This window comes from Limnobacter litoralis (assembly GCF_030160455.1).
GTDB lineage: Bacteria > Pseudomonadota > Gammaproteobacteria > Burkholderiales > Burkholderiaceae_B > Limnobacter > Limnobacter litoralis.
Window position 1 is genome coordinate 1 of sequence record NZ_BSOJ01000010.1, and the last position, 57365, is coordinate 57365.

Annotated in this window: 56 protein-coding genes (1 of these 56 running past the window's edge); 27 read left to right on the plus strand and 29 right to left on the minus strand. The window is 54.1% G+C overall.

Features of this window, described 5'->3' with window-relative positions:
- Positions 1-308 precede the first annotated feature (308 nt).
- Positions 309-1829, plus strand: a complete 1521-nt coding sequence (locus QQJ87_RS05285) for a fumarate hydratase (protein WP_284280400.1) — start codon at positions 309-311, stop codon at positions 1827-1829.
- Positions 1830-2549: 720 nt separating this feature from the next.
- Here the strand turns inward: QQJ87_RS05285 and QQJ87_RS05290 are convergent.
- A complete protein-coding gene (locus tag QQJ87_RS05290; protein ID WP_284280401.1) occupies positions 2550-2948 on the minus strand; it encodes a hypothetical protein in 399 nt (132 codons plus the stop codon).
- A gap of 304 nt (positions 2949-3252) precedes the next feature.
- Positions 3253-5181 carry a propionate--CoA ligase gene (locus tag QQJ87_RS05295; protein ID WP_284280402.1) on the minus strand — a complete coding sequence of 643 codons (1929 nt, stop codon included), beginning with the start codon at positions 5179-5181 and terminating at the stop codon, positions 3253-3255.
- 163 nt (positions 5182-5344) lie between these two features.
- Between QQJ87_RS05295 and QQJ87_RS05300 the strand changes: the two genes are divergently transcribed.
- On the plus strand, positions 5345-6001 hold the full coding sequence (locus tag QQJ87_RS05300; protein ID WP_284280403.1) for a TetR/AcrR family transcriptional regulator: 657 nt from the start codon (positions 5345-5347) through the stop codon (positions 5999-6001).
- Between the two features lie 2 nt (positions 6002-6003).
- Here QQJ87_RS05300 and QQJ87_RS05305 read toward each other — a convergent pair whose 3' ends face one another.
- The 8 genes from QQJ87_RS05305 to QQJ87_RS05340 form a co-directional block, all read right to left on the minus strand.
- A complete protein-coding gene (locus QQJ87_RS05305; RefSeq protein ID WP_284280404.1) occupies positions 6004-6579 on the minus strand; it encodes a TMEM175 family protein in 576 nt (191 codons plus the stop codon).
- A 15-nt stretch (positions 6580-6594) separates the two neighbouring features.
- Positions 6595-7482: a MaoC/PaaZ C-terminal domain-containing protein gene (locus tag QQJ87_RS05310; RefSeq protein WP_284280405.1), complete on the minus strand. Its 888-nt coding sequence runs from the start codon at positions 7480-7482 to the stop codon at positions 6595-6597.
- Positions 7483-7500: 18 nt separating this feature from the next.
- Complete coding sequence (locus QQJ87_RS05315; RefSeq protein ID WP_284280406.1) at positions 7501-8781, minus strand: acetyl-CoA C-acetyltransferase; 1281 nt, start codon at positions 8779-8781, stop codon at positions 7501-7503.
- Between the two features lie 38 nt (positions 8782-8819).
- Positions 8820-10247, minus strand: a complete 1428-nt coding sequence (locus QQJ87_RS05320) for a 3-oxoacyl-ACP reductase (RefSeq protein WP_284280407.1) — start codon at positions 10245-10247, stop codon at positions 8820-8822.
- Between the two features lie 144 nt (positions 10248-10391).
- Positions 10392-11054, minus strand: a complete 663-nt coding sequence (locus tag QQJ87_RS05325) for a glutathione S-transferase (protein ID WP_284280408.1) — start codon at positions 11052-11054, stop codon at positions 10392-10394.
- A complete protein-coding gene (trhO, locus tag QQJ87_RS05330; RefSeq protein ID WP_284280409.1) occupies positions 11051-12052 on the minus strand; it encodes an oxygen-dependent tRNA uridine(34) hydroxylase TrhO in 1002 nt (333 codons plus the stop codon). Before trhO ends, QQJ87_RS05325 begins: the two co-directional genes overlap by 4 nt.
- A gap of 60 nt (positions 12053-12112) precedes the next feature.
- The gene (gene ispH, locus QQJ87_RS05335; RefSeq protein WP_284280410.1) at positions 12113-13045 is read right to left on the minus strand and encodes a 4-hydroxy-3-methylbut-2-enyl diphosphate reductase; all 933 of its coding nucleotides are present in this window, start codon (positions 13043-13045) and stop codon (positions 12113-12115) included.
- A gap of 2 nt (positions 13046-13047) precedes the next feature.
- Entirely contained in the window at positions 13048-13512 is a 465-nt protein-coding gene (locus QQJ87_RS05340) for an FKBP-type peptidyl-prolyl cis-trans isomerase (protein WP_284280411.1), read from the minus strand.
- A gap of 94 nt (positions 13513-13606) precedes the next feature.
- Here QQJ87_RS05340 and radC point away from each other — a divergent pair, with 94 nt between their 5' ends.
- The 4 genes from radC to QQJ87_RS05360 all read left to right on the plus strand — a co-directional run bounded on the left by radC (position 13607) and on the right by QQJ87_RS05360 (position 15339).
- Positions 13607-14338 (plus strand): RadC family protein, encoded by a 732-nt coding sequence (gene radC, locus QQJ87_RS05345; protein WP_284280413.1) that lies wholly within the window; start codon positions 13607-13609, stop codon positions 14336-14338.
- A gap of 175 nt (positions 14339-14513) precedes the next feature.
- Positions 14514-14747 (plus strand): 50S ribosomal protein L28, encoded by a 234-nt coding sequence (gene rpmB / locus QQJ87_RS05350; RefSeq protein ID WP_284280513.1) that lies wholly within the window; start codon positions 14514-14516, stop codon positions 14745-14747.
- Positions 14748-14762: 15 nt separating this feature from the next.
- The gene (gene rpmG, locus QQJ87_RS05355; RefSeq protein ID WP_284280415.1) at positions 14763-14930 is read left to right on the plus strand and encodes a 50S ribosomal protein L33; all 168 of its coding nucleotides are present in this window, start codon (positions 14763-14765) and stop codon (positions 14928-14930) included.
- Between the two features lie 241 nt (positions 14931-15171).
- Complete coding sequence (locus QQJ87_RS05360; RefSeq protein ID WP_284280417.1) at positions 15172-15339, plus strand: hypothetical protein; 168 nt, start codon at positions 15172-15174, stop codon at positions 15337-15339.
- A 473-nt stretch (positions 15340-15812) separates the two neighbouring features.
- On the opposite strand, the gene QQJ87_RS05365 is transcribed toward QQJ87_RS05360, so the two are convergent.
- The 3 genes from QQJ87_RS05365 to purN form a co-directional block, all read right to left on the minus strand.
- Positions 15813-17003, minus strand: a complete 1191-nt coding sequence (locus QQJ87_RS05365; RefSeq protein WP_284280419.1) for a DesA family fatty acid desaturase — start codon at positions 17001-17003, stop codon at positions 15813-15815.
- Positions 17004-17154: 151 nt separating this feature from the next.
- Positions 17155-18504 carry an RsmB/NOP family class I SAM-dependent RNA methyltransferase gene (locus QQJ87_RS05370; RefSeq protein WP_284280421.1) on the minus strand — a complete coding sequence of 450 codons (1350 nt, stop codon included), beginning with the start codon at positions 18502-18504 and terminating at the stop codon, positions 17155-17157.
- A 10-nt stretch (positions 18505-18514) separates the two neighbouring features.
- Positions 18515-19144 carry a phosphoribosylglycinamide formyltransferase gene (gene purN, locus QQJ87_RS05375; protein WP_284280515.1) on the minus strand — a complete coding sequence of 210 codons (630 nt, stop codon included), beginning with the start codon at positions 19142-19144 and terminating at the stop codon, positions 18515-18517.
- A 120-nt stretch (positions 19145-19264) separates the two neighbouring features.
- On the opposite strand from purN, the gene QQJ87_RS05380 reads away from it, so the two are divergent.
- Genes QQJ87_RS05380 through QQJ87_RS05405 form a run of 6 tightly spaced genes read left to right on the plus strand, consistent with a single transcriptional unit; the run spans position 19265 to position 26380 of the window.
- Positions 19265-20206 carry a bifunctional riboflavin kinase/FAD synthetase gene (locus QQJ87_RS05380; protein ID WP_284280423.1) on the plus strand — a complete coding sequence of 314 codons (942 nt, stop codon included), beginning with the start codon at positions 19265-19267 and terminating at the stop codon, positions 20204-20206.
- A gap of 11 nt (positions 20207-20217) precedes the next feature.
- Entirely contained in the window at positions 20218-23016 is a 2799-nt protein-coding gene (ileS, locus tag QQJ87_RS05385) for an isoleucine--tRNA ligase (protein WP_284280425.1), read from the plus strand.
- Positions 23009-23488 carry a signal peptidase II gene (lspA, locus tag QQJ87_RS05390; protein ID WP_284280427.1) on the plus strand — a complete coding sequence of 160 codons (480 nt, stop codon included), beginning with the start codon at positions 23009-23011 and terminating at the stop codon, positions 23486-23488. Before ileS ends, lspA begins: the two co-directional genes overlap by 8 nt.
- Positions 23485-24723, plus strand: a complete 1239-nt coding sequence (gene coaBC / locus QQJ87_RS05395) for a bifunctional phosphopantothenoylcysteine decarboxylase/phosphopantothenate--cysteine ligase CoaBC (protein WP_284280429.1) — start codon at positions 23485-23487, stop codon at positions 24721-24723. Before lspA ends, coaBC begins: the two co-directional genes overlap by 4 nt.
- Before the next feature lie 2 nt (positions 24724-24725).
- On the plus strand, positions 24726-25172 hold the full coding sequence (gene dut / locus QQJ87_RS05400) for a dUTP diphosphatase (protein ID WP_284280516.1): 447 nt from the start codon (positions 24726-24728) through the stop codon (positions 25170-25172).
- A 44-nt stretch (positions 25173-25216) separates the two neighbouring features.
- A complete protein-coding gene (locus tag QQJ87_RS05405) occupies positions 25217-26380 on the plus strand; it encodes a GGDEF domain-containing protein (protein WP_284280431.1) in 1164 nt (387 codons plus the stop codon).
- 61 nt (positions 26381-26441) lie between these two features.
- On the opposite strand, the gene clpA is transcribed toward QQJ87_RS05405, so the two are convergent.
- Both clpA and clpS read right to left on the minus strand, forming a co-directional pair.
- The gene (gene clpA, locus QQJ87_RS05410; RefSeq protein WP_284280432.1) at positions 26442-28766 is read right to left on the minus strand and encodes an ATP-dependent Clp protease ATP-binding subunit ClpA; all 2325 of its coding nucleotides are present in this window, start codon (positions 28764-28766) and stop codon (positions 26442-26444) included.
- Positions 28763-29071, minus strand: coding sequence for an ATP-dependent Clp protease adapter ClpS (gene clpS / locus QQJ87_RS05415; protein ID WP_284280433.1), 309 nt, complete (start codon positions 29069-29071; stop codon positions 28763-28765). Before clpS ends, clpA begins: the two co-directional genes overlap by 4 nt.
- A 363-nt stretch (positions 29072-29434) precedes the next feature.
- Between clpS and QQJ87_RS05420 the strand changes: the two genes are divergently transcribed.
- A complete protein-coding gene (locus QQJ87_RS05420; RefSeq protein ID WP_284280434.1) occupies positions 29435-29656 on the plus strand; it encodes a cold-shock protein in 222 nt (73 codons plus the stop codon).
- A gap of 91 nt (positions 29657-29747) precedes the next feature.
- Here QQJ87_RS05420 and icd read toward each other — a convergent pair whose 3' ends face one another.
- A complete protein-coding gene (gene icd, locus QQJ87_RS05425; RefSeq protein ID WP_284280435.1) occupies positions 29748-30995 on the minus strand; it encodes an NADP-dependent isocitrate dehydrogenase in 1248 nt (415 codons plus the stop codon).
- Between the two features lie 153 nt (positions 30996-31148).
- Between icd and QQJ87_RS05430 the strand changes: the two genes are divergently transcribed.
- Positions 31149-31601 (plus strand): DUF192 domain-containing protein, encoded by a 453-nt coding sequence (locus tag QQJ87_RS05430; RefSeq protein WP_284280436.1) that lies wholly within the window; start codon positions 31149-31151, stop codon positions 31599-31601.
- Between the two features lie 30 nt (positions 31602-31631).
- Here the strand turns inward: QQJ87_RS05430 and sodB are convergent, their stop codons facing one another.
- Together sodB and xseA are read right to left on the minus strand one after the other, a co-directional pair.
- Positions 31632-32210, minus strand: coding sequence for a superoxide dismutase [Fe] (gene sodB / locus QQJ87_RS05435; protein ID WP_284280437.1), 579 nt, complete (start codon positions 32208-32210; stop codon positions 31632-31634).
- A 59-nt stretch (positions 32211-32269) separates the two neighbouring features.
- Positions 32270-33613 carry an exodeoxyribonuclease VII large subunit gene (gene xseA / locus QQJ87_RS05440; RefSeq protein WP_284280438.1) on the minus strand — a complete coding sequence of 448 codons (1344 nt, stop codon included), beginning with the start codon at positions 33611-33613 and terminating at the stop codon, positions 32270-32272.
- A 297-nt stretch (positions 33614-33910) separates the two neighbouring features.
- Here xseA and QQJ87_RS05445 point away from each other — a divergent pair, with 297 nt between their 5' ends.
- From QQJ87_RS05445 to adk, 6 genes are all read left to right on the plus strand, one after another.
- On the plus strand, positions 33911-34537 hold the full coding sequence (locus tag QQJ87_RS05445) for a MotA/TolQ/ExbB proton channel family protein (protein ID WP_284280439.1): 627 nt from the start codon (positions 33911-33913) through the stop codon (positions 34535-34537).
- A gap of 4 nt (positions 34538-34541) precedes the next feature.
- Positions 34542-34967, plus strand: a complete 426-nt coding sequence (locus QQJ87_RS05450) for an ExbD/TolR family protein (RefSeq protein ID WP_284280440.1) — start codon at positions 34542-34544, stop codon at positions 34965-34967.
- The gene (gene lpxK / locus QQJ87_RS05455; protein ID WP_284280441.1) at positions 34964-36034 is read left to right on the plus strand and encodes a tetraacyldisaccharide 4'-kinase; all 1071 of its coding nucleotides are present in this window, start codon (positions 34964-34966) and stop codon (positions 36032-36034) included. The genes QQJ87_RS05450 and lpxK overlap by 4 nt, the downstream gene beginning before the upstream one ends.
- On the plus strand, positions 36015-36194 hold the full coding sequence (locus QQJ87_RS05460; RefSeq protein ID WP_284280442.1) for a Trm112 family protein: 180 nt from the start codon (positions 36015-36017) through the stop codon (positions 36192-36194). The genes lpxK and QQJ87_RS05460 overlap by 20 nt, the downstream gene beginning before the upstream one ends.
- Before the next feature lie 2 nt (positions 36195-36196).
- Positions 36197-36964: a 3-deoxy-manno-octulosonate cytidylyltransferase gene (kdsB, locus tag QQJ87_RS05465; RefSeq protein WP_284280443.1), complete on the plus strand. Its 768-nt coding sequence runs from the start codon at positions 36197-36199 to the stop codon at positions 36962-36964.
- Positions 36965-37127: 163 nt separating this feature from the next.
- Complete coding sequence (gene adk / locus QQJ87_RS05470; RefSeq protein ID WP_284280444.1) at positions 37128-37781, plus strand: adenylate kinase; 654 nt, start codon at positions 37128-37130, stop codon at positions 37779-37781.
- 88 nt (positions 37782-37869) lie between these two features.
- Here adk and murJ read toward each other — a convergent pair whose 3' ends face one another.
- Positions 37870-39438, minus strand: a complete 1569-nt coding sequence (gene murJ, locus QQJ87_RS05475) for a murein biosynthesis integral membrane protein MurJ (RefSeq protein WP_284280445.1) — start codon at positions 39436-39438, stop codon at positions 37870-37872.
- Between the two features lie 74 nt (positions 39439-39512).
- Here murJ and rpsT point away from each other — a divergent pair, with 74 nt between their 5' ends.
- Positions 39513-39779 carry a 30S ribosomal protein S20 gene (rpsT, locus tag QQJ87_RS05480; protein ID WP_284280446.1) on the plus strand — a complete coding sequence of 89 codons (267 nt, stop codon included), beginning with the start codon at positions 39513-39515 and terminating at the stop codon, positions 39777-39779.
- Between the two features lie 102 nt (positions 39780-39881).
- Here the strand turns inward: rpsT and QQJ87_RS05485 are convergent, their stop codons facing one another.
- Genes QQJ87_RS05485 through xseB form a run of 5 tightly spaced genes read right to left on the minus strand, consistent with a single transcriptional unit; the run spans position 39882 to position 44145 of the window.
- On the minus strand, positions 39882-40205 hold the full coding sequence (locus tag QQJ87_RS05485) for a DUF3579 domain-containing protein (protein ID WP_284280447.1): 324 nt from the start codon (positions 40203-40205) through the stop codon (positions 39882-39884).
- A gap of 30 nt (positions 40206-40235) precedes the next feature.
- Positions 40236-41063 carry a GTP cyclohydrolase FolE2 gene (folE2, locus tag QQJ87_RS05490; RefSeq protein WP_284280449.1) on the minus strand — a complete coding sequence of 276 codons (828 nt, stop codon included), beginning with the start codon at positions 41061-41063 and terminating at the stop codon, positions 40236-40238.
- A 7-nt stretch (positions 41064-41070) separates the two neighbouring features.
- Entirely contained in the window at positions 41071-42993 is a 1923-nt protein-coding gene (gene dxs, locus QQJ87_RS05495; protein ID WP_284280517.1) for a 1-deoxy-D-xylulose-5-phosphate synthase, read from the minus strand.
- Positions 42987-43886 carry a polyprenyl synthetase family protein gene (locus tag QQJ87_RS05500; RefSeq protein ID WP_284280450.1) on the minus strand — a complete coding sequence of 300 codons (900 nt, stop codon included), beginning with the start codon at positions 43884-43886 and terminating at the stop codon, positions 42987-42989. The genes dxs and QQJ87_RS05500 overlap by 7 nt, the downstream gene beginning before the upstream one ends.
- Before the next feature lies 1 nt (position 43887).
- Entirely contained in the window at positions 43888-44145 is a 258-nt protein-coding gene (xseB, locus tag QQJ87_RS05505; protein ID WP_284280451.1) for an exodeoxyribonuclease VII small subunit, read from the minus strand.
- 177 nt (positions 44146-44322) lie between these two features.
- On the opposite strand from xseB, the gene QQJ87_RS05510 reads away from it, so the two are divergent.
- Positions 44323-45423, plus strand: coding sequence for an aromatic ring-hydroxylating oxygenase subunit alpha (locus tag QQJ87_RS05510; RefSeq protein ID WP_284280452.1), 1101 nt, complete (start codon positions 44323-44325; stop codon positions 45421-45423).
- Positions 45424-45442: 19 nt separating this feature from the next.
- Here QQJ87_RS05510 and QQJ87_RS05515 read toward each other — a convergent pair whose 3' ends face one another.
- Both QQJ87_RS05515 and QQJ87_RS05520 read right to left on the minus strand, forming a co-directional pair.
- Positions 45443-46264, minus strand: coding sequence for a ZIP family metal transporter (locus QQJ87_RS05515; RefSeq protein ID WP_284280453.1), 822 nt, complete (start codon positions 46262-46264; stop codon positions 45443-45445).
- Positions 46265-46276: 12 nt separating this feature from the next.
- Positions 46277-47092 carry a helix-turn-helix transcriptional regulator gene (locus tag QQJ87_RS05520; protein ID WP_284280454.1) on the minus strand — a complete coding sequence of 272 codons (816 nt, stop codon included), beginning with the start codon at positions 47090-47092 and terminating at the stop codon, positions 46277-46279.
- A gap of 82 nt (positions 47093-47174) precedes the next feature.
- Here QQJ87_RS05520 and QQJ87_RS05525 point away from each other — a divergent pair, with 82 nt between their 5' ends.
- The gene (locus tag QQJ87_RS05525) at positions 47175-47945 is read left to right on the plus strand and encodes a class I SAM-dependent methyltransferase (RefSeq protein ID WP_284280455.1); all 771 of its coding nucleotides are present in this window, start codon (positions 47175-47177) and stop codon (positions 47943-47945) included.
- Here the strand turns inward: QQJ87_RS05525 and QQJ87_RS05530 are convergent.
- A complete protein-coding gene (locus QQJ87_RS05530) occupies positions 47942-48853 on the minus strand; it encodes a LysR family transcriptional regulator (RefSeq protein ID WP_284280456.1) in 912 nt (303 codons plus the stop codon). The two genes, QQJ87_RS05525 and QQJ87_RS05530, sit on opposite strands and share 4 nt — an antisense overlap.
- Before the next feature lie 95 nt (positions 48854-48948).
- Between QQJ87_RS05530 and QQJ87_RS05535 the strand changes: the two genes are divergently transcribed.
- A complete protein-coding gene (locus QQJ87_RS05535) occupies positions 48949-50025 on the plus strand; it encodes a tartrate dehydrogenase (protein ID WP_284280457.1) in 1077 nt (358 codons plus the stop codon).
- Between the two features lie 23 nt (positions 50026-50048).
- Here QQJ87_RS05535 and polA read toward each other — a convergent pair whose 3' ends face one another.
- Positions 50049-52832, minus strand: a complete 2784-nt coding sequence (gene polA / locus QQJ87_RS05540; RefSeq protein WP_284280458.1) for a DNA polymerase I — start codon at positions 52830-52832, stop codon at positions 50049-50051.
- Here polA and QQJ87_RS05545 point away from each other — a divergent pair, their 5' ends adjacent.
- The 3 genes from QQJ87_RS05545 to QQJ87_RS05555 are packed head-to-tail and all read left to right on the plus strand — an operon-like array spanning position 52833 to position 55409.
- Complete coding sequence (locus QQJ87_RS05545; protein WP_284280459.1) at positions 52833-53570, plus strand: LOG family protein; 738 nt, start codon at positions 52833-52835, stop codon at positions 53568-53570.
- Positions 53571-53623: 53 nt separating this feature from the next.
- Positions 53624-54577, plus strand: coding sequence for a homoserine kinase (locus tag QQJ87_RS05550; protein WP_284280460.1), 954 nt, complete (start codon positions 53624-53626; stop codon positions 54575-54577).
- Positions 54578-54593: 16 nt separating this feature from the next.
- Positions 54594-55409 carry a BPSS1780 family membrane protein gene (locus QQJ87_RS05555; RefSeq protein ID WP_284280461.1) on the plus strand — a complete coding sequence of 272 codons (816 nt, stop codon included), beginning with the start codon at positions 54594-54596 and terminating at the stop codon, positions 55407-55409.
- On the opposite strand, the gene QQJ87_RS05560 is transcribed toward QQJ87_RS05555, so the two are convergent.
- On the minus strand, positions 55399-57365 hold the 3' portion of the coding sequence (locus QQJ87_RS05560; RefSeq protein WP_284280463.1) for a UvrD-helicase domain-containing protein. It continues 277 nt past the right edge of the window; only the last 1967 of its 2244 coding nucleotides appear in the window; its start codon lies off the right edge, out of view — the gene reads right to left on this strand; the stop codon is at positions 55399-55401. The two genes, QQJ87_RS05555 and QQJ87_RS05560, sit on opposite strands and share 11 nt — an antisense overlap.

Here is a 57365-nt window from a genome sequence, read left to right on the forward strand (position 1 = left end):
GCCTGCCACTGCGCGCTGGGCTCAAAAGCACGACTCTCATGCTTCACTGATTCAATTCCAGACATCCTGTCCTCCAATCTAAAAATATTTTTAATTCTGTTAACTGACAACAATAGGTATAAGCACTTACTGTCACCTTACACAAGGGTGTCACAAACTGACACACCTTTGACACACCTTCAATTAATAGCAGTTTTTGTGCCCCGCACAATTTGGACAGTCCGAGGCAAGCCTCCCCCCTTGCTGGGCAAACAGGCATAAAATAGAGGCAATCCCCCTTTACAACCTGAGCAAAAACGGAGCTGTGAATGACCACGATCAAGCAAGAAGACCTGATTTCTTCGATCGCCGATGCGTTTCAATACATTTCTTATTATCACCCGCTTGATTACATCACAGCCCTGGGAAAAGCATATGAGCGCGAAGAAAGCCCTGCAGCCAAAGACGCCATCGCTCAGATTCTGACCAACAGCCGGATGTGCGCCGAGGGCAAACGGCCCCTGTGTCAAGACACTGGCATTGCGGTGGTGTTCATTAAAATCGGCATGAATGTCCGCTGGGACGCCACCCTGAGCGTCACCGAGATGATCAACGAAGGGGTTCGCCGTGCCTACCTGAACCCGGACAACAAGCTGCGTGCGTCCATTTTGCACGACCCCGCTGGCAAGCGCATCAACTCCAAAGACAACACACCCGCAGTTATTCACTACGAAGTGGTGCCAGGCGACGACGTTGAAATCATTTGCGCGGCCAAAGGCGGCGGCTCTGAAAACAAGGCCAAAATGGTCATGCTCAACCCGTCCGACTCCATCGTGGATTGGGTGCTGAAAACCGTACCCACCATGGGTGCAGGCTGGTGCCCCCCTGGCATCTTGGGCATCGGCATTGGCGGCACGCCTGAAAAGGCCATGTTGATGGCCAAAGAAAGTCTGATGGCGCCCTGCGACATTCATGAACTTCTGGAAAGGGGACCGAAAAACCGGGCCGAAGAACTTCGACTCGAACTGTACGAAAAAGTAAACGCCCTGGGCATTGGAGCCCAAGGCCTTGGCGGTTTGACCACCGTATTGGACGTGAAGATTATGGACTACCCCACCCATGCAGCCAGCCTGCCTGTGGCCATGATCCCCAACTGCGCGGCCACACGCCATGTGCATTTCCACCTACACGGAGACGGCCCGGCCAAACTGGAAGCCCCCAACATTTCTGACTGGCCACAGGTGAGCTGGAAAGCAGACACCGAAAAGAGCAAACGCGTCAACCTGGACACACTGACCCCCGAAGAAGTGGCCAGCTGGAAGCCAGGTCAAACCCTGTTGCTGAACGGCAAAATGCTGACCGGACGTGACGCAGCGCACAAACGCATCGCGGACATGCTGGCCAAAGGCGAAAAGCTGCCAGTGGACTTCACCAACCGCGTCATTTACTACGTGGGCCCGGTTGATCCGGTGCGCGACGAAGCAGTGGGCCCAGCTGGCCCCACCACCGCCACCCGCATGGACAAATTCACTCGCATGATGCTCGAAAAGACCGGCCTGATCGCCATGGTCGGCAAAGCCGAACGCGGGCCAGTCGCCATCGAGGCCATCCGCGACAACAAATCAGCCTACCTGATGGCTGTTGGCGGTGCCGCCTACCTCGTGTCCAAAGCCATTACCAAGGCCGAAGTGGTTGGATTCCACGATCTGGGTATGGAAGCGATCTACGAATTCGAGATCAAAGACATGCCGGTCACCGTGGCAGTGGACAGCACAGGTGTTTCCGTGCACAACACCGGGCCGAAAGAATGGCAGGCCAAGATTGGCAAAATCCCGGTCAGCGTGGCCTGACTTATAGCCGCAGCGTCAGGACCTCTTCGCTCAAATAACGCCCAGCCCTCACCAGAGGCCCGCTGCTCGCTGAAAACCTGTTTCTCCCTTGCAGAGCCTGTAAACCGCGGGCCGACCCTCCAAAAGGCGGGTCGGGCTCGGCCCTTCGCCGGTTTACTACGGCTCTTGAGGGCAGGTTTTCTTGAAGCTCACGCAGGCCAACTGGCTCGGCTGAAGCTTAGCGCCCGAGATTACCCGAAGTCTCAGTTTGTATGCCGTCAAGACCGATATCAAGTACAAACCGCAACGGCTTGGATGTTCTTCTCACACTGCTAAAGGTGAGTTGAATTCTCGCTCGATCAATTTGCCTCTGTGACAATAAAGGCAACCATTTCACAGCAAGAAAATCCCTCAACTCTCTACTGTGGGGTAAGCGATAAAATCTGACTTCAGGATAGTCATCCAAAGTTGCTACTGACAAGAAATAAACGCTTCCACATTCGGCATCAGTCTCGGGTGTGCATGCATTTGAATTGTCGAACGGAATTTACCAAAGGCGCAGTATCAGTGACTCATCCGATTGTCGATCCTTGTTATTCAATTCAATCAATTGACCAAATGCCAGGCATTTAGTCATGTGATCGACTGTAATAGCCTCATCTGCATTGACAACCTGCATGGGAATAAAGAATAACCAAAGCAAGGTAATTGAAGAAAAACAAAAGGCTCGAGTCATTGCTGTTAATCCACCGAAAAATGAATGTGGTCTTGATGACCCGGAACCAAAAATTCTTTCCCATGCTTGTGCTTAAAAAAAGGACCAAAATTTTCTCTCGCGCCCTTACATTCTTCAAACTTCATCTGCAATGCGTCAACGATCCGTTTTACGGATGAGTCCTTCTCGTAAAAAAGACCAATTTTTTTGTGATTTACTCTTGAGATATCAACAGCTTTTCCGTGACCCTGGACATGACGACTCGGCCAATGGTGTTGATCATGAACAGAAGAAAAATAAAGAGTACACAGCGTAGACCCCGTTGCGATAGATCCGCTTACAACATCGTTTAATGCGGCCAGTAAATCTTCTTCAAGCGAATTGATCACACCGGGTCCGAATTCAATTTTTACACCGTTAATCACTGAAGGTATCTAAGCCAAGGCTCACTCCCCGAAAATCACCAAGGCTAGCTTTAATTGAGCGCGGTAGGCAAACCACAGCTCCGATCTGCACCTTGCCCCAAGCAAGCCGAACCCTATGACCAGAGCGAGCCTAAAGAAAACCTGCCTTCGCAAATCGAAGACAAGCGATCAGGAGGCGAGCCCGACCCGCCTTTTGGAGGGTCGCCTCCCGATTGTCGAGCATTTGCGAAGGAGAAACAGGTTTTCAGCGAGCCTCTGGTCTGGGGTGAGGCTTGCACAGCACTAGGGGTGAAGCTTGCCTTACCTACCGCCCCACCCGTTCCTTCAGTTGCGCCAAAGCCGCCGGGTCTTCAATCGTACTCATGTCCCCCGCGTCTCGGCCCTCACACACGGCCTGAATGGCCCTGCGCAACAACTTGCCTGAACGCGTTTTTGGCAACACGCTTACAAAGTACACGCGTGACGGCCTGGCCACTGCGCCCAACTGACCGTCCACCAGCTTCATGATGTCGCCTTCTTGCGCCATGGACTTGTCTGGGGTGTCCGCCTTGGTGGTGTCTTTCAGAATAACGAAGGCCACTGCAACCTGTCCTTTCAACTGATCGGCCACGCCGACCACCGCCACTTCCGCCACATTGGGGTGTGAAGAAATGCATTCTTCAATTTCTCGCGTACCGAGGCGGTGCCCAGCCACATTGATGACATCGTCGGTGCGGCCCAAAATGAAAAAGTAGCCGTCTTTGTCCCGAATGCCCCAATCAAAGGTGGAGTACACCTGACGCGCAGCAAAACTGGACCAATAGGTCTTCACAAAACGCTCGTCATCGCCCCACACGGTCTGCATGCAACCCGGGGGCAACGGCCCTTCAATGGCAACCACCCCTTTTTCATTCACTTTGCAGGGTTGAGCGGTGTCCTCATTCAGCACGTTCACATTGAACCCAAACACGGGCACACCGGGGCTGCCCAGCTTCGCATCCAGCGGCTCTACACCGCGCTGAATGGCCAGAATGGGCCAGCCAGTTTCAGTCTGCCAATAGTTGTCAACCACCGGCTTTCCGATTGCACCGGATATCCAGTTGGCCGTCGGTTCATCCAGCGGTTCACCGGCCAGAAAAAGGGCCTTCAAGCTGCTGATGTCGTACTGCGTCAAAAATTTGGGATCCTGCTTTCTCAGTACACGCACAGCGGTCGGCGCCGAGAACATGCCAGTGACCTTGTAATCCTGAACAATCTTCCACCAAATGCCGCCATCTGGCCGAATGGGCAAGCCCTCGTACATCACAGTCGACATGCCGGCAATCAAGGGGCCATAAATGATGTAGCTGTGACCGACCACCCAACCAATGTCGCTGGTTGAAAAAAACGGGGTGCCCTTCTCGGCCATGAAGATGTATTTCATTGACGCTGCCAGTGCGACCGCATAGCCACCCACGTCGCGCTGAACACCCTTGGGCTTGCCGGTTGTGCCACTGGTGTACAGCACATAGCTGGTGTCGGTGGCTTTTAACCAGGTCACCGGCACCTTGGTGCCGGCCACGGCTTTGTGCAGGCTTGCGTAGTCCTCGTCGCGCCCTTCAACTCGCGTAAATTCCGCAAGGCCACGATCAAACATCAGTACCTTGGCGGGTTTGTGACGTGCAGTTTTAATGGCCTCATCCAGCAAGGGCTTGTAAGCCACCACTTTGCCAGCGCGCGAGCCCGCGTCGGCAGACACAATCACCACCGGCTTGGCATCGTCGATTCGCGAGGCCAGGCTATGGGATGCAAACCCCCCGAACACCACCGAATGAATCGCTCCAATTCGGGTACAAGCCAGCATCGTAAACGCAGCCTGCGAAATCATCGGCATGTAAATCAGCACCACATCGCCCTTTTTGACCCCCAACTTCAGCAGCATTGCGGCGGCGCGTTGCACCTCATCGTGCAACATGTTGAAGGTGTACACCTGCTCGGTGTCTGTTTCAGTCGATACAAAAATCAAGCCGGGCTTGTCACCCAGTTCAGCCAGGTGTCGGTCCACTGCGTTGTGACAGAGATTCGTCTCCCCGCCTACAAACCAGCGCGCAAAGGGTGGCTTTGAATCGTCCAGCACTTTGTCAAAGGGTTTGTGCCAGTCAATCAGCTCGCTTTGGCGCGACCAAAACCCCTTGGGATTGCGAATCGACTCCTCGTAGAATCTTTGATAGGCCCCATCGGACTGATGCAGCTTTTTGGCTGGCTGTGCACTCATTGTCTCGCTCCTCCGTCCACATCCCGTGTGAATTGCTTTGTCTTGAATACGCCCTACTTTAGGAAGACCCCCTTACGGGACTCTGACTACCCATGAATTTTTCGCACAAAGCGGAGAAGCTTGTTACACTCCGAAATATTAAAGTGACCACTCAGTAAACTTCGTGATTAAAACAGCCAAAAAAGACGATCAGCCAGTCAAACGACTGGGCACTCGCAAGGTACCCAAAGAACAGCGGATGATCCAGATTCTGGAAGTGGCGGGGTCTATCTTTTCCCAACAAGGTTTCCATTCATCCAGCATGGACGCCATTGCCGAAGGAGCTGGGGTCACAAAGCCGCTGCTGTACCGTTACTTTGGCAGCAAAGACGCCCTGTATCTGGCAACCATCACACAGGTTGGCAATCACCTCATCGACGGCCTGAACGCCTTGATGGCTGTGCCCGACCCGCAAGTCCGACTCAAACTCATCATGGCCAGCTTCATGACTTTCGTTGAACGTCACCGGGAAGGTTGGTCCGTGTTGTACAACGAAGCCTTGACCAGCGTTGGCCCCGTCGGCGAGAAGGTCACTTTCTTTCGCAACAGTTTTATTGAAGCCGCCGCCAAAACAATCGAGCAGCTCGTGAACAAAAGCAAGGCGGTCAGTAGCGGCAAACCTGGCAACAAGGCCATGGCACTGGCAGGCATTATGGTGGGCGCGGTGGAGGCCGGTGCTCGCTGGTGGATTCAACATCCTGAAACGCCGATTCAAGACATGCAAGGCATGATCGAACAGTTTTTGATGCCGGGTTTAACCAGTCAGCAACTGAAGCTTTGAACTCAGTGCTTGATGGCCCGCTCAATTCGCCGGTCAGGCACCAGCCACATCAACGCCACAAACACATAAAGCGCCTGTGCCAGCCAATGCTGCCAGAATGAGGTCAAAATACCAGCGGCGTAGAATACGGGGGAAAGTTTGCCCTTCCAGTCGGCACCGACGGCTTTTTTCAACAATGAATCTGGTCCGTCGGTGGACATGATCAAGCGCTGCAACAGGTAGTACGCCAGCGCGGCCATCAGAAGCACAAATCCATACACCGCCGAGGGCAGCGCCTCAAAATGGTTTTCGCCCATCCACGCGGTGGTGAAAGGCAACAGCGAGAGCCAGAACAACAGATGCAGGTTTGCCCACAGGACCGCACCCGATACCGACTTGGCTGCATGCAGCAAATGGTGATGGTTGTTCCAGTAAATGCCCACGTACACAAAGCTCAGCACATAGCTCAGAAAACTGGGCATCAAAGGGCCAAGCGCATCTAAACCCGTGCCATGCGGTGCCTTCAACTCCAACACCATGATGGTGATGATGATGGCCAACACACCATCACTGAAAGCCTCCAGTCTGCCTTTGCCCATTCGATAGCCTCTTGCTTAGGCCACTTCGCCCACAATCAACAGCTTGGAATCGCGCTCGGCCAGCAGCTCAAATTTCGTTCCGGCCTTGTCACCGACAAATTTCAAGGTGCCGCGTGAAGGCAAAAACACAGGTTGCTTGAACGACACCTTGAAGCGGCTTGCAGGCTTGTCCATGCTGGATTCAATCAAGCTCAGGCTTTTCGCCGCTGTCCACATGCCGTGGGCAATGGCCTGTTTGAAACCAAACAACTTGGCAGTGCGCGCATACAGGTGGATCGGGTTGTAGTCGTTGGACACCTTGGCGTATTTGCGGCCTTGGTCCTCAGGCACCTTGATGGGCACATATTGCGCATTGGCAGCCGACAAAGCCTCAAGCGGAGCAGGCTTGCCTGCTGGCTTGGGCATGCCCTTCACCCGGCTCAAAATGGCCATGGTGGCGCGCCACACCACTTCACCGTCTTTCATGTACTCAGTCAGCACATCAAATTCCAGTCCTTGTGGAATGGCGCGCGTGTCGCCAATTGAAACCACCACGTCGTAGGCGGTTTCAAATTCCAAAGGCTTGATCAGCTCGATGTCGTTGTGAAGGTGCACCATGCCCAACATGGCAAACGGATGCTCCTTCCTGGACATCAAGTACATGTGCAAAGGGCCGGCAATGACCTGCGGGGCTGTCAGTGAAATGTGGTCCTCTGCAAAACCACACACGGCGTTGTAGTCGCGCACCCACTGGCGGCTGATGAACACCTTTTTGACGCGCACGCCCAAGCGGGCGGCCTGCGTGGTGGGCTTGGCCTTTTTAGAGGACGTACCCGCCGCTTTCACCAGCAGCACCTTGCCGTTGGGCAAGGAAGGCAGTTCAAAAAACTTGTCTGCCGTCTTCAGCGCTTCACTGTCAGCCATTGCACATGTCTCCTGCAATTATTTTTCAAGAATGGCGGTTACGCCAAGGCCGCCCGCGGCACAAATCGAAATCAAACCCTTGCCGCTGCCCTTCTGGTTCAGCAATTTGGCCAGTGTATTGATGATTCGACCGCCTGTGGCTGCGAATGGGTGACCCACCGCCAATGAGCTGCCTTTCACGTTTAGCTTGCTGCGGTCGATTGATCCCAATGGCGCGTCCAGACCCAGTTTTTCCTTACAGAACTTGGGATCTTCCCAGGCCTTCAGAGTACAAAGCACCTGCGCTGCAAAAGCTTCGTGAATCTCATAGAAATCGAAGTCCTGCAGCTTCATGCCCGCCTTTTTCAGCATGCGGGGCACAGCATAGGCCGGGGCCATCAACAGACCTTCCTTGCCAGACACAAAATCAATACCCACCGTTTCGCAAAATGTCAGGTAAGCCAATGGCTCAAGACCGCGGGCCTTGGCCCACTCTTCAGAGGCCAGCAACACGGCAGACGCACCGTCGGTCAGCGGCGTGGAGTTACCCGCAGTCATTGTGCCCTTGCCGCTTTTGCGGTCAAACGCAGGTTTGAGTGTGGACAGCTTTTCAACGGATGCATCCGCACGCAGGTTGTTGTCACGGCTCAAACCATTGAATGGTACGACGAGATCGTCAAAAAAGCCTTCTTCGTAAGCCTTGGCAGCCTTCTGGTGGCTGCTGACAGCCAGTTCGTCCTGCTCTTCACGGCCAATGTTCCAGGTTTGTGCCATCACTTCGCAATGTTGACCCATGCTCATCTTTGTGCGTGGCTCACCGTTGGCTGGTGGAAGTGGTGCCAGGTGCTTGGGGCGAATTTTCATCAGGGCTTTCAATTTGCCCTTGGTGTCTTTGGCACGGTTGGCCTCGAGCAAAATTTTGCGCAAACCTTCACTGACGGCAATCGGTGCGTCGGTTGTTGTGTCGACGCCACCGGCCATGCCCACTTCGATCTGGCCCAGCGCAATTTTGTTGGCAACGACAATCGCCGCTTCCAAACCGGTGCCGCAAGCCTGCTGAATGTCGAATGCAGGGGTCATGGGGCTCAAGCCTGAACCCAGTACAGACTCACGACACAGGCTGAAATCGCGGGAGTGTTTAACCACTGCACCGGCAACCACGTCGCCCAGCTCTTCACCGTGCAATTGAAACTTGTCTACCACGCCACGAAATGCTGCAGTCAGCATGTCCTGATTGGACTTGCCGATGTAGGCTGTGTTGGAACGTGCAAATGGAATGCGGGCTCCGCCCAGAATGGCGACGCGACGACCGTGTTTCATAAATTTCTCCTCAAATATTCAGTTAGGGGCGGCTGCGATTAAGCGCCAACCAGATTTTGTCCACAAACGCGCAAGGTTGCGCCATTCACACCCGCTGCCAGTGGGCTGGCCATGAAGGTCACCGCCTCAGCGATGTCCACAGGCAAACCGCCCTGTGACAGGCTGGACAAACGGCGCGCCACCTCACGGGTAACCACGGGAATGGCTGCTGTCATTTGCGTTTCAATAAAGCCAGGGGCAATCGCATTGATCGCAATGCCTTTGCCCGCCAATTCATGGGCCATGGCGTCTACGTATCCGATCACCGCGCTCTTTGTGGCAGCGTAGTTGGTCTGCCCCGCGTTACCAGCGATGCCACCAATGGATGAAATGCACACAATGCGGGCGTTTGGTGCGAAACCATCAATGGCCAGCAGTTGTTCGTTGCAACGCACGATGGAACCGAGGTTTACATCCAGCACCATGTCCCACAGGTGTGGCTTCATGTTGCGCAACATCTTGTCGCGGGTAATGCCTGCGTTGTGCACGATGATGTCGATTGCACCACCCTTTTCTTTCGCCACAGCGGCAAGCTTCTTGCCAGCGTCCGCTTCGGTGATGTCCAACGGACAAACCACGCCACCAATATTTGCCATGGTTGCGCCCAGTGTGCTTTCGTCGGCAGGACGATCCACACCAATCACGGTTGCGCCTTCACGCGCCAACACTTCAGCGATGGACGCGCCAATACCGCGTGCAGCACCGGTCACCACCGCAATTTTGCCAGTCAGTGGCTTGGCGGAAAAAGCAGCCGCTTTCACACCTTTGGGTGCGCCAACCACGGGCAGCACCTGACCAGTGACAAATGCGGAATGCGGGCTCAGGAAAAAGCGCAGTGCGCCTTCAATGGCACCCTCAGCACCGGTTTTTACCTGAATCAGGTTGGCAGTCGTGCCGTTGCCGCCGCTTTCCTTGGCCAGGCTGCGAATAAAGCCGGGCAAAGCCGCCTGAGCAGTTTCCTGTTCAACCGATTTGGTGTCGCCCTTGACGCGGGAAATCACCACGATGCGGCTGTTGGCCGGCACCTTGCGCAAACGCGGATGGAAAAAATCGTAGAGGGCGCGCAGGTCAGCGGCACTTTTTGCACCGGTGACATCAAACACATAGGCCCCTTCAGGCACACCATTGTCCGCCTGCGACAGGCTGACTTCCACCTTCGCCTTGGCGGCAGCGGCTTTAACACCTTCCAGGCCAGCCAGGTCTGCAGACACGCGCAGTGAAGCCCCCATTGCATCCAGTGCCTTCACCACGGCCTCGACTGACTTGCCGGGCTCAGAAGCGCCCACCAGCGCGTTCACACCGCTCAGCGACTTGTCCTCGTAGGCACCCTTGGCGCGTTTCAATTGGGGGGGCACTGGCAAACCCAGTGCCTGAAACAACATTTTGCCCTTGGATGAATGGACAAATTCCAGAATCTTGTCGCCCATGAGTCTCTTCCTTTTGTGTGGTTTGGTGGTTGACTGTCTCGTCCAAAGCATAGCCGAGTCAGTAAATGTTACTAATGCGTAACTTGCGAGTGTATAGAAAGATCACCCGAAAAGCGTAGAGTGCTTTCTCTAACTTGAAAAGGCCTAAGGGAAAAAAACAGCAGGGTCGCCCGGTTTCCAGGGCTCGAACTTTTGCATGGCGGTTTCAAACAGGGGCAAGGCCAAAAAACGCTGAAGCCAGGCCACCACAGGAGCCAGTTCCGGGTTGGAATCAAACCATTGCGGTTCGGGAATTCGGAACTGCCGCACGAATGGCAAGATGGCCAAATCGGCAAACCGCATGCTGTTTCCAAACAGCCAATCGCTGTCAATCAGTGCGGCACCCCACTGTTTCAAAATCTGAACACCAGCCTGGCGATGTTCCATCGCGTCTACGCCTTCGTAGCGCTGGGGGTATTTGTAGCGGTCAAGGTGATGTTTGAATTCGCCATCCAACACGGCCAACCATTGCTGAGTCGATTCAAGCGCACTGGGCTGCAGGTTCATCAAACCCATGGGGTCGGCTTGCCGCACGGCCCAACGCATCACGTCCAGGCTTTCATCGACCACGGTGCCATCGGGCAACCACAGCACAGGCACGGTGGCTTTGGGTGAAATTTCGCACATGTGGGCGGGTTTGTCGCGCAACACGATTTCCCGAATTTCCACCTTCAATCCACAAGCGGCCAGCGCAAGCCTTGCCCGCATGGCAAAGGGGCAACGCCTGAAGCTGTACAAAACCGGCAATTCGCTTTGGTGTGCGCTCATGCCGCCTTGCTGTCGTCCACTTTGGCCTTTTTGGGCTTGGGTGGAAGCTTGCGGCCAATGTGCCGCTCATTTCGTTCTTTGGCCAAACGAATCTGCTTTTGCCGCTCGGAAAAACGTTCAACCTGCTCCGGGGTCAGCTTGTCGTGGCAATTGGGGCAACTCACGCCCGCCATGTATTTTTCACTGCGCTTGTCTTCTTCGGTAATCGGCATCCGGCAAGCGTGGCACAAATCATAATCGCCCTCTTCAAGGCCGTGCTTGACCGACACCCGCTGATCAAACACAAAGCACTCGCCCTTCCACAGGCTTTTCTCTTCAGGAATTTCTTCCAGGTATTTCAGAATACCGCCCTGAAGGTGGTAGACCTCGTCAAAACCCTGCTCCAGCATGAATGCAGTGGCCTTTTCACAGCGAATGCCCCCCGTGCAAAACATGGCGATCTTCTTGGGCTTTTTCTCGTCTGGCAAGGCCTTCAGATTTTGGTCCACCCAGGCCGGAAATTCCCGGAAAGTGGTCGTTTTGGGATCTACCGCCCCCTCAAAAGTACCAATGGCGTACTCATAATCGTTGCGAGTATCAATCACCAAGGTGTCGGGGTCTTGAATCAACTCATTCCATTGCGCAGGCGGCACATAGCGCCCTACCAAGCGATTGGGGTCGATGCCGTCTTTGCCCATGGTCACGATCTCACGCTTCAGCTTCACTTTCATGCGGGAAAAGGCAGGCTCAGACGCCTCGGAATATTTGGGGGCCAGATCTGAAAACCGTGGATCTTTCCACAGACTGGTCATCAAACCGACAATGCCCTCGTACGAACCGCAGATCGTGCCGTTGATTCCCTCTTCGGCCAGCAACAAAGTGCCCAGAATCTTGAACTGCTGGCAAATGCGCTCCACCTTGGGTTTGAGCTCAACAAAATCGGGCAGGTGCACAAATTTATACAGGGCTGCAACCAGATGCTTGTCGGTTTCAGGAATGGAGGCAGTAGTCATGTTCATGATTTCAAACGCAAAAAATTAAATTCAACCCCGCATTGTATCGCGGTGGGTCAGCCGTGATTAATCCTGCCGATTCAAACCCTTGGGCAAGGGGAAGGAAATGTTTTCTTCCACGCCCTCAAGCGTGCGAACAGAATTGGCCCCCCATTCTTTCAGACGGGCAATCACAGCCTGTACCAGGTGTTCTGGGGCCGACGCGCCAGCGGTCAGACCAATGTGCTTAACCTCTGTAAACCATTCACGCTGTAAGCAATCGGCGTTTTCAATGAGCTGTGCGGGTACGCCCAGCTTTTCGGCCACCTCGCGCAATCGGTTGGAATTCGAGCTGCTTGGGCTGCCCACCACCAACACCATGTCGACGCGCTTGGCCATGAATTTCACAGCATCTTGCCGGTTCTGTGTGGCATAGCAAATGTCCACTTTTTTGGGCTCACGAATGCCGGGAAAGCGCGTCTTCAAAGCGGCAATGACACGAGAGGCGTCATCCACACTCAAGGTGGTTTGAGTCACATAGGCCAACGGCCCTTCGGGCACATCCAGACGCAATACATCCTCCTCGGTTTCAACCAGGTAAATGCCGTCCTGAACCTGCCCCATGGTGCCTTCCACTTCAGGGTGACCTTTGTGACCAATCATCACAATTCGGCAACCCTGTGCGCGCATTTTGGCCACTTCAACATGCACCTTGGTGACCAGCGGGCAGGTGGCATCGAACACCTTTAAACCCAAGCCTTCCGCCTGCGTACGCACCTCTTGTGAAACCCCATGCGCTGAAAACACCACTGTAGAGCCTGCTGGAACGTCCTCCAGCTCATCGACAAAAATGGCGCCTTTCTCACGCAGATCATTCACCACGGTTTTGTTGTGAACAATCTCGTGCTTGACATAAATGGGCGCACCAAACTGCACCAACGCGCGTTCCACTATTTCAATGGCGCGGTCTACCCCCGCGCAAAAACCGCGCGGCTGTGCAAGACTGATTTCAAGGCTCATGTTTAAAGCACTCCGATCAACTGCACTTCAAAGTGCAGGGCTTTGCCCGCCAGGGGGTGATTGAAATCAAACAGAATGTGATCGTCACGTTCTTCAACCACCGTGCCTGCAAACTGACCGCCATCCGGGGCCGGAAAGTGCACAAACTCCCCAGGCTCAAACGACGTGCCCTCTTCAGCGTACTGATTCAGCAGCTTTTTGCTGACCGGGCGATACAAATCAGGATTCACCTCGCCATACCCTTTGTCAGCTGACACCATAAAAATTTCACGCTGGCCCGCCTGCATACCCAACAAGCACGACTCAAGACCCGAGGCCAACTGCCCCGCACCCAACTGCAAAGTGGCAGGCTTGTCCTCGAAGGTCGAGACAATCACCTGATCGTTGCTGGCAAGACGGATGCGATAGTGAAGCGTCACGTAAGACGATTCAGTCACCTGGGGTTTGGCTTGGGCCATGTCAGTCATGAGATTTTCCAGAAAAAAGCAAATACATCAGCCCTCTATTCTACTATGAGCACCTGTGGACTGATCCAATTACGAGGCGGGCAGGAACTTCGCGTTGCTTGAAAACACACAAGCCGGTCTGCAACTGCATCATCAAAACCCAATGAGTATTCAAAACTGGCCCAAACACGATCGCCCCCGAGAGCGTTTGATCGAGCATGGCGCCCAATCACTTTCAGACGCAGAATTGCTGGCCATATTTTTGCGCACAGGGCTGCCCGGTAAAAGCGCAGTTGAACTGGCCCGTGAAATGATTCATGAATTCGGCAGCCTGAAAAACCTCAACCGTGTGGAATTGAAGCAATGGAGTCAGATCCGTGGTCTTGGCGAAGCCAAATTTGCACAGCTGAAAGCGTGTCTTGAGATGGCCCGACGCTGCCTGGGTGAAGAACTGCGAGAAACGAAGGCCAGCTTGGGAACGCCTGACCTGTTCGAACAATTTGCGAGGCTTCATATTGGTTTGAGTCATGTTGAGCACTTCTTGGTGATTGCGTTAAACAGCCAACTCAAAGTCAGTGCGCACACCATCCTGTCCAGCGGTACAGTCAATAAAGCGGCGGTCTTCCCGCGCGAGGTTGTCAAATTTGGAATCACCCAGAACGCGCCTCGCCTGATGATTGCACACAATCATCCCAGCGACTGTTGCACACCAAGTTCGGCAGACGACCAGTTAACCGAAACACTGCTGCAGGCGCTTCGGCTGGTAGACATCGAACTGGTGGACCATCTGGTTGTTGGCCCCTCATGTTCTTACTCTTACCGCACCATGGGTAGACATCCTTTTTAGCGTGTACACCACGCCCTTCATGCCACAGGCACAAAGTATTTGAATTTTTTTGAGAAAAGGCTGGGCTTTTTAAACCAAGACACGTATAATCTTGGATTCGCCGCAACCGCAAGGCTTGAAGCATTGCTGGTTTGCAAGTACACTAACGGACTTTGCTGAATTTTTTGGGGTCATCATGGCTCGCGTATGTCAAGTAACCGGGAAACGCCCGATGGTGGGAAACAAGGTTTCTCACGCCAACAACAAAACTAAACGTCGTTTTTTGCCAAATTTGCAATCTCGCAAGTTTTGGGTTGAAAGCGAGAACCGCTGGGTTCGCCTTCGTCTAACCAACGCTGCGCTGCGCACTATTGATAAAGTGGGCATCGACACCGTGCTGGCAGACCTGCGCGCACGCGGCGAGATCTGAGTAGAGGAGTAAATCATGGCTAAAGCTGGTCGCGAAAAAATCAAACTCGAGTCTTCTGCTGGTACCGGTCACTTCTACACCACGACCAAAAACAAGCGCACAAAGCCCGAGAAAATCGAAATCATGAAATACGATCCAGTGGTTCGTAAGCATGTTTCATACAAAGAAACCAAGTTGAAGTAAATTCAGCTCGGTCAAAAAAAGCCCGCCATTGGCGGGTTTTTTTTCGTCCATTCAATACGAAAGATCGGCTGTTGTTGCTGAGTCGGCCATTACAAGTGGGCATGTCACTTGCGCTTGGTAGTTGCGGGGTCGGCTATTGCAGGCAGGCATGTCACTTGCGCTTGGTAGTTGCGGGGTCGGCTATTGCAGGCAGGCATGTCACTTGCGTAGATTGTTACTGCGTCGGCTATTGCAGGCAGGCATGTCACTTGCGCTTGGTTTGCCCGAAAAGACGCTGATCAGAACCCTGGCTTTGGAAGCCCGAGCGACAACTCGTGGCTTTGCAAGCCACTCAAACATGTCGCAGGTCGGGCATGTTCCAAAGCTGCGGGTGCTGAGCAGCCGGGCAACCCTGAATCGCGCTGCATGACACACCCACCTGCAAAGCCTCAAAGCGTGAAACATTGGCACAGGGATTCCGCCCAATCGGCTGACCTGCTGACCTGCTGACCTGCTGACCTGCTGACCTGCTGACCTGCTGACCTGCTGACCAACTTAGCTTGACCTTACCTAGACTATCCACCGCCGTCGACCGAAGCCGCGGTCTGCCCCAAGCGCACTGCCCAGTCTGTCGCAGCCCGATTCAAGAATTGCCCCACTTGTGTTGACTCGCAGCCTTGGAACTTGCCCGACCTGCGACTTGTCTGAGCCCCGGTTATTCCGGGGCGAGTTGTCGCTCGGGCTTCCAAGGCCAGAGGCAATTACAAGTTGAATGGGCAATTCAAGGGCAAGACAGCCTGGGCAGTGCGCTTGGGGCAGACTGGGCAGTGCGCTTATGGCAGACTGGGCAATAAAAAAGCCGGAACCAAGTCCGGCTTCTTGCTACAAGCAATACAGGTCACATTAAGCGTATCGACGAATTCTCATCGACATGTCATGCAACCAGCGGTTGCCGCTTTCTTCGGCACGTTCGCACCACGCCTGCAACTGAACCAGCATTTGCTCGCGAGTCAGGTTGGTCTTTTCCCAGATCTCGCGCAATTCGCGGCGCATTTCAACCAAGTGGCGAATCAGCGGAGATTGATTGCAAAGAGCCTCAAGCGAAGCGCTTTGCTCAGCGGTCAATTTGGACTCGTCAATCGACAACAGCTTTTTGGCGCGCACCAGAACACTGCGCTCTTCTGCGCTTTTGGCCTGCGCATACAGCTTGGCGGCCTCAGCACGGAAAGCCTTGCGCATGGAACTGGCGTATCGGGCCATCACATCATAACGGTGGTTGACCAATGCCTGAACGCTGGCCAAGTCAAGAGCACCCTTGCCACGACGGAAAAACTTGGGCGCTTCCGCCACTTTTTTGACTTTCGCCAGACCCAACACGCTGAAAATCTGAATGTACATCCAGCCGATGTCGAATTCGTACCATTTGGAACTAAGCTTCGCGGAAGTGGCATGTGTGTGGTGGTTGTTGTGCAGTTCTTCGCCACCGATCAGGATTCCCCAAGGTGCAATGTTCCGGCTTGCATCAGGACAATCGAAATTTCTGTAGCCCCAAAAGTGACCGATACCGTTGATTACCCCGGCCGCCAACACAGGAATCCACAGCATTTGAATGGCCCAGATAGACACGCCCGGAAAACCGAACAAAGCAAAACTTGTAAACAAAGTGATTGCACAGCCATGCCAAGCAAATCGCTCGTACAGATTGGTTTCAAGCCAGTCGTTGGGGCAACCGTGACCATACTTGCGGATGGTTTCGGCATTCTTGGATTCAGCTCGGTACAACTCTGCACCCTGCCAGAACACGGTTTTCAGGCCGCGGGTTTGTGGACTGTGTGGATCTTCAGGGGTTTCGCATTTGGCGTGGTGCTTGCGGTGAATGGCAGCCCATGCGCGCGTGCTCATGCCAGTGGTCAGCCACAACCAGGCGCGAAAAAAATGAGCCAGTGCGGGATGCACCTCCAGGGCGCGGTGCGCTTGCGCGCGATGCAAATACACGGTTACCGCCACGATCGTGATGTGTGTCACAACCAAGGTGTAAATGACCATTTCGGTGATTGACGCTCCGGTTAATCCGGATGTTAAAAATTCATACATATTCGATTCTCTTCTTGTGACACTCTAGTTCACGGCAGTCTTGCCTTGCTTCTGAAGATACCGCGATAAAAAATAAACAACTTGATCCTGATTAAATCAGTTTCAGTGAACAAGTGTACTTCGAAACCTGATTTTTGTCTTGAATAATTGCTCAGGATTTCGAACGCTGTAGCACTGCGGCGAAAAATCCGTCGGACTCTCCGTCCTCTGGCCACAACCGGAAGGTGTCCGCAGTCTGATCCGCGCTCGCCGGTCGGTCTGCCGGATTCAACACCTCAGTCCATCTGCGAAGCCTGAACTCAGGATTGTTCGCCAAAAACCACTCAACAATCTCTTCGTTTTCCTGCTTCAACACGCTGCAGGTGATGTAAACCAGACGCCCGTCGGGTTTAACCAGTTGGCACGCGTGATGAAGAATGCTCTTTTGCTTTTCAACCAGCTCGGCAACCCCCTGCGGACCCTGGCGGAACTTCAGGTCAGGGTTGCGGCGCAAGGTGCCCATACCACTGCAAGGCACATCCACCACCACACGGTCCGCCTTGGAAAAGTACTTGTTCAGGCGCGGATCGGCCTCATCATTGATCACCATGGTGTAAAAGTTGCTCATGCCAGAACGCGCCGCCCTCGGCCTGAACTTTTGCAGACGCCTTTCAGAGGTGTCCAAGGCCACCACCCTTCCGGTGTTTTTCATGGCAGCAGCCACGGCCAATGTTTTACCACCTGCACCGGCGCAAAAATCAATCACGAGGTCGCCCCGCCGTGGAGCCACCAATTTACTGACCCACTGACTGCCGGCATCCTGCACTTCAAACAAGCCTTCCTGAAACATCTCAGTGCGACCCACCACAGGCTTTCCAACGGCGCGCAATCCATCTTCCAGACCGGCAATCGGCAACACCTCAATGCCCTGCGCCGCCAAACCTGCGACCACTTCCTGAGTACTGGCTTTCAGCGTGTTGACTCGCAAATCAAGTGGTGCTGCCGACAGCACGGCCTGGGCGAAGGACAAGGCACGATCGGGCCCGAACTCGGTTGTAATCTGTTCATACAGCCAGGCAGGCAAACAGGTTTTGGGTTCTTGAGAAAGATTGTCGACAGGCACATGAATAACCCGACTCAACCATTCATTGTCTTCAGAGCGCCCAGCAGACCAGATGGCCTCCGGTGCACCACTCCACAGCAAGGCCAACTTGGCCTGACGCATCACGGTCGGCCCACCTTCGCCAGACTGGGCCAGGTGGTTGATTCGGTAGCGGTAACGCAGCCAGCAATAAGCGGCCTCAGCCACAACGGGCCTGTCTCTGCCACCCAGTTCCGGATGGTCTTTGAAAAAGCGGGAAATCACGGCATCTGCCGGACCATCAAACAGGTTCAACAAATCGATCAGTTGGGCCACCAAACTGATGACGCCGTAGCGCGGCCCGGCGGCACCCCGGTTGACGCGCGCGCCGCCGGTTGACGGTCTTCTAAGCGGGCTTTTCTTTTTGGAAGATCCTGCCATTTTTATTGTCCTATTCGATGTCGTATGCCAGCGGTGCTGCAAGTGCACCATGCACCTGGCCATCCGTCTGTCTGATTGTTTGATGCAGCAATGCAGCAATTGCGCGCGGGTATATTTGATGCTCCAAAGCCAACACCCGAGCCGCAAGCGTCTCTGCGGTGTCACCCTCACGGACACGCACCACAGCCTGATCAAGAATGGGCCCATGGTCGAGCTCAGCCGTCACCAGGTGGACGGTTGCGCCGTGCACACGCACCCCAGCCTCCAGTGCCTGCTGATGGGTTTTGAGACCCGGAAAAGAGGGCAGCAGGGACGGATGAATATTGACCAGACGACCTTCAAAGGCCTTCACAAAAGCAGGGGTCAGTACGCGCATAAATCCGGCCAACACAACCAGATCTGGTGCGTGGGCGTCAATTCGCCGCTTCAACGCCTTGTCAAACTCATCGCGCGAGGCAAAAACGGTGTGATCCAGCACCTCGGTGTGCACACCCTGAGATTCAGCCAGTTTCAGCCCTTCGGCGCCAGGCCGGTTGCTGATGACTGCAGCTGTTTTGTAGGCACCCGTGTGTTTTGCGTAATCAAGAATGGCAGCCAGATTTGATCCCCGTCCGGAAATCAGGGCGACAATGGAAGGCAGAGATTTTTGCATGGCGCGAGTTTATCACTGCAGCCGGAAAAAAGCCCTAATTTTCAGAGTTTCAGGGCTTATAATCATGGGTTGTTTTTTATTTCAGACAGGCAAGCCTTTCTACCCAGCATGAAACTCGTTCGGCGCCCAAGCTCAATGACGCAAAGTCAGCCTACCGCACTGACCATCGGCAACTTCGATGGTGTGCATGCGGGTCACGCCGCCCTGTTTCGCGAGGTGGTCAGCGCGGCTGATCGCATGGGTCTCGTTCCCACCGTGGTCACCCTGAACCCTCACCCCAAAGAATTTTTTGACCCCACCTACCGGTTGCAGCGCATCACCACGTTTCGTGATCGCGTCGTGGCCATGAAAAATTGCGGCATCCGTCAGGTTGTGGTTTTGCCCTTCGACAAGGCCATGGCAAGCCTCCCGCCGGAGTCGTTCGTCAAGGATGTCCTCTGCCGGCAACTCAATGCACGTCAAATCTGGGTGGGTGACGACTTTCGGTTTGGTGCACGGCGTGCAGGCGACTATCACCTGCTGAAATCCCTCTCGCCGGCCATGGGCTTTCAAGTCAACGACCTGCCCGAGGTACAGATCAACCACCAAAGGGTCTCCAGCTCCCAAATCCGCGAGGCATTGAACAAGGGCGATGTCTCCACGGCTCAAGCGATGCTGGGGCACCCTCTGTGTTACTCAGGTCACATCATTCACGGTAAAAAACTGGGCCGCAAGCTGGGCTTTCCCACCATGAATCTCCGAATTCAAGGCCGGGCAAGTGCGCTCAGCGGCATTTTGGCTGTGTGGGTGCATGGTCTTGATGCAAACCCGTTACCGGCCGTGGCCAGCCTGGGTCTGCGGCCAACGGTAGAAGATTCAAACCAGATCCTGCTTGAAACCTTCATTCCGGGTTGGACTGGCAATGCCTACGGCAAACGGGTCACGATCGAGGTGGCTCAACACTTGCGCCCGGAACTCAAATTCGACAGTCTTGATGCCATGGTCAATCGCATGCATCAAGACACCGCCACTGCGCTGAACATCTTAAAGACCGCGCCGTCTCACCTTTAATACAGGCCACCATGGATTACAAAGACACACTGAATCTACCCGACACCGAATTCCCAATGCGAGGCAACCTGCCAGCGCGAGAGCCACAGTGGGTGGAACAATGGGTTGCTCAAGACCTGTACAAGGCCATTCGCCAGTCCAAGGCGGGCAAGCCCCGATTCACCCTGCACGATGGCCCGCCTTACGCCAACGGCGACATTCACATCGGGCACGCCGTCAACAAAATCCTCAAAGACATCATCGTGAAATCCAAGTGCCTGTGCGGGTTCGATGCACGGTACACACCAGGCTGGGATTGCCACGGCATGCCCATTGAAATCCAGATTGAGAAAACCCACGGCAAGGGACTTCCCACGCTGGTGGTCCAGGAAAAAAGCCGGGCCTACGCCACGGAACAGATCGAACGCCAGAAAAAGGACTTTGTTCGCCTGGGCGTTTTAGGCGACTGGGACAATCCTTATAAAACCATGAATTTCCGAAACGAGGCCGACGAACTGCGCGCTTTGGGCAAAATTCTGGACAAAGGCTACGTCTACCGCGGCTTGAAGCCTGTGAACTGGTGTTTCGATTGCGGTTCTGCACTGGCCGAAGCGGAAGTGGAATACCAGGACAAAGAAGACATTGCGGTCGATGTGGGCTTTTCATTCAACAAAGCTGACCTGCCTCGTCTTGCTGCCACATTCGGCATTGAAGAGAGCACACTGGGCGGCAAACCTGGCCAACTGGTCATCTGGACCACAACACCATGGACCCTGCCTGCCAACCAGGCCCTCAACGTCCACCCAGAGTTGGTGTACAGCCTGATCGACACAGGCGAGAAATACCTCTTGCTGGCGCAAGAACGCGTTGCCGCCTGTCTGGAAAGTTATGGCTTGACCGGCAAAGAAATCGCCACCACCACTGGCCAACAGCTGGAGGGCCTTGCATTCCACCATCCGTTCTATGACCGCTTGTCCCCGGTGTATCTGGCGGAATACGTCAGCACCGATGCGGGTACAGGCATCGTACATTGTTCCCCGGCCTATGGTGTAGACGACTTCATCACCTGCAAACGCTATGGCATGGCAGACAGTGACATCTTGAATCCGGTAACCGGAAATGGAGTCTATGCAGACAGTCTCGCGTTTTTTGGTGGTCAGCACATCTGGAAGGCCAACCCGAAAATCGTGGAAAAGCTGATTGAAACGGGCGCTCTAATCAAGCAGCTCAAATTTGGGCACAGCTACATGCATTGCTGGCGCCACAAAACGCCGGTGATCTACAGGGCCACTTCACAATGGTTTGCGGGCATGGACATCACGCCCAAAGACGGCGGGCCAAGCCTCCGGCAAAGCGCGCTGGCCGGTATTGAAGCCACCCAGTTTTTTCCGGCGTGGGGCAAGGCGCGCCTTCAGGCCATGATTGCCAACAGACCCGACTGGACGCTGTCTCGCCAACGCCAATGGGGCGTTCCCATGGCATTTCTGGTTCATCGCGAAACCGGCGAATTGCACCCCCGCACCGTAGAACTCATCGAAACCATTGCGCAACGCATCGAGCTGCAAGGCATTGAGGCCTGGCAAACCATGAGCGTGGAAGAACTCATCGGCGCAGAAGAGGCAAAAAACTACGTGAAAAACCCGGACACACTCGACGTCTGGTTCGATTCTGGCACCACCCATGAAACCGTACTGCGCGGTTCACACGCCGATGACGGTCAATTTCCCGCCGACCTGTATCTTGAAGGTTCCGACCAGCACCGAGGCTGGTTCCACTCCTCACTGCTGACCAGCTGCATGCTCAACGGCGTCCCGCCGTACAAAGCCCTTCTGACCCATGGTTTTGTGGTCGATGGCAAGGGCCGCAAAATGAGCAAATCGGTGGGCAACGTCATTGCGCCACAGCAGGTGTCCGACAAAATGGGCGCTGAAATTCTGCGGCTGTGGGTGGCCAGCACCGATTACTCGGGCGAGCTCACCATTTCCGACGAAATTCTGAAGCGCGTCGTTGAAAGCTACCGTCGCATTCGAAACACACTGCGATTCCTGTTGGCCAACATCTCCGACTTCGATTTGGAAGCCGATGGCGTACCTGTGTCTGAACTGCTTGAAATCGACCAGCTGGCCTTGCATTTGACCAAGCAGCTTCAAGCTGAATGCGTTGAACACTTCAACCGATACGAGTTTCACCCCATCGTCAGCAAGCTGCAGAACTTCTGCTCGGAAGACCTTGGCGCCTTTTATCTCGATGTGTTGAAAGACCGTCTGTACACCAGCGCGGAACAATCAAAAGCCAGACGCAGTGCGCAAACCGCGCTGTATCACCTCACCCATGCACTAATCCGGCTGATGGCACCGATACTCAGCTTCACCGCTGAAGAAGCGTTTGCCACTCTGAAATCGGACTCGCCTTCCATCTTCTGCGGTGAATTTCACACCATTCCAGCCACAGCAATCACACCGGAGATGGCTGAAAAATGGACAGCCCTGCGCGAGTTGCGGGGTCGCGTGGCCAAAGAACTGGAAACTTTGCGCAGTGAAGGAAAAATCGGATCGTCGTTGCAGGCTCAGGTCCACCTCGTTCTGCCGAAGCCCCTCTTCGAGGCCTGCAGCAGCCTTGGTGAAGACCTGAAATTCCTTCTGATCGTCTCCAATGTGTCACTCGCCCAAGGCCAGACAGAAGCCATTGAGGTGTCCACTGCAGAGGGAAGCAAGTGTGAACGTTGCTGGCATGTCCGCACCGACGTGGGCAGCAACACCAACCATCCGCAGCTCTGCGGACGATGTGTCAGCAACCTGTTTGAAGAAGGCGAGCCCCGTCACCATGTCTAAACTGAAACAAATTGCCCCTTGGTTGGCCCTCTCTGTCATCTGGATATTGCTGGACCAAATCACCAAGCTGTGGGTGCAGGCCCGGCTCGACCTCGGCACAGTGGTCGAGGTCACCTCCTTCTTCAATCTGGTCCATGTTCGAAATCCAGGCGCGGCGTTCAGCTTTCTTGCAGCGCAACCCGGCTGGCAAAAGCTTTTCCTGTCCGGCGTGGCCGTGTTGGCCAGCGTCATTATTGTGTTCTTGATGACGCGTAGCACACAGCGTAAATTTGCCATGTTGTGCATGGCAGGCATACTGGGTGGTGCGATCGGCAACCTGATCGATCGAAGCCTGTATGGCTCGGTAGTGGACTTCCTCGACTTCTATTGGGGCAATTACCATTGGCCAGCTTTTAATGTGGCTGACATTGCAATTTCGACAGGCGCCGTTGGCCTGATCATCGACGAATTGTTCAAAGGCAAATCCGCATGACCCCAGCCGACACCCTGCCCCGCTTTTCAAGCCTTCAAGGCAAACGTTGTGTACTGGGTGTCACGGGCGGAATCGCCGCCTACAAGGCAGCGGAACTGATACGGCTTTTAATCAAACAGGAAGTGGATGTGCGGGTCGTCATGACTGAGGCCGCACGGGAATTCGTCACACCGCTGACTTTTCAGGCGCTGTCCGGCAACCCGGTGTCAGTGTCTCAATGGCCTACACACGACGACTCGCGAGGGATGCCACACATCGACCTCAGCAGACAGGCAGACTGCCTTTTGATCGCACCCTGCACGGCCAACAGCATGGCCAAATACGCAAACGGGCTGGCCAACAATCTGCTGGACAACCTGGTGTTGGCACGAAATTGCCCGATTGCCATTGCACCGGCCATGAACGTGGAAATGTGGAACAACCCGGCCACGCAAAGAAATTTACAGCAGCTCAAATCCGATGGTTTTGACATTTTTGGACCTGGAAACGGACAGCAAGCCTGCGGTGAAACGGGTGACGGCAGAATGCTGGAGCCCTGGCAGATCGTGACCGAGCTGGCGCGAATGTTCTCCCCGAAAGCGATGACCGGCCAAAAAGTATTAATCACGGCCGGACCTACATTTGAAGCCATAGATCCCGTTCGAGGCATAACCAATCGGTCCAGTGGAAAAATGGGCTACGCCATGGCGCAAGCCGCCTGGTTGTTGGGTGCTGAGGTCACCTTGGTGTCAGGACCAGTCAATCAGCCAGTGCCTTACGGGGTAAGGGCTGTACAGGTCGAAAGCGCCGTTTCAATGCACAACGCGGTCATGAACGAGATTGCAAACCAAACCCTGTTTGTGGGCGTGGCGGCAGTGGCCGACTTCGGGATCAGGGCCCCCTCTGAACACAAACAGAAAAAAACCGAGGGCAAAGCACCCGGACTGGATCTGGAATTCACGCTCAATCCGGACATCCTCGCCGATGTCGGTGAATTCGCGTCCAAAAGCACGTCGAAGTTGACCGTGGTGGGCTTTGCAGCAGAGACGCAAAACCTGGAAGATTATGCGCAAAGCAAACTGACGCGAAAAAAGGCACACTTCATTTTGGGCAATCTAGCCCAGGAAAGTCTTGGCAGCGACAACGTAAAGCTCACCCTTTATCAGCGTGACCACACGCCCTTACCCATTAAAATTCAACCCAAGCTGCAGGCTGCTCAGGCTGCCCTTCAGATCATTGCGAACCACTTATCATGAAAATTCCAGTCGAAGTTAAAATTCTCGATCAGCGCATGGCCACCCAGTTGCCAGAGTACGGCACCGCAGGCAGCGCGGGTCTCGATCTTCGGGCCTGTATTGACACCCCCATGACGCTAGAATCGGGTCAGGCGGAACTCATTCCAACCGGCATTTCAATCCACCTAGGAGATCCTGGATATTGTGCAACCATCCTGCCAAGGTCAGGTTTGGGCCACAAAAAAGGCTTGGTACTGGGCAATCTGGTGGGCTTGATCGATTCAGACTACCAAGGCCCCCTGATGGTGTCGCTTTGGAACCGAAGTAATCAACCCGTCACGGTCGAACCCATGGAGCGAATCGCCCAACTGGTCATTCTGCCTGTCGTTCAAGCGCAATTCAGCGTAGTGGACGAGTTCAAACCCAGCCAGCGTGGCGAAGGTGGATTCGGGAGCACTGGAACCAAATAACTTTCAAATGTTACTCAGGTTCATTGTGGGTATTGGAAACAACAATGAACCAGACGGCAGTGGGTTTCAAGCATCCGCTTAAAACGCTCAAATTGGGTTTGTCCGACCTGGCCGAAGCCCTTCCCTGCCAGGCATTGAACGCCTGCTGGCTCTTTGTCTGCCTGGTTTTGGCTGCATTTGCTGTCATTAACTGCAGTCAGATCAAGGGCTTGCGTAGCACCCAAGCCCGATTACAACTCACCCAAAACACCATCAACGATCTGGTTATTCAAAGCGCAAATCTTCGACTTCTTGAACCCACGATCAGCACCAATGAACGCATCTCAGCGGCAAGGCTGAAACAAGCCGGATATCAATCAGCCCACGAGCTTGCCTATCAAATTCAATCGCGACTTGCCATTTTGAACACCTTGCAAGCTGAACTGCCTGTCCAGCTTCCACTTCAGCGGCTGAATGACAGCATCAACAAGCTGATCCCCACCGACTATTCAAATTCTTCTGCAGACTCAAAACGAATCGAATCAAGCATTGATCAATGGTTCAAAGCGTTGGCTCAGCTTAGTCAACAAGTGCAAGCCATTTCCAACGCACACACCCAGCGTTCCAACACACTGGAGCGCAATAATCTACTGCTTGCAATAGCAGTGCTTGCATTCTCAGTTTCACTGGCAGCACTAAACATCTGGAAGCGTTCAAAAATGAGCAAGCGCTTCGAGTTTGAATTAAAGCTGTTAACCAACCAGGCTCGAACCGACCCGCTGACCGGGGTTCTGAATCGCAGGGGATGGCTGGAATACACTGGAAAATATCTCAAAAACTGCCAGAAAGAGGCTCGAAAACCAGCCAGTCTGGCCGTGTTGGACATCGATTACTTCAAACAGTACAACGACACCTTTGGCCATGAGGCCGGCGACGACCGGCTTCGCCACTTTGCCGCCATATTGCGACAAAACTTCAGGCCAGGTGACCTGATCGCCAGAGTGGGGGGCGAGGAGTTTGCCGTTATGCTGATGAACTGCAATGTCGAAGAGTCTCGACGAATTGTGGATCGAATCCGCGAATCGGCCCTGTGCGACATTCCATTTTCAGCGGGTTTGACCAACATCGACAACCATGAATCCATCATCAAGGCCATGGCTGTTGCAGACCAGGCGCTGTATCAAGCCAAACACAGCGGTCGGAACTGCTCAAAGATTGCCTACCATTGAAAACGCCCCAAGGGTTAAACCCAAGGGGCGTCAGTGAAGGCATTAAACCACCTTGTCTGGCTTAGTCGACGGCGACCTCGGTTCCACTTTCAGATGGAGCACCTTGGTCTTCTTCAAATGTCAGAGTAACCTTGTCGTCCTCCTCGACATAATCCACCGTCACCTTGCCACCATTGACCAGCTTGCCAAACAGCAATTCATCGGCCAAGGCTTTCCGAATCGTGTCCTGAATGAGTCGCTGCATGGGTCGGGCGCCCATCAATGGGTCAAATCCCTTCTTGGCAAGGTACTTGCGCAAGGCATCGGTAAAGATGGCATCGACACGCTTCTGATGCAGTTGCTCTTCGAGTTCCATCAGGAACTTGTCGACCACACGCAGAATAATGTCTTCATCCAGCGCCCTGAACGAGATGATCGAATCCAGTCTGTTGCGGAATTCTGGCGAGAACATCCGCTTGATGTCTTCCATCTCATCACCCTGTACCTTGGACTCGGTGAATCCAATGTTGCGCTTGGTCAAGGCCTCGGCACCCGCGTTGGTGGTCATGATAATGATCACATTGCGGAAATCCGCCTTTCGACCGTTGTTGTCTGTCAGGGTGCCGTTGTCCATCACCTGCAACAAAATGTTGAAGACGTCCGGATGGGCTTTCTCGATCTCGTCCAGCAACAGCACACAGTGGGGCTTTTTGGTAATGGCCTCGGTCATCAAACCACCTTGGTCAAAACCAACATATCCGGGGGGCGCACCAATCAAGCGAGACACAGCGTGACGCTCCATGTACTCAGACATGTCAAAGCGAATCATCTCGATGCCCAGAATGAACGCCAACTGCTTGGCCACTTCTGTTTTACCCACACCAGTTGGCCCGGAGAACAGGAAAGAGCCAATCGGCTTGTCCGGTTTACCCAACCCTGACCGGGACATTTTGATGGCATTGGCCAGCGCCTCAATCGCGGGGTCTTGGCCGAATACTGTGGCCTTCAGATCGCGATCCAGCGTTGCCAGTTTGTTGCGATCGTCGGTGTTAACCGATTGAGGCGGAATACGGGCGATCTTGGATACGATGTCCTCGATGTCACCCTTGGTGATGGTTTTGCGCTGCTTGCTTTTCGGCAGAATGCGCTGCGCAGCACCCGCTTCATCAATCACATCAATGGCCTTGTCGGGCAAGTGTCTGTCGTTGATGAATTTGGCGGACAATTCGGCGGCTGCGGAAATCGCGGCGTTGGAATATTTCACGCCATGGTGCTCTTCGAACCGGCTCTTCAATCCGCGAAGGATTTCAACCGTTTGCTCAACACTGGGCTCATTGACGTCGATTTTCTGGAAACGACGTGAAAGGGCATGGTCTTTCTCAAAAATGCCCCGATATTCATTGAAGGTGGTTGCACCAATGCACTTCAATTGGCCTGAAGACAAAGCAGGCTTGAGCAGGTTGGAAGCGTCCAGAGTGCCCCCTGAAGCAGACCCAGCGCCGATCAGGGTGTGAATTTCATCGATGAAAAGCACCGAGTCCGGATTGGACTTCAATTGCTTCAAAACGGCCTTCAAACGCTGCTCAAAATCACCACGGTATTTGGTGCCGGCGAGCAACGCGCCCATGTCCAGCGAATAGACTTGGGCAGCCTCAAGAATTTCGGGAACCTCACCCTGAACGATCCGCCAGGCAAGGCCTTCGGCGATCGCTGTCTTGCCCACGCCAGCCTCACCCACCAACAGCGGGTTGTTTTTGCGACGGCGACACAACACCTGAATGACTCGTTCAACCTCGGATTCACGACCAATCAGGGGATCGATCTTGCCTTCCTTGGCGAGTGCATTAAGGTTTTGAGTGTACTGGTCCAGAGGCGACTGTTTGTCCGACCCTGTAGTCGAAGTAGCCTCGGCCTCCTGTTCCTGGTTCTCGTTCTGCGTATTTTCCTGCTTGGGTGCAGGCGCTTGCGGTGTCTTCGTGATGCCGTGTGAAATGAAATTCACCACGTCCAGACGGGTAATGCCCTGCTGGTGCAAATAGTACACCGCGTGCGAATCCTTCTCGCCAAAAATCGCCACCAGAACATTTGCGCCCGTGACCTCTTTTTTGCCGTTGGATGTGGACTGCACGTGCATGATGGCCCGCTGGATAACGCGCTGGAAACCCAACGTAGGCTGAGTGTCCACCTCGTCCTGGCCAGACACCACCGGGGTGTTGTCCTTGATGAAATTTTGAAGATTCTTGCGAATCTCTTCAATGTCGCATGAACATGAGCGCAGCACTTCAGCCGCAGAAGGGTTGTCCAACAAAGCAAGCAACAAGTGCTCGACAGTGATGAACTCATGCTTCTGCTGACGCGCATCAACAAATGCCATGTGCAAACTTACTTCCAATTCTTGCGCGATCATGTTTCCTCCATTACGCACTGCAGAGGGTGCTGATGCTGCATTGCGAAACTACAAACCAGTTCAACTTTCGTTGAGGCGATGTCTTTGGGATACACCCCACAAACGCCTTTGCCCTCACGATGCACTTTCAGCATTATTTGAGTAGCCTGTTCCCTACCCTTGCCAAAAAACTTTTGCAAAACCAGAACGACGAACTCCATCGGCGTGTAATCGTCGTTCAACAAAACCACCTGATACATGGGTGGTGCCTTGGCCAGATCCTGCTTGGGTTCCAGTACCGTAGTCGGGCTATTTTGCGAACTCATCACTTTATTGTAATCACTTCCAATGTCTATGCAACGACGATTTGCGGGCATTAAACGGCCTATCTCTCGATGTGGGCACGAAGTACCGAAAATCAAGCAACTTAGGATAAAAAAATAACGAACCCAAGATTAAAAAGCAATATAGGTACATCTTAGCCAATACCGGCTAAAAGCGGCACGGAGGCCGTCAGAACGGGGGAAAAATAAGGCGAATCGGGTAAACCCTAAAAATGTATTGATTGTATTGTTGACCTGAGCGAAAACTGCTTCAACAATAGAGTCAAGTTGGCAAGACCAACGAGTCATTGAAAAGTTCCCAAGGCTTTTCGATTGAAGTGGATGTCTAGATTAGGAGGTCATGCGATGGCGACCGGTACCGTAAAGTGGTTTAACGATGCAAAAGGTTTTGGGTTTATTACGCCCGACGAAGGCACTGAAGAGTTGTTTGCACACTTTTCAGCCATTCAGGCAGAAGGGTTCAGAACTCTCAAGGAAGGTCAGAAGGTGACATTCGATGTCGTCGACGGCCCAAAGGGTAAGCAGGCACAAAACATTGTTGCAGCAACTACCGCCAGCGCAGCCTAATCACGGCCAGCCGCAGGAACAAAAAAACCACCTCAACTAGAGGTGGTTTTTTTTCGCCCCTGCCATGCAAAGGTGGCAGTTTGGCGACGCATTACATATTGGAAATCATCACCTTGCCAAAGCCGGAACAGCTGACCTGTGTCGCGCCTTCCATCAGACGCGCGAAGTCATAAGTAACCTGCTTGGACTCGATTGACTTTTCCATGGAGTGGATGATCAGGTCTGCTGCCTCTACCCAGCCCATGTGACGCAACATCATTTCAGCGGACAGAATCTGTGAACCGGGGTTCACGTAGTCTTTGCCCGCGTACTTGGGTGCAGTGCCGTGCGTGGCTTCGAACATGGCAATTGAATCAGACAGGTTGGCGCCCGGCGCAATACCAATGCCACCGACCTGCGCGGCCAGCGCGTCGGAAATGTAATCGCCATTCAGGTTCATGGTGGCAATGACGTCGTATTCGGCAGGGCGCAGCAGAATTTGCTGCAGGAACGCATCGGCAATGACGTCTTTCACAACGATGTCACCGTGCGCAGCCTTGATTTTCATCCATGGGCCGCCATCCAGAAGTTCTGCCCCGAATTCACGCTGGGCCAACTCGTAACCCCACTTGGCAAAGGCACCCTCGGTGTACTTCATGATGTTGCCCTTGTGAACCAGGGTCACTGATGAGCGCTTGTTGTCAATCGCATACTGCAGGGCTTTGCGGAACAGTCGTTCGGTGCCTTCCTTGGAGATGGGCTTGATGCCAATGCCTGATGTTTCGGGGAAGCGGATTTTGGTCACACCCATTTCTTCCTGAAGAAACTTGATCAGCTTTTTGGCTTTGTCACTCTGCGCCTCGTACTCGATACCGGCATAGATGTCCTCGGAGTTTTCACGGAAAATCACCATGTTGGTTTTGTGAGGCTCTTTCACAGGGCTGGGCACACCATTGAAATAACGAACGGGACGCAGACACACATACAGGTCCAACTGCTGACGCAATGCCACGTTGATTGAACGGATACCGCCACCAACTGGGGTTGTCAAAGGGCCTTTGACAGAAACCACATACTCTTTCAACACTTCCAGTGTTTCTTCAGGCAGCCAGACATCCGGACCGTACACACGCGTTGATTTTTCACCCGCGTAAATTTCCATCCAGCTGATTTTCCGCTTTCCACCGTATGCCTTTGCAACGGCTGCGTCGACGACGTCGATCATGACGGGCGTGATGTCAAAACCGGTGCCATCGCCTTCAATGTATGGGATGATCGGCTGATCAGGGACGTTCAGGGAATAATCGCTGTTGACTGTGATTTTTTCGCCGACGGACGGTACTTTAATGTGCTGGTACATGGCCTCTCCACTGCTTCTGTGTTGTTAGAGTAAACACTCTAGTGTATCTCGGAATTGGGGGAATCTCAATTATTTCGCAATGTGAAATCATATTCCTCATTACGCTAAGGCCATTATAATAACCTGATCTTCTTTCAATACTCTGACACAATCGTGAACCGCCCGAATTTTCAATACGCCTTGATTGGGCTTCTACTGGCCTGTACGGGCTCGGCAAATGCCGCTGGGCCTTTGAACCCCCCACTGAAAACGGTCACTGTCACCATCGGAAAGCAGTCGATTGTGGCTGAAGTTGCAGACACCCCAGAAACACGTGAGACCGGCTTGATGAATCGGGGCAATTTGCCCGACAACAAAGGCATGCTGTTTGTGTTTCAGGACAGCCAGCCACACTGCATGTGGATGAAAAACACCCCCAACGACCTTGATGTCGCATTTGCAGATGCCGAGGGGCAGATTTTGAATGTTGAAAACATGAAAGCGGAAACACTCGACATTCACTGCGCCAAAGGTTTTAGCGTGTATGCGCTGGAAATGAGATCGGGCTGGTTCAAGGACCACAAAGTGAAACGCGGGGACTTCATGGACATAAAAAAACCCCGCTAAACAGCGGGGTTTTTTGGGGATGGCAATCGCTCAAGCGAAATTCTTCGCAGCAAATTCCCAGTTCACAAGCGCCCAAAACGCTTCCATGTACTTGGGGCGTGCATTGCGGTAATCCACGTAGTAAGCATGTTCCCAAACGTCGCAGGTCAGCAGGGGCTTGTCGCCTGTGGTCAGTGGCGTGGCGGCATTGCTGGTGTTAACGATGTCTACCGAACCGTCTGCCTTTTTCACCAGCCAGGTCCAGCCTGAACCAAAGTTTGTGGTTGCACTTTTGGTAAATGCGTCTTTGAAAGCCGCGAAACTGCCATATTTGGCGTTGATGGCCTGTGCAAGCGCACCTGTGGGCTCACCACCGCCATTGGGTGACAAACCATTCCAGTAAAAGGTGTGGTTCCAGACTTGGGCCGCGTTGTTGAATACGCCACCGGTGGACTTCTTGACGATGTCCTCAAGGCTGGACTCCGCAAACTCGGTGCCCTTGATCAGGTTGTTCAGGTTGGTCACATAAGTGGCGTGGTGCTTGCCATAGTGAAACTCCAGCGTTTCTTTGGAGATGTGGGGTGCCAAAGCGTCCATGGCATAGGGCAATGCGGGTAGTGTGTGTTCCATTTTAATGTCCTCTCACTTCGTGCTACACAAATTTTGATTCTAACGTGAAATAAGGCGCGCTAAACAGACGGCACGCCCGAGCCATGGGTTTTATCCCGCACCGTTACATTCAATTGTCCGTCAGCCAATGTGGCTGCCAAAACCTGGCCAGGTTCGACCTGATCAACCGAATTAACAACGCTGTCCGCAGTTTGCAGAAAAGCATAGCCCTTCTCCAGGTTGCGTTGCGGAGACAATGCGCGAAGCGTGTTTTCCTGACCGAGCAACCCCATGCTTGCCTGCTGCACTTTGCGATCCACCGATTGCCTTAAAAGCCGGACGACTTTCGTATTGCGTGTTTGGGCCTCATTCATTCCCCCGTGCAGCGCCCGACCAGTGCGCTGGACGCAGCCCACCATAGACTGGTTGGCAAAGCGCAAGGCCTGTTGCAATTGACGCTGCATGACTGCACGTGCATGGGTCAAACGCTGCTCAAGTGCCTGCAGATAGGCAGAGGGCGTTACAAGCCCAAGCTCAAGGCGATCCAGTTGCTGCGCCCGTTGAGACAGTGCCGCCTCCAATACACGGCGCAAGTCGCGCTGCAGAGCATCCACCTGCGCGATCAAGTCAGCTGTAGGCGGACTCACCAGTTCGGCTGCTGCAGTTGGGGTAGAGGCTCGAACATCGGCCGCAAACTCGGCCAGCGTAACGTCACTTTCATGACCGATGCCCGCCACAGTGGGCGTAACGCATGCAGCCACCGCCCGAACGACTGCCTCTTCATTGAAGCACCACAGGTCTTCCAGACTGCCACCACCACGGGCCAATACAATCACCTCGTGACCCGCGGAATCAGCCTGCTGAAGCGCCGCCACGATTTGCGGCGTGGCGGCTTCACCCTGAACGGCAGTGGGATAGAGGGTGTATCGGACGTGGGGGGCGCGCCGGGCCAGAGTACGGCGCATGTCCGCCAATGCAGCCGCCTGCAAAGAGGTGACAATCGCAATGTTGAAGGCATATGCTGGCAAGGGGCGTTTTCGATCCTGCGAGAACAGACCCTCTGTCGCCAGCATGGTTTTCAGCCTGAGATAACGCTCATGTAAATCGCCCTGACCCGCATGTTTGAGCGTGTCCACCAGAATTTGTAACTCACCCCGCGGCTCGTAAAGGCCAACTTGGGCAAGCGCCTCCAGCTTGTCTCCCACCTTCGGCAGAAACCCAACCAGAATATTGCGCTGGCGAAACATGACAGCCTTTACCTGAGCCTGTTCATCCTTCAGACTGAAGTACCAGTGGCCAGAGGACGCCTTGGTGAATGAAGCCACTTCGCCTTGAATTCGGACGGCCATGAATTCCCGACGCAATGTGTCACTGAGATGACGTGTAAACTGGCTTACTGAAAAAACTGTTTTAAAGTCAGTCATTTACTAAAAAGACCTCGAAAAGGCAAACATTTCCACAAAGGCTTATCAAAAAGCAATTTCAATTGCAACACGCCTGAAACAATTGAAAAACAAACTAAGCAATTGATTTTTAATAGATAAATCTAGAATATTTTTTAAAAAAAAGTTCCTTATCCCCGAAGCTGGAAAAAAAAGAAAGGTTTAATCGGCCTTTTCCACAAAGTTTTCCACATTGCAAGCAACACCATGCCTTGCAGTTCATTTGTCAAGCCAGTCAATTTTCGCTAGAGTCGCACTCTTGTGTAGAAGGAGTCTAATGTGTGGGCGATCATTACCGCTGCTGGCTGGCCAATTTGGCCATTGATTTTTGCATCCATGGCAGCTTTGGCCATTGTGTTTGAGCGGGTTTGGTACCTGCGGTCAGCCCAAATCGCCCCCAAAGGTTTAATTCAGGACGTGGTCAAAAATCTGACCCCTTTCAAAGACCCTCAAAACCTGGCGCGACTTCACGGGCATAGCCTGCTCGGAAGCGTTGCAGCGGACGGCTTGGGGGCAGCACTCTCTGGCCAAGACCCCGAACAAGCCATGCTGGAAAAGGCCGAAGAGGTTCAAGACAAACTGGAGAAGCATCTCGATGTCTTGTCCATGATCGCCAGTGCAGCGCCCATGATGGGTTTGCTTGGCACCGTCATCGGAATGATCGAGATTTTCGCAACACAGGGGCAAACCGCCCAGAACCCCGAGGTGCTTGCCGCCGGGATCTCGGTGGCCTTGTACAACACGGCTTTCGGATTGATTGTGGCCATTCCTGCCTTGGTCGCATACCGTCTTTTTAAAATCAGAATCAATGCCCTGATGAATCACATGGGTCTTGAACTGAAACCCCTTGAGGCGGCTCTACGCCAGCAATTGAAGACCGCATCCACTCGTGCGGGCCGAGGTTAATCGCGTGAGACTGACCCGTCGCAACGACACCAGCACAGAACCCGAGATCAACCTGATCCCGCTGATCGACATTTTGCTGGTCATTGTGATTTTTCTGGTCATTTCATCGACTTTTGTTCGTCAAAGCCAATTGAAGGTTGATTTGCCAGGCACGCAGAACGGTGAAACAAAAGCGGATCAAAGCAAAGTGATCCGAATCCGGATCGCTCGGGATGGAAACTACGCCTTGGGAGATCAAGGCGTGCTGTCCGCCGATCAACTGCGCAGCGCGCTGGTCAAAGCATTGGCTGAAACACCCGCAGGCCAGGAAAATCACGCCATTATTGAAGCGGATGCAATGGCGACCCACCAGGCGGTGGTGACCGCCATGGACATGCTTGCAGCCTTGGGAATCAGTCGGGTTTCCATTGCCACAGCGCAAAGCCGATGAGCCGGATAGCCCACCTGTCAGCACGACTGGAAGCCAGGCTGACCCGCCTGTGGTTTGGCAAGGCTTCGCCCAGCGGCCTGGAAGCGGTTGTGCTGCGAACGCTGGAATGGATTTACAGCACACTGCGTGACAAAACACACCAGACGGAAAAGGCGATTGCGAGCCGCCAAGCTGTGTCGCCACCCGTACTGGTTATCGGAAATTTGATTGCCGGCGGCGCAGGCAAAACCCCCCTCGTCACAGCCGTGTGCAAGCACGTGACCCAACTCGGCCTGCCTGTTGGAATCGTGACGCGCGGCTACGGCCGCCACTCACAAGAACTACTCCTGCTTAAAGCCGGAGATCCGGTCGATGTGGCCATGACCGGGGATGAAGCGGCGCTGCTGCACGCAACAACGGGTTGCCCTATTGCAATTGGTGCAGATCGGCAAGCCGCAGCTGAGCTGCTTCGCGAAAAGATACCGGGGCTCAGACTGATCGTTTCCGACGATGGGCTGCAACATCACAAACTGCTGCGAAGTCACGAATGGGTTGCCTTCGATCAGCGGGGTGCAGGCAATCACCACCTGCTTCCGGCGGGTCCACTTCGAGAACCACTGGCGCGCTTGAATTCAGTTGAGTTTGTCATATGCACCCAAGGCGACTGCCAATCCCTCGCCCGTCAACTTGATCTGAAAGCAGACAGTCAATGGGTTGAAGTCCAGGTCAATATCCTGCGATTTGTAAACCTGTCCAGTCAGGCGACCTTGTCAATAGAGGCTGCAAAACTACAATTTGCCGATCAAAAAGTACTGGTCATGACAGGACTGGGCAATCCGGACAAATTCTTTGACTCCGCAAGGCGGGTTCTCAACAAAGACTTACCCACCCTGGCCTTGCCCGATCATTTCGATTACCCGGCCGATTTTTGCAGCGGCTTATCTGCGGACGTTTTGGTGGTAACTGCCAAAGATGCCGTAAAATTGGATCCGTTGGACGCGCGCATCTGGGTGGCTGAAGCCGAAGCGCAGCTGCCTCGCACATTAACTCAAGCTCTCGAGGACTACGTTGGATACTCAACTGATTGACATTTTGGTTTGCCCTAGCTGCAAGGGCCCGCTGATCAAGCGTCCCGCCGACGGCTACCTTTGCTGCAAAGCTGAAAAACTGGCTTTTCCAGTGCGTGACGGAATTCCAATCATGTTGCTGGAACAAGCCGAGTCCTTCAACCCAGACGCCCCTCTGTAATCATGTTCAAAGCCGTCGTTCCGGCCCGGTACGCGTCCACCCGCCTGCCCGGCAAGCCGCTGCTGGACATTGCCGGTAAACCCATGGTTGTGCGCGTGGCTGAACAGGCGCGCCTGTCCAAGGCGGATGAGGTTTTGGTTGCCACAGATCACCCTGACATCGCCTCTGCTTGTACCGAGCACGGCATTGACGTGGTGATGACCCGCCCAGACTGGCCCACCGGCACAGATCGATTGGCCGAGGTAGTTCAAGCCAGACAATGGGCCGATGACACGGTGGTTGTGAACGTTCAAGGCGATGAGCCGTTGATCGACCCAGATCTCATCAATCTTGTGGCCACCACGCTCGCCCATGGCGATCAGGACATTGCCACTTGTGGCCACCCTATTTTCGACTGGTCGGAGTTCAAACAACCCAACGTGGTCAAAATTGCCTTGAAAGAAAACATGGAGGCGCTTTATTTTTCGCGTGCCCCAATTCCCTTCCCCAGAGACGGTTTCAGCGCTGAACAAACCACTGAACAACAACGCAAATCGGGCATAGGCATTCGGCATGTGGGGCTTTATGCCTACAAGGCCCGCTTTTTAAAAACCTATCAAAACCTGACGCCCACGGCCCTGGAAGAACTGGAATCTCTTGAGCAACTCAGGGCGCTGGCGCACGGGTTTCGCATAAAAGTGTGTATTATTCATGAATCTCCCCTTCCCGGGGTAGACACGCAGGCAGACTTGGAGCGTGTCAGGTCTCTGTTCAAGACCAAGCTGGGCTAAGAATATTCCGACCAAGCCTCACATTGCCGCAGGTAAGTTTTGCGCAAGTTGTGAGTGCCACACTGTGGTCGGGTAATCAAAACAACAAGCCCCCGAACGACCGCGCTTGAATTGGCCTGACGCTGGCCTTCATGCGAAAGAATTAAAAACTCTAGAGGCAATTATGCGTTTAATACTATTGGGCGCGCCTGGTGCGGGCAAAGGCACACAGGCGACTTTCATCAAAGAAAAATTTGGCATTCCCCAGATTTCCACCGGGGACATGCTGCGCGCAGCGGTCAAGGCAGGTACACCACTGGGCATCGAGGCCAAAAAAGTGATGGATGCGGGCGGGCTGGTGTCCGACGACATCATTATCAATCTGGTCAAAGAGCGCCTGAAAGAAAGCGACTGCCAGAACGGCTATCTGTTTGACGGATTTCCACGCACAATTCCCCAGGCTGAGGCCATGAAGGATGCAGGCGTGAAAATCGATTTCGTGCTGGAAATCGATGTGCCGCACTCTGAAATCATTGAACGCATGAGCGGACGCCGCACTCACGCTGCATCCGGCCGAACCTACCACATTCGCTTCAACCCGCCCAAACAGGCAGGCTTGGACGACGTGACGGGTGAACCACTGGTTCAGCGGGACGATGACAAAGAAGAAACCGTTCGCAAGCGCCTGGACGTTTACGAAAGCCAAACCCGCCCCCTCGTAGATTACTACAGCAAGTGGGCGGCCACAGGGGATGCCAATGCACCCCAATATCGCAAGATTGCAGGTGTTGGCTCCGTGGATGAAATCCGTACACGTGCCTTTGATGCATTGAAGTAAATCCTGCGTTCAGCATTTCTTCGTTCAAATCAAAAAAGCCGGCTTTCGCCGGCTTTTTTGTGACCTGTTCAGTTGAAGCGGAAAGCAGTCAATCCTCAATTTTCGCTGGCCGACTCAACAGTTTTTTGGGATGCATGCCCATGGCAGTCAAGGCCGCAAAATACACCAAAGCAGCCGCCACGATAAGACCCAAGCCTTCGAGCAGGCGCAACACGGGATGTGCCGCAAGGGCAATCCAGTCAAAGTAGTGATTGGCCCAAAACAACAACGCCCCCATCAAGGCGGCCGCAATTCCAATTCTGACGCTGTAGGCCAGCCACCCCTGTGAAGGCGTGTACAGCCCCCGCTTGCGCAAACCCAGGTACAAAACACCCGCATTCAGGCTGGCACCCAGGCCGACAGACAAAGGCAGGCCAGCATGGCCAAATATCGGCACCCAAACCAAATTCATCAGCTGAGTCACAACCACCACCATGACTCCGATTTTCACGGGCGTACGAACATCCTGCTTTGCATAAAAACCCGGGGCAAGAATCTTCACAAGCACAAGCCCGAGCAGACCAACGCTGTACGCCATCACTGCGTGACTGGTCATGGTCACGTCAGTTGCATCAAATCGCCCGTAGTGGAACAACATGCTGACCAGTGCCTCACTAAAGACACCGAGCCCAACGGCTGCGGGCAGCGCCAGCGCCAAAGTCAGGCGAAGCCCCCAATCCAGCAGGTTGGAGTAGTCGGCATGACTGCGGGTGGCTGCAGCCGACAAAGAAGGCAACAACACGGTTCCCAGTGCCACACCCAGTAAGGCGGTTGGAAACTCCATGAGGCGATCACCAAAAGAGATCCATGACACACTGCCCTTGGCCAAATGAGAGGCAATGTTGGTGTTGATGATGAGACTGATTTGAGCCACGGAAACGGCCAGACTGGCAGGCACCATGTTCTTCAATATTCGGTGAACGCGCTCATCCGCAAATGCCTCTCGAAGGCGCCCAAGGCCGGCAAATGGGTTCAGCCATGCGCCAGAACGCCACAAGCCAAACCACAAAACCACCACCTGCAACACGCCGCCCAGCATGACCGAAAACGCCATTGCAAACACAGGCTGTTCAAAGTAGGGAATTAAAAACAAAGCCCCGCCAATAAAGCTGACATTCATCAGCACAGGGGCAAAGGCGGGCAAAGAGAACGATCTGTATGTGTTTAACAACCCAGATGCCAAAGCAACCATTGAAATAAACACAATGTAAGGAAACATCCATTGGGTCAGGCGCACAGTCAGTTCCCATTGGGCGGAACCCACCTGCAAACCGCTGGCAATGCCCATGACCACCCAAGAAGCCCCAAGAGTACCAATGGCTGCAATCACCAAAACCACCAAAAAGAGCAGGGAGATGGCCCGCCTGGCCAGCTCCAGGGAGGCTGGTTTGCCATCCTTGGCATAGACCTGAGACAAAATCGGAATAAACGCCTGTGAGAATGCACCCTCGGCAAACAGTCGGCGCAGCAGATTGGGAATGCGAAATGCAATGAAAAACGCATCCGACACCGCGGAAGCACCCAACACCCTTGCGGTAATGGTTTCCCGCATAAGGCCAGTGATGCGAGAAAGCATCGTCATCGAACTGACAGCCAGGGCTGATTTTAATAAATTCATATATTGATTGTTAAAACAGAATGAGTTTGTTAAACTTATGGGTTACGGAATTCTACACCTTGGATTAAAGCAATATGGCCAACACAGTACAGGCGCACAAGCGCGCTAATCAAGCCGCCAAGCTCAACGCTCACAATTCAGCGATTCGCTCAGCCATGAGAACTGCTGTTAAAAAAGTGCGCGCTGCAGTTGAAGCAGGCGACAAGCAAGCAGCTCAGGCAGTGTATATCGAAACCACACGCGTTCTCGATCGCGGTGCCGACAAGGGCATGATTCACAAGAACAAGGCTTCCCGTCAGAAATCACGTCTGTCTGCAGCCATCAAATCAATGGCAGCCTGAATTTATTCAGCGTCCTGATTTGTTGTGAATACAAAACAGCCGTAAAAAAACAGCCTTCAAATTTGGCTGTTTTTTTACGGCTGTTGGTTTTGATTGAACGGGTCAGCGCTCGGGCAAAAAGCAGGCATCTACAATTTGCAGGTCGTTGTCCTTTGCAAAGTTCTGCACGAATTTGAGCGCCATGGGTTCAATTTCCCTGAGCCGCTCATCAACCACCACACACTTCACACCATTCAGCAAAGTTGGTCTGCAATAAGGGCTGTAGGCAATGTGCGCATGCCCCACCCTGCCGGGCGGGCGATAACAAGACATCACACCACAAAGGCGTTCGGCCCAATCTGAAGGACGAAACACCTTGCCCTCATTCGTCAATCCAAGAATAAAAAACTCTTTGCTTCTGCCGGTCTCGAGATCTATGTCTGACATGCGCGGCTTTCCCCCAAGATAACCGTGCAGTTATCGTCTTTCAATTTTTGCGTAGGCTGAATGGTTGTGAATGGATTCAAAATTTTCAGCTTCAATGCTGTAAGCACCCACTTCCTGCATGCCGTTCAGTGCAATGGCCACATCACGAATGAGGTCTTCTACAAACTTGGGGTTGTCGTACGCACGCTCTGTGACGTATTTTTCGTCGGGTCTCTTGAGCAAACCGTACAGCTCACAAGAAGCCTGCTGCTCTATCTTGGAGATGAATTGACCGATGTCCAACTCGCCTTTCAACTGAACGCGCGCGGTTACGTGAGAGCGCTGGTTGTGCGCACCGTAGTCTGAGATCTTCTTGGAACAGGGGCACAGGCTGGTCACAGGCACGACCACTTGCAACCACACTTCCTGACCTTCCGCATTGGCATTGCCTTCCAGGGTGAGCTGGTAATCCATCAGACTAGACACGCCACTGATGGGTGCGACCTTTGAAATGAAATAAGGCAGGCTCATCTTGATGCGCCCAGAAGGCGCATCGAGCAAGGTGAGCATGTCAGCGAGCATCGCTTTGAAACTTTGAATACTCAGGGTGTGCCCTTGCGACTGCTCGAGAAGCGCCACAAAGCGAGACATGTGTGTGCCTTTCTGCTCGGGTGGCAAATAAACAGTCATTTCGAATTCAGCCACGGAGGGCAGGGACTTTTGGCCTTTGAGTTCGATCAGCACAGGGTATTTGACCGACCGAATACCCACGGACTCAATCGCGATGTGACGCGTGTCCACGGTACTCTGCACGTCTGGAATGGCTTGGCCTGACTGCTCTGCCACGCTGGACTCCAGCCCTTTGTCTCTTGTATTCATAACTTCCTCATTGATTGGCAGCGCGCCCTGTGATGGGACGCACTACATTGCTCTGGCGAGAAAACAGTTCGCCAAAATACTTCTCGACTGATTCACGAACACCAGCAGCATCCAGCCCGGCATTCTTGAGAAGCACGGAAGGATCACCATGATCGATGAATTGGTCGGGCAAGCCCAACTGCAACACTGGATTATTCAGTCCATGGGCGCGCAACAGTTCGCTGACAGCAGAACCCGCACCGCCCATGATACAGCCCTCCTCCAGAGTCACAAAGCCATAACGCTGCTCTGCAAATTGAAGAATCAGGGCTTCATCCAGCGGCTTTACCCATCGCATGTCAACCACAGTGACCCCCAATTCTCGAGCTGCGTCGAGCGATGGAGTCAACATGGAGCCAAATGCGAGCATTACAAGGGGCTTGGCGTCATTGTCAGGCACAAACCTGACAAGGGCCTTGCCAAGTTCCAGGCCGTCCAGGGATTCGTCGCAGACAACACCCGGGCCAACCCCACGGGGATAGCGCACAGCGGCACAGCCTGGATATTTGTAGGCGGAAGACAACAACTTTCGGCACTCGTCTTCGCTGGACGGTGTGGCAATGACCATATTTGGGATACAGCGCAAATAGGCAATGTCGTAATTGCCAGCGTGAGTGGCTCCATCGGCCCCCACCAGCCCCGCCCTATCCAGCGCGAAGGTGACATCCAGGTTTTGCAGGGCCACATCGTGAATGAGCTGATCATACGCGCGCTGAAGGAAGGTGGAATAAATGGCAACCACCGGCTTCAGCCCTTCACAGGCAATGCCAGCCGCAAATGTAACCGCATGCTGTTCAGCAATGCCCACATCAAAGTATCGAGAGGGAAACCGTCGCTCAAATTCCACCATGCCGGAGCCTTCCCGCATGGCAGGGGTAATACCGATGAGCCTGCGATCAGCCTGAGCCATGTCGCACAGCCAGCGACCGAAAACCTGGGTGTAGGTAGGCGGTTTGGGCCCTGTTGACTTCTGAATGCCTACAGTCGGATCAAATTTGCCAGGTCCGTGATACAGCACCGGGTCTTGCTCGGCCAATTTGTAGCCCGCCCCTTTTTTGGTGATGACGTGCAAGAAGATAGGGCCGTGCAATGCCCGCAAATTCTGCAAAGTCGGAATGAGCGCGTCAAGGTCGTGTCCGTCAATTGGGCCGTAATAATTGAACCCGAACTCCTCGAACAGCGTTGCCGGGGTCATCATGCCCTTCACGTGCTCTTCCAGCCGGTGTGCCAGTTCGTACAAAGGTGGAGCAACCCCCAAAATACCTTTGCCGACCTCTTTGGCCGTGTTCATCATCCGACCCGACATCAGCTTGGCCAGGTACTTGTTCAGGGCACCCACTGGCGGCGAGATGGACATGTCGTTGTCATTCAAAATGACGAGCAAATCCACGTCGGGCGTAACGCCTGCGTTGTTCATGGCTTCAAAGGCCATACCCGCAGTCATGGCACCATCGCCGATGACAGCGATGTGCTTGCGCTTCACACCCAAATTTCGGGATGCAACAGCCATGCCCAAAGCAGCTGAAATGGAGGTGCTGGAGTGGGCTGTTCCGAACGCGTCGTACTCGGACTCGCTGCGCTTGGGAAAGCCGGACAATCCACCCGCCTGTCTCAGTGTCGGCATCAAATCACGACGACCCGTCAAAATTTTGTGGGGATAGGTTTGGTGACCCACGTCCCAGACGATGCGGTCATTGGGCGTGTTGAACACATAGTGAAGCGCCACTGTCAGTTCGACAGTGCCCAGATTGGAGGACAGGTGTCCGCCCGTTCGAGACACCTGCTCGACGATGTAATTGCGCAGTTCATCGGCCAGCGCGGGCAACTGACCCGGGCTGAGGCGGCGTAAATCGGCAGGACTGTCTATTTTCTTGAGTAAATCGCTCATGATTTTCTGTCTGTAATCAGGTCTACCAGAATGGCCATCGGGTGACGTTCATCTACACCGCAACGCTCACAGGCTTTCAGCGCGGTGCTTCTCAGATTGGCCAACAATTGCTTGGCCTCTGACAAGCCCATCAAACTGACCATGGTCGGTTTGTTGGACAAGGCGTCTTTGCCAGAAGTTTTACCCAATTGTTCACTGGTGGACTCTACGTCCAATATGTCGTCAATTACCTGATATGCCAAGCCCAAAGTCTTGGCATAGTCCTCTAATCCTGATTGCATCTGGCTGGAAAGTCCAGATCGACTGGCAGAGGCCATGCGCACAGCAGCGAGAATGAGGTCACCCGTTTTACGGGCGTGCATGTGCTTCAACTGATCAAGGGTCATGGGACGGCCAACGTGAGTCAGGTCGATCGCCTGCCCGTTGGCCATTCCTTGCGCGCCTGCGGCTGCAGCCAGAATGGCGGCCTGCTGAAGTCGAATCGAATCTGCCAGCAAAGAGGATTCCAATACCCACTGAAATGCGGTGGTTTGCAAAGCGTCTCCAGCTAGTAAAGCCGTGGCTTCACCGAACTTCACATGGCAAGTGGGCTTTCCACGGCGGAGCACATCGTTGTCCATGCAAGGCAGGTCGTCGTGCACCAATGAATAAGCGTGCATGGCCTCCATCGCACTGGCGGCATCCATCAATGCAGCCGGCGCAGTACCCACGGCATCACCCACAGCGAACATCAAGCAAGCCCGAAGGCGTTTGCCACCACCCAGCAATGCATATTGCATGGCCTGATGCAGCTCAGCCGACACGCCGGTCATGCCGGAAATCTTGTCTGCCAGGTAGCGTTCAAACTCTTCACGGACTGCGTCGAGCCAGGGGCGTGTCAAAAAAGCGGGTTGCATTTCAACCCCGATCCGAGCTTGGTTCGTCGCCCAGCTCAGCGTCGATTTTTGCCACCTCGTCGCGAATCACGGAAAGTCTGCCCTTGCAGTACTTGACCAAGGCTGCACCGCGTTTGTAATCAGCGAGCAATTGGTCCAACCCTACACCGGGTGCATCCATTTTGTCGACCAGGGCTTCCAGTTCGGTCAGGGCCTGTTCGAAAGAGGCGGGCTGGGACATTTCCTGAGCGTCATTCGCTGAGTGGGATGTGTCAGTCATTGCAACCGTTACCGTTGAAGGAAAAGTCTTCTATTTTACTGCGAGAATGCCGAAAGTCGAAAAGTCTTTGTCTTGAATGATGCAGTAAGGTTACAATCCCGTTTCGCCTTTGTGTTCAACCATTTATTTCTGCACCAGTGCCTAAAAGGGGCGCTGTGGGAGGAGGTCCCCGGGATCATGTCCGATTTGAGCGATTTGTCCAAGTTGTCGCAGTCGAATGCACAACCCCATGTTTCGACATACTTTGATGAAATTGTCCTGAAAAAGGAAACACAACAGCTCTACAGAGACGGTCCGGGTTATGTGGGTCACACCCATTGGGTGCCTGAGGAAGGCGACTGGAGGTCACTTCCGTGGGAAAACGATGGTCGCCTGCTGGTCAACAACAAAGGCCATGTAGAACTGCTTTCCAATGTCTGCAGACACCGGCAGGCGGTCATGCTGAAAGGCCACGGTAACTCTCAGAATATTGTCTGCCCGCTGCACCGCTGGACCTATGACCTGCATGGCGAATTGTTGGGTGCGCCTCACTTCGACAGTCAGCCTTGCGCCAAGCTGCACAACTACCCACTGCAAAACTGGCGTGGCTTGTTGTTCAATTCCCAGCGAAACATCCTGAAAGACCTGGAAGGGGTTCCTTTTCTCGACGAACTGGATTTCTCCAGCTTTCAGCTCGATTCAGTCAAGATCAACACCCTGCCCTACAACTGGAAGACCTTCATTGAGGTTTATCTGGAGGATTACCACGTAGAACCATTTCACCCTGGCCTTGGACAGTTCGTCAGTTGTTCTGACCTGACCTGGCACTTTGGCAAGAACTGGAGCGTGCAATCCGTCGGGTTGAATGCCGGACTACGCCGCCCTGGTACACCGGTGTACCGGCAGTGGCATGACGAGGTCATGAAATTCAGCAATGGGGTTGAGCCCAAGTTTGGGGCAATCTGGTTTTGCATGTACCCCAACATCATGGTGGAATGGTATCCGCACGTTCTTGTGGTTTCCACACTTCACCCCAAAGGCCCCCAGGAAACCCTGAACGTGGTCGAGTTTTACTATCCCGAGGAAATCCGCCTGTTTGAGCGCGGCTTTGTGGATGCTGAACAGGCTGCCTACATGGAAACAGCGGTCGAAGACGATGAGATCGCGATTCGCATGGACGAAGGCCGAAAAGTGTTGATGCAGCGTGGAGAACACGATGCAGGACCTTATCAATCACCCATGGAAGATGGCATGCAGCATTTTCATGAGTGGTACGCCCGGGAAATGCGCCTCAAATAAGCGGTGCTTGGTTGCCAGGTCAGTGATGGTGCAGCACGCTGGCCAGGTAGGCAATCACAATCACACCCAAGGAGATGAACAGCAATTGTTGCCACCCTTCACGCAGGGTGGCCTTTTTTTGCATTTGTGGAATCAGATCGGCCACAGCCACATACAGAAAGCTGGCCGATGCCAGCACCAGTGCAATGGGAAGCGCGTTGACAGATTGACTGAGCACGGTGTAACCCAACAAGGCACCAGTCACCGCAGCCACTCCGGAAATGCTCATCAAGCGCAGCGCCTTGCCTCGTGCGATGCCCGCATTGTGCAGAACCAAAAAGTCACCGGTCTGCTGAGGTACTTCATGCAGTGCGATGGACAGCGTCGTTAAAAACCCCAACTTCAAATCCACCAAAAATGCACTGGCGATCAACATGCCATCGCCAAAATTGTGAATGGAATCGCCCACCACGATGAGCAGACCTCCGCGGCCAGCCTCATGGCGGTCAAAGCCATGTTCATGATGATGACCGTCGTGCTCGTGGTGGTGGCTGTGGCGCAAAATGGAAAATTTTTCGAGCACGAAAAAAAACAGCAAACCGCCCAGCAGCCAGGCAAACAGGGCGTGGTGGTTCATGCCGTGATCAAGCGCCTCAGGCAGCAAATGCAGCAAAGAGGTGGCCAACAACACGCCGGTTGACAGGCTGACCATGGGTTCCAGGCTGCGCGTAATACTTCGAAAACTAAGCCAGGCGGCAGAGGTGATGGCCACCAAAGTGCCAAGGCTGGCGGCAAATAACACGATGGGAAGACTGGATTGCAAGGGGCGCCCGGATGTGCTTCGGTTCGAGAAGCCTTGCATTTTACCCGCAAATCAGGGTGTCAACGCGCTATCCATCAACATCACGACCTTCAAAGAAGGATCCATGGCCGTTCGCAATGTGACCTGCTCACAATGCACCAGCCCCTTGACGGGGTGGTTGAAGCTGCGGGCACCTCCAGTGCGGTCAGCCACTTGCTGACGTTTCCACAACGTGGCGAATTCAGCACTTTGCTGAGACAAACGATGAACAAACGCCTCACCTTCCGGCTGTAATGCAATCGCACCCAAATCAGCCCGAAATTCTGCGACCAGTCGCTCGGCACTGGCTTTCCAGTCAAACAGCAACTGCTTTGCAAGCGGATTCAAAAAAACATAGTGAATCAAATTGGGAGCCACTTTGGATCGCGAACCCTGCCCCCAATTCGAAAAGAGCTGCCTGGCTCGCTTGTTGGCGGCCCGAATGGTCCACCAGACGTCCAGCGCATAGGCTGGGCAGTTCATTTCATCGACCACGCGCAGCAGCTTTGGCAATTGATCAAACTCGGGAGGCCTCACGTCGGGGTCAGGCCTGCCCGCCAGTTCAAACAGATAGTGGCGGTTGGCATGGTCCAGACGCAAGGCATCGGCCAGTTGCACAAGTGCCGATGTGGAGGCGTGCACGGCCCGCCCCTGCTCAAGCCAGGTTAGCCAGGTGACACTGATGCCGCACAACGCCGCCAACTCTTCTCGACGCAGCCCCGGAGTTCTTCGGCGGTCACTGCCGGGCAAACCCAAGGCGTCTGGGCGAGTGGACTCACGCAATTGACGAATGAAATGACCCAATTCCAAATGCTGGGTTGTTCGTTTGGGTGGCGCAGCTTGGTTCATTTTATACCAGTATATTTAATCATCTTGAACCAGTATAAAAGAGTTTCTAAGATGCAGATTCCCGACCAGCCAGGAGATCTACATGAAACAGTCAGAAATGCCGGAACAGCAATTCGGTGCGCGTGCACAGGCCTATCTCCAGAGCACAGTGCACTCACAAGGGAAAGATCTTGAGGAGATCAGTCATTCCGCCGGGCGGCGTAGCCCCGGGCTGCACGCACTTGACCTGGGTTGTGGCGCAGGCCACGTTGCCTTTGCGATGGCCGGAGCGGGTCTTTCAGTCAGTGCACTGGACCCCAGCGAAGGCATGCTGGAGGTGGTTAAACAGACGGCTGAACAGCGAGGTTACGCCCGATTCTCGACCCACCTTGGACAAGCAGAAAACCTGCCCTTCGATGACGGCTCGTTTGAGTGGGTCATCAGCCGCTTTTCGGCGCATCACTGGAACAACGTGCCCAAGGGCATGCAAGAGGCCAGTCGCGTGTTAAAGGATGGCGGTGAAATCTGGATTGTCGATGCCATGGCCGATGAAAATCCGCTGTATGACACGACACTTCAGACTGTGGAAATGTTGAGGGACCCCAGCCACGTCCGAAATTATCGACAGTCCGAGTGGACAACCATGCTGAATGCGGCGGGTTTTCAAGTTGTTGACAGCACTGCCTGGACCTTGCGGATGGAATTTGCCAGTTGGACGACACGGATGAACACCCCTGAATTGCGATGTCGAGCCATTGAATGCGTGTGGGCCAGAAGCAGCGAAGAAGTTCGACAACATTTTGATGTGCTGGCAGATGGCTCTTTTTTGTTGCCAGTGGGCCTGATCAAGGCCATTAAGGCAGTGACGGCCTAGGCCAGGTGGGGAAGGTGCTTTTCAAGAAATTCGACACACAGCCTTAACTTGGCAGAACTGGCCAGTCTGGACGGATAAACCGCATGAACAGGTGCTTCTTGGTAATACTCAGGAAGCACCTGCTTCAGAAACCCCGCTTTCAAGTCCGAGTGAATGTCCCACTGACTTCGCAGGGCAATGCCGTGGCCGTCCAGCGCCCATCGCCGCACAGCTTCGCCATTGTTGGACGACAAAGGGCCGGAAACCCGGACAGACACCTCGCCTTTGGGCCCCTGCAACGCCCATCGCCCCGGGGTCTGGTCGCGCTCTCGAATGACAAGGCATTGATGTGTGGACAACTCAAGTACGTCGACGGGACAACCCTGGCGGTTCAGATAGGCCGGGCTCGCACACAGTATTCTGCGGTTTGGTCTCAATGGCCTACAGATCATGTCGTGCTGGTCGATGGCGCCCACGCGCACATCCAGATGAAACCCTTCGCCGATCAAATCGACTTTGCGGTCCAGCAGTTCCAGCTGAATGTCCAACTCGGGGCACGTACTCGCCAGTGCAGACAGCACCGGTGCCAGCACATTGCGGCCATAGCCTGAGCTTGAGCACAAGCGAAGTTGCCCCTGCGGCACCACCTTTTCGGCCTGCACCGCATCCATCAAGTCTTGGGCTGAGTCCAAAAGCCGCTGACCCCATTCCAGCAACAACTCGCCCTGTTCGGTGAGAGAAACTTTTCGGGTCGTGCGATGCATGAGTCGCATGCCAAGGCGACTTTCCAGGTTTTGCAAATTTTTACTGACATAGGCAGCGGACACGCCCAATTGATCGGCTGTTGCAGAAAATGAGCGCTGCTGAGCCAGCAGGATGAACATCTCAATGTCTTGAAGACTGGGTGTTTTCTTGTTTATTAAAAACATTTTTGTTGATAAACAATCAATATTTTGATCATTTATAAATTGAATTGTTTATAAATATAATCGAAACTTCAATCACACACCAAGCAAAAACCCACATGAGCACAAAACGAATTGCAGTATTGCCGGGCGACGGCATTGGACAAGAGGTCATGCCCGAGGGCTTGCGCGTGCTGGAAAAAGCCGCCAGCAAATTCAACCTGGACCTGGAGTTCACACACTTCGACTGGGCCCACTGCGACTATTACCTGAAACACGGCAAGATGATGCCCGACGACTGGTTTGATCAGCTCCAGTCGTTTGACGCCATTTATTTCGGAGCTGCAGGCTGGCCAGACAAAGTGCCGGATCACATTTCACTGTGGGGATCTCTGCTGAAATTCAGGCGTGAATTCGACCAATATGTAAACCTGCGACCGGTTCGCCTGATGCCCGGAATACCCTGCCCGCTTGCCAACAAAAAGGTGGGGGACATTGACTTCTACGTGGTTCGCGAGAACACGGAAGGCGAATATTCCTCTGTGGGCGGAATCATGTACGAAGGCACTGAACGGGAGATGGTGTTCCAGGAATCGATCTTTTCTCGCAAAGGCACCGACCGGATACTGAAATATGCGTTTGAACTGGCTCAATCGCGGCCCAAAAAGCATCTGACATCGGCCACCAAGTCCAACGGCATCTCGATCAGCATGCCGTGGTGGGACAAGCGGGTTGAAGAGCTGGCCAAAGCGTATCCGGACGTGCAATGGGACAAATATCACATCGACATCTTGACGGCGCGTTTTGTGCTGAGCCCAGAGCGTTTTGATGTGGTGGTTGCCTCAAATCTGTTCGGCGATATTTTGTCGGATTTGGGACCCGCCTGCACCGGGACCATCGGCATCGCCCCCTCGGCCAACCTGAACCCGGACGGCCAGTTTCCCTCGCTGTTTGAGCCTGTGCATGGTTCCGCACCCGACATCTACGGCAAGGGCATTGCAAACCCGGTGGCCATGATCTGGTCTGGCGCGATGATGCTGGACTTTTTGGGCAAAGGCGACGGCCGCTTTCGAGAGGCGCATGACGCCATCTTGAGGGCCATTGAAGCAGTGCTGGTCGACGGTCCAAGAACACCCGACATGGGCGGCCAATCCACAACCATCGACCTGGGGTGTGCAATCGCGGATTGCCTGTAATACAACAAGCCCATTGGCTTTGCTCAGTGGGCTTCTTCCCAGTTTTTGCCGGTGCCGCAACCCACTTCCAGTGGCACCCGCAAATTGGCCACACCCGTCATGATGCCGGGCACCTCTTTCTGAATACGGTCCAGCTCGGCCTGCGGCACCTCAAAAATCACCTCATCGTGCACCTGCATGATCATCTTGGTGGCCAAATTCTCGGATTTCAGCCACGCAGACAGTTTCACCATGGCCATCTTGATCAGGTCGGCCGAGGTGCCCTGCATGGGTGCGTTGATGGCGGCGCGTTCGGCGGCAGCACGTCTGGGCCCGTTGGGGCTTTTGATCTCCGGCAACCACAATCGTCTGCCAAACACGGTGCTGACGTAGCCTTGTTGCTTGGCAGTGCTTCGCACATTTTCCATGTAAGTGGCCACGCCAGGGTAGCGGGCAAAATACCGGTCGATGTACAACTTGGCTGCTTCACGGGAAATACCAAGATTGCCAGCCAAACCAAACGCACTCATGCCGTAAATCAAGCCAAAATTGATGACTTTGGCAGTCCGGCGCTGATCTGAATTGACGCTGTCCAGCGGCACCGAGAAAATTTCGGCTGCAGTGGCGGAGTGAATATCCAGTCCGTCATTGAAAGCACGAATGAGTGTCTCGTCGCCGGAAATGTGCGCCATGATTCGCAGCTCGATTTGTGAATAATCGGCAGACACCAGCACGTGACCTTCAGGCGCCACGAAAGCCTCCCTGACGCGGCGCCCTTCGGGCGTGCGCACAGGAATGTTCTGCAGATTGGGGTCGTTGCTGGCCAGACGACCGGTCACAGCCACTGCTTGAGCGTAGTTGGTGTGCACGCGCCCTGTTCTGGCGTTCACCATCTTGGGCAATTTGTCGGTGTAGGTGCTTTTCAACTTGGCCAAACTGCGGTGTTCCAGCAATTTGGCGGGCAATGGGTAATCTTCAGCCAGCTTGGACAACACCTCTTCATCGGTTGAAGGTGCGCCACTGGCGGTCTTTTTGACCACGGGCAACTGGAGTTTGCCGAACAGCAATTCACCAATCTGCTTGGGCGAATTCAGGTTGAATGAGCCTCCCGCCAGCTCGAACGCCTGCGCTTCAATGTCGCGCAGCTTTTCGGCAATCTCGTCGCTTTGCTGGGCCAGCATGTCAGCGTTGATCAACACGCCATTGCGCTCCACTTCAAAAAGAACCTGCGTGAAAGGCAACTCGACGGTTCGATACAACTGATCCAGTTCACCTTCGGCTTTCAATGCTTTTCCAAGCACCTGGTTCAAGCGGAAGGTGACTTCCGAATCTTCGGCCGCATATCGGGTTGCGGAATCAACAGACACCTGGGAGAAAGACACTTGAGCAGCCCCCTTACCGGCCACCTCTTCGTATTTGATGGTGTTGTAGTTCAGCCAGCGAAGGGCCAGTGCGTCCATGCCGTGGGGCTTGTGCGCCTCCAGCACGTAACTGGCAAGCATGGTGTCGTCCACCAACCCCTCCACCGCCAAACCATGATTGGCAAGCACATGCAAATCGTATTTGGCGTTTTGAGCCACCTTGGGCGCACTGTGGTCCGCAAACCAGGGGCGCAGCGCATCCAGTATGGCGTCCATCGGCAATTGTGGATCACTGGTCAGGTCTTCGTGTCGTAGCGGAATGTAGTAACCAGTTCCGGCCTCCCAGGCCAGGGAAAGGCCCACTATTTCGGCATTCATGGGTTCAAGGGAAGTGGTCTCTGTGTCGAAAGCCACCACCACGCCGGCCTTTGAAGCAGACCACAGCGTTTGACACAGGGCATCAAACGCCTCTGCCGTGTTGATGCACACGGTTTTGATGCTGTCGATGTTTTGCGTGGGGGAGTCGAACAGACTGACGGCTGGTGTTGCATCGTCAGGGTGAACTGGCGCGGCAGGCGCGGATTCCTCTTCTGCTGTGCCGCCCAGCGCGCGATACCAGGTTTTAAACTCAAACCGCTTGAACAGCTCTTTCAACTGATCGGTGTCTTCCTGCGCCGCTTTCAGGTCCGATTCAATGCGGATTGCATGAGGCAATTCACAATCCACCTTGATGGTGACCAGAAATTTGGCTGTGGGCAGCCAATCTAGTGCGGCATTCAGGTTTTCTCCGACCTTGCCCTTGATGTGCTGGGCATTCTTGATCACATTGTCGAGTGTTTGATATTCAGCCAACCATTTGGCTGCTGTCTTGGGCCCGACCTTTTCTACGCCCGGTACGTTGTCGACGGTGTCGCCAACCAAACTGAGGTAGTCAATAATCTGCTCGGGATAAACACCGAATTTCTCATACACAGTGTCGCGGGTATAAACCACGTTTTTCATGGTGTCGACCAATCGGATTCGATCACTGACCAACTGCGCCATGTCTTTGTCACCCGTGGAAATCACCACTTCATCAAAACCCTGCGCGATGGCCTGGTGGGCAAGTGTGCCTATGACGTCGTCGGCTTCAATGCCTGGTTCGATGATAACCGGCCACCCCAAAGCCTTGGTGATCTCGTGGATCGGCGGAATCTGCGCAGCCAGATCTTCTGGCATACTTGCCCGGTTGGCTTTGTACTCTGGAAACACGTCGTCGCGAAAGGTTTTGCCGGGCGCGTCAAACACGCAGGCGATGCAATCGGCAGTCAGTTCGTCGGTGGTGTGGTCAGAGCGCAGCCGCCTGAGCATGTTCACCACGCCGTAGATAGCGCCGGTTGGCTCGCCAGCCCGGTTTCGCAAGTCCGGCATGGCGTGAAATGCCCGATACAGATAACTTGATCCATCGACCAGGAGTAATCGCTTCATATGGTGACCAATAACAAGAATGTTCCAACACTTCGCCACTTGCCGTCCAAAGACCAGTCCACCGCCGTGAAGGCCAGGGAATCGTGGCACGTGCTGGGAATTATGGCAGAGTTCATCGAAGCGACTGAGAAGCTGTCGGCAATTCGGCCATCCGTGTCCATCTTTGGCAGTGCAAGAACCAAACTGGACCACCCCTACTACGCCCTGACCGAGCAGATTGCACGCCAATTGTCGGACGCAGGCTTTGCCGTCATCAGCGGTGGGGGCCCGGGCATCATGGAAGCCGCCAACAAGGGGGCACATGCGGGCAAATCGCCCAGCGTCGGCCTGAACATCGAGTTGCCCCACGAGCAGCACGGCAACCCCTACCAGAATATTTCCCTGACCTTTCGCCACTTTTTTGCCCGCAAGGTTGCTTTTGCAAAATACGCCAGCGCCTATGTGGTCATGCCGGGCGGATTTGGCACGCTCGATGAAATGTTCGAGGCCCTGACCCTGATCCAGACCAACAAAGGTCGACGCATTCCAATCATGCTGGTGGGGCAGCAATTCTGGGGTGGCTTGATTGACTGGATTCGAGCCACTTTGTTGGCTGAGGGCATGATCAGCCCTGAAGACATGAACCTCTTTCAGGTCGTTGAAACCCCCGATGAAGTCTTGCAAAGTATTTTTGATTTCTACGAAAAACGGACCTTCAACCCCTCAGACAGTGAGACCGAAAAGCTGCTGGACTTATAAAGTCGGCAGAACACAGGTAAAATTCGGGCTGCCCGATCTCAGAGGAACTATGTATGGCTGTTTTCACCCGCGTCACCCATGACGAAATCCAGCACTGGCTGGGCGACCTGGCGTGTGGAGAACTTCAATCGTTTGAAGGCATTGCCTCCGGCATTGAAAACACCAACTACTTTGTCAACACCTGCAAAGGCAGATACGTGTTGACCATTTTCGAGAAACTGACCGATCGTGAGCTGCCTTTTTATCTGGGTCTGATGCAGCACCTTGCGGGCAAGGGTTTGCCGGTGCCAGGCCCGATCGCCAGTCGCGACGGCGCTCTGTTTCGACCACTGCAAGGCAAACCAGCCACCTTGGTCAACTGCCTTGCAGGTTCATCGGTGACCCACCCAACGCCTTTGCAATGCGAAGAAATCGGCCGATTCAGTGCGAAAGCCCACCTGGCCGCAGCCGACTTTGCAGGCACTCTTGAAAACCCACGCAACTTGAGCTGGATTGTCAGCGCCGCGCGCGCAATCAAGCCACACCTGCCCGCTGAAGAACTGAGCCTGCTTGAAGATGAAATTCTGTTTCAGACTCAATTGAGCCGCAGCGCGGATTACCAAAGCCTGGAGAAAGGGGCCGTACACGCTGACCTGTTCAAAGACAATGCCTTGATGCAGGGCGAACACCTGGGTGGTGTGATTGACTTTTACTTCGCAGGGGTAGACACCTATCTGTTTGACCTTGCCGTGACAGCCAACGACTGGTGTATCGATGTGAACACTGGCGAATTTCTGGAACCTCAGTTGCGTGCGCTGGTTCACGGATATTCCGAGCATCGCCCGTTCCCGGATGCTGAAAAGCGTTTGTGGCAGGGTATGCTTCGTGCTGCGGCATTGCGATTCTGGACCTCGCGCCTGAGCGATTACTTCATGCCCAGAGAGGCGGAAGTCCTGAATGTTAAAGACCCGCGTCATTTTGAACGCGTGCTGAAGGCAAGGCGGCAATCCATTCCGTTCGAGTTGTAATTTACAGGATACTGAAGTGGGGACACACGTACACACCTGCCGGCCAAGCACCGGTTGGGACTGGCTGATCGAAGGTCTGAGACTGTTCAGACGCAAACCTGGCGAAATGTTTTTGCTGGGCAACACCTATTTGTTTGTGCTGCTGTTTGTGGGTATGTTGGTGCCTTGGCTGGGCGGACCACTGATGACGCTGATTACCCCTGGGCTTGGTGCCGGAATCATGATCGCCAGCAAGATGGGCGCAAACGGCATGCGGGTAACGCCCGTGCAAATGTTTGCGGGTTTTACAGAAAATCGCAAGAAAAACCTGAACCCCCTGCTGTGCCTGGGCGCTGTGTTCACAGTGTGCTTTGCGCTGATCAAATTGCTGGCCTACCTGGCCCTGGGCCCACAGCCCATGGCGGATCTGGCACAAATTGAAAACGGCGGAGCCAATACCGCGCAGATGGCAGAGCTTGCCACCTACATGGTCACTTACAGTGCGTTTGTCAGCGTGGCATCCATTCCAGTCATTTTGCTGTTTTGGTATGCCCCAGCTTTGGTGGTGTGGCACGGCATGTCAGCCTGGAAAGCCCTGTTTGCCAGCTGGGTAGCCACCTGGCGCAACAAGGCCACTTTTGTGATTTTCGGAATGGGCTGGGTACTGCTGACGCTCGGGCTTGGCGTTGGCATGGCGATCCTGTTCAACCTCTTGGGGGCACCCTTGATGCTTTTGATGGTGATGAACATACTGACATCCGCCATCGTCATGGGAATCACGTTTGGAGCGCTTTACCCCAGCTACCGGTCAGTGTTTGAACACGACCCACATCACCTGGACATCACGATTTAGTCAGCTTGGCGAGGCTGAGCATCAGCCACTTCATGCCCTGTGCACCAAAGTTGATTTGAATGCGCTGCTCCTCGCCCTCCCCCTCGTAGGCCACCACCACGCCGTCGCCAAACCGAGCGTGGTTAACACCTGTACCGATCGGATAGGGCCGGGGTGCCTTGCTGGTGTAAGACAAGGCAGCCCGATTGCCGTGAATCGACTGAGCACCCCAGCCGATCTGATTGTCGAGTCCACTCCATCCCTGTGATGCAATGTGCGCGCGCTTGGGCGTCAACCACTTCAGGACGTTTTCGGGGAGTTCATCCAGAAATCGCGAACGCAAGTGATACCGGATCTGACCATGCAGCATGCGTTGTTGCGCATGGGACAAATAAAGCTGCTCTCTGGCGCGCGTAATGGCCACATACATCAGCCTTCGCTCTTCCTCAACACCATCCACCGCTCCCCCATCGCTGCCAGACACGGAGGTGCTCAAGCTGTTTTCATGGGGAAACAGACCTTCCTCAAGACCGGTTACAAACACACAATGAAACTCAAGGCCTTTGGCCGAGTGAACAGTCATCAGTTGCACAGCGTCTTGCCCCGCCGCGGCCGCATTGTCACCCGCCTCAAGAGAAGCGTGCGACAGAAAGTCGGCCAGTGGCGTGGTCAACTTTTCCTCATCCAGCATGGTGGCCGGGGTGTCCTGATAATACCCCTCTGACACCGAAAAAGAGGCTGCGGCGTTGACCAGTTCTTTCAAGTTCTCGACCCGATCTTCGCCGTCTTTGTCTTTTTCAAAGTGGGCGATCAGACCTGAATCGTGGATCACCTTGTCCACCAGTTCGGGCAAAGGCATGCCACGGGTCTCAAAGCGCATGCGATCAATCAGATCAGCAAACTTCTGCAATGAGGCCTGGCTTCTGCCCTGCATACCGACAATGGCGCGAAACAGCGATGTACCCTGCGCAGTGGCTGTGTCTTGCAATTGCTCGATCGTGCGTGAGCCGATGCCACGCACCGGAAAATTCACGACCCGGCTGAATGAATTGTCGTCGTCTGCATTGTCCAGCAATCGCAGATAGGCCAATGCGTGCTTGATTTCAGCGCGTTCAAAAAAACGCAGGCCCCCATACACGCGATAGGCTATTCCGGCATTGAACAGACCCTGCTCAATGACGCGTGATTGCGCATTGGAACGATACAACACGGCAATGTCCGATCTGGAAAACCCCTCTTCAAGCACCAGCTTTTTAATGCGCTCAATGACGAACGCCGCTTCATCCTGGTCGCTGGTGGCCTCGTAGACGCGGATGGGTTCGCCCTCGCCGGCTTGGGTCCAAAGCTCTTTACCCAGTCGAGACTTGTTGTTGGAGATCAACGCATTGGCGGCAGTTAACACATTGCCGACAGACCGGTAATTCTGCTCCAGCTTGATCCGGTTCTGCACATTGAAATCCAGTTCAAACTGGGCCATGTTGGCCACGCGTGCACCCCGAAACGCGTAGATGGACTGGTCGTCATCGCCCACTGCGAAAATACAGCCCTGCTCTCCGGCAAGACGCTTCAGCCAGTTGTATTGCAAGGCATTGGTGTCCTGAAACTCGTCGACCAGAATGTATTTGAACCGCGCCTGATAATGCGCACGCAATGCCGGGTTGGCCCCCAGCAATTCAAAAGAGCGAAGCAGCAGTTCTGAGAAGTCGACCACCCCCTCACGCTGGCACTGCATTTCATAGGCCTCGTACAGGCGCACCATCATGCGGTGGTACTCGTCGTAGGCGTCCACGTCTTTCGGGCGCAGCCCCTGCTCCTTGGCTGCCCCCACAAAATGAGCCAACTGCTTGGGTGGAAATTTTTCAGCATCTATGCCCAGCACCTTGTACATCCGTTTGATGGCAGAAAGCTGGTCTTGAGTGTCGAGAATCTGGAAGGCCTGGGGCAAACCCGCCTCTTTCCAGTGAGCCCGAAGCATGC

Bases quoted from the DNA above. Each gene is read 5' to 3' on its own strand.
- icd (WP_284280435.1), bottom strand. From the start codon at position 30,995: ATGTACCAGCACATTAAAGTACCGTCCGTCGGCGAAAAAATCACAGTC.
- QQJ87_RS05500 (WP_284280450.1), bottom strand. From the start codon at position 43,886: ATGCAACCCGCTTTTTTGACACGCCCCTGGCTCGACGCAGTCCGTGAA.
- QQJ87_RS05545 (WP_284280459.1), top strand. From the start codon at position 52,833: ATGGTGACCAATAACAAGAATGTTCCAACACTTCGCCACTTGCCGTCC.
- lspA (WP_284280427.1), top strand. From the start codon at position 23,009: ATGTCTAAACTGAAACAAATTGCCCCTTGGTTGGCCCTCTCTGTCATC.
- xseA (WP_284280438.1), bottom strand. From the start codon at position 33,613: ATGACTGACTTTAAAACAGTTTTTTCAGTAAGCCAGTTTACACGTCAT.
- QQJ87_RS05285 (WP_284280400.1), top strand. From the start codon at position 309: ATGACCACGATCAAGCAAGAAGACCTGATTTCTTCGATCGCCGATGCG.
- murJ (WP_284280445.1), bottom strand. From the start codon at position 39,438: ATGAATTTATTAAAATCAGCCCTGGCTGTCAGTTCGATGACGATGCTT.
- sodB (WP_284280437.1), bottom strand. From the start codon at position 32,210: ATGGAACACACACTACCCGCATTGCCCTATGCCATGGACGCTTTGGCA.
- coaBC (WP_284280429.1), top strand. From the start codon at position 23,485: ATGACCCCAGCCGACACCCTGCCCCGCTTTTCAAGCCTTCAAGGCAAA.
- QQJ87_RS05405 (WP_284280431.1), top strand. From the start codon at position 25,217: ATGAACCAGACGGCAGTGGGTTTCAAGCATCCGCTTAAAACGCTCAAA.
- QQJ87_RS05325 (WP_284280408.1), bottom strand. From the start codon at position 11,054: ATGAGCGCACACCAAAGCGAATTGCCGGTTTTGTACAGCTTCAGGCGT.
- rpsT (WP_284280446.1), top strand. From the start codon at position 39,513: ATGGCCAACACAGTACAGGCGCACAAGCGCGCTAATCAAGCCGCCAAG.
- trhO (WP_284280409.1), bottom strand. From the start codon at position 12,052: ATGAACATGACTACTGCCTCCATTCCTGAAACCGACAAGCATCTGGTT.
- kdsB (WP_284280443.1), top strand. From the start codon at position 36,197: ATGTTCAAAGCCGTCGTTCCGGCCCGGTACGCGTCCACCCGCCTGCCC.
- QQJ87_RS05370 (WP_284280421.1), bottom strand. From the start codon at position 18,504: ATGGCAGGATCTTCCAAAAAGAAAAGCCCGCTTAGAAGACCGTCAACC.
- adk (WP_284280444.1), top strand. From the start codon at position 37,128: ATGCGTTTAATACTATTGGGCGCGCCTGGTGCGGGCAAAGGCACACAG.
- lpxK (WP_284280441.1), top strand. From the start codon at position 34,964: ATGAGCCGGATAGCCCACCTGTCAGCACGACTGGAAGCCAGGCTGACC.
- clpS (WP_284280433.1), bottom strand. From the start codon at position 29,071: ATGAGTTCGCAAAATAGCCCGACTACGGTACTGGAACCCAAGCAGGAT.
- ispH (WP_284280410.1), bottom strand. From the start codon at position 13,045: ATGAGCCTTGAAATCAGTCTTGCACAGCCGCGCGGTTTTTGCGCGGGG.
- QQJ87_RS05340 (WP_284280411.1), bottom strand. From the start codon at position 13,512: ATGACTGACATGGCCCAAGCCAAACCCCAGGTGACTGAATCGTCTTAC.
- ileS (WP_284280425.1), top strand. From the start codon at position 20,218: ATGGATTACAAAGACACACTGAATCTACCCGACACCGAATTCCCAATG.
- rpmG (WP_284280415.1), top strand. From the start codon at position 14,763: ATGGCTAAAGCTGGTCGCGAAAAAATCAAACTCGAGTCTTCTGCTGGT.
- QQJ87_RS05520 (WP_284280454.1), bottom strand. From the start codon at position 47,092: ATGAACCAAGCTGCGCCACCCAAACGAACAACCCAGCATTTGGAATTG.
- folE2 (WP_284280449.1), bottom strand. From the start codon at position 41,063: ATGAATACAAGAGACAAAGGGCTGGAGTCCAGCGTGGCAGAGCAGTCA.
- QQJ87_RS05420 (WP_284280434.1), top strand. From the start codon at position 29,435: ATGGCGACCGGTACCGTAAAGTGGTTTAACGATGCAAAAGGTTTTGGG.
- QQJ87_RS05380 (WP_284280423.1), top strand. From the start codon at position 19,265: ATGAAACTCGTTCGGCGCCCAAGCTCAATGACGCAAAGTCAGCCTACC.
- rpmB (WP_284280513.1), top strand. From the start codon at position 14,514: ATGGCTCGCGTATGTCAAGTAACCGGGAAACGCCCGATGGTGGGAAAC.
- QQJ87_RS05535 (WP_284280457.1), top strand. From the start codon at position 48,949: ATGAGCACAAAACGAATTGCAGTATTGCCGGGCGACGGCATTGGACAA.
- QQJ87_RS05305 (WP_284280404.1), bottom strand. From the start codon at position 6,579: ATGGGCAAAGGCAGACTGGAGGCTTTCAGTGATGGTGTGTTGGCCATC.
- QQJ87_RS05310 (WP_284280405.1), bottom strand. From the start codon at position 7,482: ATGGCTGACAGTGAAGCGCTGAAGACGGCAGACAAGTTTTTTGAACTG.
- QQJ87_RS05315 (WP_284280406.1), bottom strand. From the start codon at position 8,781: ATGAAACACGGTCGTCGCGTCGCCATTCTGGGCGGAGCCCGCATTCCA.
- QQJ87_RS05525 (WP_284280455.1), top strand. From the start codon at position 47,175: ATGAAACAGTCAGAAATGCCGGAACAGCAATTCGGTGCGCGTGCACAG.
- QQJ87_RS05510 (WP_284280452.1), top strand. From the start codon at position 44,323: ATGTCCGATTTGAGCGATTTGTCCAAGTTGTCGCAGTCGAATGCACAA.
- xseB (WP_284280451.1), bottom strand. From the start codon at position 44,145: ATGACTGACACATCCCACTCAGCGAATGACGCTCAGGAAATGTCCCAG.
- polA (WP_284280458.1), bottom strand. From the start codon at position 52,832: ATGAAGCGATTACTCCTGGTCGATGGATCAAGTTATCTGTATCGGGCA.
- QQJ87_RS05550 (WP_284280460.1), top strand. From the start codon at position 53,624: ATGGCTGTTTTCACCCGCGTCACCCATGACGAAATCCAGCACTGGCTG.
- QQJ87_RS05515 (WP_284280453.1), bottom strand. From the start codon at position 46,264: ATGCAAGGCTTCTCGAACCGAAGCACATCCGGGCGCCCCTTGCAATCC.
- QQJ87_RS05365 (WP_284280419.1), bottom strand. From the start codon at position 17,003: ATGTATGAATTTTTAACATCCGGATTAACCGGAGCGTCAATCACCGAA.
- QQJ87_RS05295 (WP_284280402.1), bottom strand. From the start codon at position 5,181: ATGAGTGCACAGCCAGCCAAAAAGCTGCATCAGTCCGATGGGGCCTAT.
- QQJ87_RS05360 (WP_284280417.1), top strand. From the start codon at position 15,172: ATGTCACTTGCGCTTGGTTTGCCCGAAAAGACGCTGATCAGAACCCTG.
- clpA (WP_284280432.1), bottom strand. From the start codon at position 28,766: ATGATCGCGCAAGAATTGGAAGTAAGTTTGCACATGGCATTTGTTGAT.
- QQJ87_RS05530 (WP_284280456.1), bottom strand. From the start codon at position 48,853: ATGTTTTTAATAAACAAGAAAACACCCAGTCTTCAAGACATTGAGATG.
- QQJ87_RS05320 (WP_284280407.1), bottom strand. From the start codon at position 10,247: ATGGGCGACAAGATTCTGGAATTTGTCCATTCATCCAAGGGCAAAATG.
- QQJ87_RS05485 (WP_284280447.1), bottom strand. From the start codon at position 40,205: ATGTCAGACATAGATCTCGAGACCGGCAGAAGCAAAGAGTTTTTTATT.